General features: G+C 62.5%; 54 protein-coding genes and 1 tRNA gene (2 of these 55 cut by a window edge). 21 read left to right on the forward strand and 34 right to left on the reverse strand.

Annotated features, from left to right (window positions below; translation table 11 throughout):
- The 4 genes from CKW24_RS04210 to pabB form a co-directional block, all read left to right on the forward strand.
- Positions 1-166 carry the 3' end of an ATP-dependent zinc protease gene (locus tag CKW24_RS04210; protein WP_095165650.1) on the forward strand. The gene continues 371 nt to the left of window position 1, outside the view, so the window shows 166 of its 537 coding nt (coding positions 372-537); the start codon falls outside the window, past its left edge; it ends in the stop codon at positions 164-166.
- Positions 167-171: 5 nt separating this feature from the next.
- Positions 172-1,704 (forward strand): inactive transglutaminase family protein, encoded by a 1,533-nt coding sequence (locus CKW24_RS04215; RefSeq protein ID WP_095165507.1) that lies wholly within the window; start codon positions 172-174, stop codon positions 1,702-1,704.
- Positions 1,704-2,690: an alpha-L-glutamate ligase-like protein gene (locus tag CKW24_RS04220; protein WP_095165509.1), complete on the forward strand. Its 987-nt coding sequence runs from the start codon at positions 1,704-1,706 to the stop codon at positions 2,688-2,690. The genes CKW24_RS04215 and CKW24_RS04220 overlap by 1 nt, the downstream gene beginning before the upstream one ends.
- 154 nt (positions 2,691-2,844) lie before the next feature.
- Positions 2,845-4,188 carry an aminodeoxychorismate synthase component I gene (gene pabB, locus CKW24_RS04225; protein WP_095165511.1) on the forward strand — a complete coding sequence of 448 codons (1,344 nt, stop codon included), beginning with the start codon at positions 2,845-2,847 and terminating at the stop codon, positions 4,186-4,188.
- Between the two features lie 84 nt (positions 4,189-4,272).
- Here pabB and thrH read toward each other — a convergent pair whose 3' ends face one another.
- Positions 4,273-4,890, reverse strand: coding sequence for a bifunctional phosphoserine phosphatase/homoserine phosphotransferase ThrH (thrH, locus tag CKW24_RS04230; RefSeq protein WP_095165513.1), 618 nt, complete (start codon positions 4,888-4,890; stop codon positions 4,273-4,275).
- 174 nt (positions 4,891-5,064) lie between these two features.
- Here thrH and CKW24_RS04235 point away from each other — a divergent pair, with 174 nt between their 5' ends.
- Positions 5,065-5,799, forward strand: coding sequence for a phosphoadenylyl-sulfate reductase (locus tag CKW24_RS04235; RefSeq protein ID WP_095165515.1), 735 nt, complete (start codon positions 5,065-5,067; stop codon positions 5,797-5,799).
- A gap of 45 nt (positions 5,800-5,844) precedes the next feature.
- Here CKW24_RS04235 and CKW24_RS04240 read toward each other — a convergent pair whose 3' ends face one another.
- Positions 5,845-6,768, reverse strand: coding sequence for a LysR family transcriptional regulator (locus CKW24_RS04240; RefSeq protein WP_095165517.1), 924 nt, complete (start codon positions 6,766-6,768; stop codon positions 5,845-5,847).
- 125 nt (positions 6,769-6,893) lie between these two features.
- Here CKW24_RS04240 and CKW24_RS04245 point away from each other — a divergent pair, with 125 nt between their 5' ends.
- Entirely contained in the window at positions 6,894-7,640 is a 747-nt protein-coding gene (locus tag CKW24_RS04245) for a 3-oxoacyl-ACP reductase family protein (RefSeq protein WP_095165519.1), read from the forward strand.
- A gap of 76 nt (positions 7,641-7,716) precedes the next feature.
- Here the strand turns inward: CKW24_RS04245 and CKW24_RS04250 are convergent, their stop codons facing one another.
- Positions 7,717-8,409: an HAD-IA family hydrolase gene (locus CKW24_RS04250; RefSeq protein WP_095165521.1), complete on the reverse strand. Its 693-nt coding sequence runs from the start codon at positions 8,407-8,409 to the stop codon at positions 7,717-7,719.
- 254 nt (positions 8,410-8,663) lie between these two features.
- Here CKW24_RS04250 and CKW24_RS04255 point away from each other — a divergent pair, with 254 nt between their 5' ends.
- Together CKW24_RS04255 and CKW24_RS04260 are read left to right on the forward strand one after the other, a co-directional pair.
- On the forward strand, positions 8,664-8,918 hold the full coding sequence (locus CKW24_RS04255; protein ID WP_095165523.1) for a type II toxin-antitoxin system RelE/ParE family toxin: 255 nt from the start codon (positions 8,664-8,666) through the stop codon (positions 8,916-8,918).
- Complete coding sequence (locus CKW24_RS04260) at positions 8,902-9,225, forward strand: helix-turn-helix domain-containing protein (RefSeq protein WP_095165524.1); 324 nt, start codon at positions 8,902-8,904, stop codon at positions 9,223-9,225. Before CKW24_RS04255 ends, CKW24_RS04260 begins: the two co-directional genes overlap by 17 nt.
- Positions 9,226-9,441: 216 nt before the next feature.
- Here CKW24_RS04260 and CKW24_RS04265 read toward each other — a convergent pair whose 3' ends face one another.
- Positions 9,442-9,807, reverse strand: a complete 366-nt coding sequence (locus CKW24_RS04265) for a glycine zipper domain-containing protein (protein ID WP_095165526.1) — start codon at positions 9,805-9,807, stop codon at positions 9,442-9,444.
- 259 nt (positions 9,808-10,066) lie between these two features.
- On the opposite strand from CKW24_RS04265, the gene CKW24_RS28155 reads away from it, so the two are divergent.
- Positions 10,067-10,231, forward strand: a complete 165-nt coding sequence (locus tag CKW24_RS28155) for a hypothetical protein (RefSeq protein WP_159987270.1) — start codon at positions 10,067-10,069, stop codon at positions 10,229-10,231.
- On the opposite strand, the gene CKW24_RS28330 is transcribed toward CKW24_RS28155, so the two are convergent.
- Together CKW24_RS28330 and CKW24_RS04275 are read right to left on the reverse strand one after the other, a co-directional pair.
- Positions 10,153-10,344, reverse strand: coding sequence for a hypothetical protein (locus CKW24_RS28330; protein ID WP_095165528.1), 192 nt, complete (start codon positions 10,342-10,344; stop codon positions 10,153-10,155). The genes CKW24_RS28155 and CKW24_RS28330 overlap by 79 nt on opposite strands.
- Before the next feature lie 142 nt (positions 10,345-10,486).
- Positions 10,487-10,807 (reverse strand): YbjQ family protein, encoded by a 321-nt coding sequence (locus CKW24_RS04275; protein WP_095165530.1) that lies wholly within the window; start codon positions 10,805-10,807, stop codon positions 10,487-10,489.
- A 111-nt stretch (positions 10,808-10,918) separates the two neighbouring features.
- Here CKW24_RS04275 and CKW24_RS04280 point away from each other — a divergent pair, with 111 nt between their 5' ends.
- Positions 10,919-11,113 carry a hypothetical protein gene (locus CKW24_RS04280; protein ID WP_095165532.1) on the forward strand — a complete coding sequence of 65 codons (195 nt, stop codon included), beginning with the start codon at positions 10,919-10,921 and terminating at the stop codon, positions 11,111-11,113.
- Between the two features lies 1 nt (position 11,114).
- Here CKW24_RS04280 and CKW24_RS04285 read toward each other — a convergent pair whose 3' ends face one another.
- The 20 genes from CKW24_RS04285 to CKW24_RS04385 form a co-directional block, all read right to left on the reverse strand.
- A complete protein-coding gene (locus CKW24_RS04285) occupies positions 11,115-11,450 on the reverse strand; it encodes a hypothetical protein (RefSeq protein WP_095165534.1) in 336 nt (111 codons plus the stop codon).
- Positions 11,451-11,594: 144 nt separating this feature from the next.
- Positions 11,595-12,749 (reverse strand): iron-containing alcohol dehydrogenase, encoded by a 1,155-nt coding sequence (locus CKW24_RS04290; protein WP_095165536.1) that lies wholly within the window; start codon positions 12,747-12,749, stop codon positions 11,595-11,597.
- A 16-nt stretch (positions 12,750-12,765) separates the two neighbouring features.
- Complete coding sequence (locus CKW24_RS04295; protein ID WP_095165538.1) at positions 12,766-13,920, reverse strand: iron-containing alcohol dehydrogenase; 1,155 nt, start codon at positions 13,918-13,920, stop codon at positions 12,766-12,768.
- 8 nt (positions 13,921-13,928) lie between these two features.
- The gene (locus tag CKW24_RS04300; RefSeq protein ID WP_095165540.1) at positions 13,929-14,576 is read right to left on the reverse strand and encodes an ATP-binding cassette domain-containing protein; all 648 of its coding nucleotides are present in this window, start codon (positions 14,574-14,576) and stop codon (positions 13,929-13,931) included.
- The gene (locus tag CKW24_RS04305; protein ID WP_095165542.1) at positions 14,573-15,343 is read right to left on the reverse strand and encodes an ABC transporter ATP-binding protein; all 771 of its coding nucleotides are present in this window, start codon (positions 15,341-15,343) and stop codon (positions 14,573-14,575) included. Before CKW24_RS04305 ends, CKW24_RS04300 begins: the two co-directional genes overlap by 4 nt.
- Entirely contained in the window at positions 15,340-16,284 is a 945-nt protein-coding gene (locus tag CKW24_RS04310; protein WP_095165544.1) for a branched-chain amino acid ABC transporter permease, read from the reverse strand. Before CKW24_RS04310 ends, CKW24_RS04305 begins: the two co-directional genes overlap by 4 nt.
- A gap of 1 nt (position 16,285) precedes the next feature.
- Positions 16,286-17,185: a branched-chain amino acid ABC transporter permease gene (locus CKW24_RS04315; protein ID WP_095165546.1), complete on the reverse strand. Its 900-nt coding sequence runs from the start codon at positions 17,183-17,185 to the stop codon at positions 16,286-16,288.
- Between the two features lie 72 nt (positions 17,186-17,257).
- Positions 17,258-18,580 carry an ABC transporter substrate-binding protein gene (locus CKW24_RS04320; protein WP_095165548.1) on the reverse strand — a complete coding sequence of 441 codons (1,323 nt, stop codon included), beginning with the start codon at positions 18,578-18,580 and terminating at the stop codon, positions 17,258-17,260.
- Between the two features lie 31 nt (positions 18,581-18,611).
- Entirely contained in the window at positions 18,612-19,934 is a 1,323-nt protein-coding gene (locus CKW24_RS04325) for an ABC transporter substrate-binding protein (protein WP_095165550.1), read from the reverse strand.
- 299 nt (positions 19,935-20,233) lie between these two features.
- Positions 20,234-21,571 (reverse strand): sigma-54 dependent transcriptional regulator, encoded by a 1,338-nt coding sequence (locus tag CKW24_RS04330; RefSeq protein WP_095165552.1) that lies wholly within the window; start codon positions 21,569-21,571, stop codon positions 20,234-20,236.
- A 7-nt stretch (positions 21,572-21,578) separates the two neighbouring features.
- Positions 21,579-23,303, reverse strand: a complete 1,725-nt coding sequence (locus tag CKW24_RS04335) for a PAS domain-containing sensor histidine kinase (RefSeq protein WP_095165652.1) — start codon at positions 23,301-23,303, stop codon at positions 21,579-21,581.
- Between the two features lie 71 nt (positions 23,304-23,374).
- Entirely contained in the window at positions 23,375-24,169 is a 795-nt protein-coding gene (locus CKW24_RS04340; protein ID WP_095165554.1) for an SDR family NAD(P)-dependent oxidoreductase, read from the reverse strand.
- Positions 24,170-24,182: 13 nt separating this feature from the next.
- Complete coding sequence (locus tag CKW24_RS04345) at positions 24,183-26,066, reverse strand: TRAP transporter large permease subunit (protein ID WP_095165555.1); 1,884 nt, start codon at positions 26,064-26,066, stop codon at positions 24,183-24,185.
- A complete protein-coding gene (locus tag CKW24_RS04350) occupies positions 26,063-27,094 on the reverse strand; it encodes a TRAP transporter substrate-binding protein (protein WP_095165557.1) in 1,032 nt (343 codons plus the stop codon). Before CKW24_RS04350 ends, CKW24_RS04345 begins: the two co-directional genes overlap by 4 nt.
- 1,057 nt (positions 27,095-28,151) lie before the next feature.
- The gene (locus tag CKW24_RS04360; protein ID WP_095165558.1) at positions 28,152-29,480 is read right to left on the reverse strand and encodes an OprD family porin; all 1,329 of its coding nucleotides are present in this window, start codon (positions 29,478-29,480) and stop codon (positions 28,152-28,154) included.
- Positions 29,481-29,587: 107 nt separating this feature from the next.
- A complete protein-coding gene (locus tag CKW24_RS04365) occupies positions 29,588-29,983 on the reverse strand; it encodes a PPC domain-containing DNA-binding protein (RefSeq protein ID WP_095165560.1) in 396 nt (131 codons plus the stop codon).
- A complete protein-coding gene (locus CKW24_RS04370) occupies positions 29,980-30,531 on the reverse strand; it encodes a hypothetical protein (RefSeq protein WP_095165562.1) in 552 nt (183 codons plus the stop codon). Before CKW24_RS04370 ends, CKW24_RS04365 begins: the two co-directional genes overlap by 4 nt.
- Positions 30,531-32,108, reverse strand: a complete 1,578-nt coding sequence (locus tag CKW24_RS04375) for an acyl-CoA synthetase (RefSeq protein WP_095165564.1) — start codon at positions 32,106-32,108, stop codon at positions 30,531-30,533. The genes CKW24_RS04370 and CKW24_RS04375 overlap by 1 nt, the downstream gene beginning before the upstream one ends.
- Positions 32,105-33,274 (reverse strand): acetyl-CoA acetyltransferase, encoded by a 1,170-nt coding sequence (locus CKW24_RS04380; protein WP_095165566.1) that lies wholly within the window; start codon positions 33,272-33,274, stop codon positions 32,105-32,107. Before CKW24_RS04380 ends, CKW24_RS04375 begins: the two co-directional genes overlap by 4 nt.
- Positions 33,275-33,482: 208 nt before the next feature.
- Complete coding sequence (locus CKW24_RS04385) at positions 33,483-34,391, reverse strand: LysR family transcriptional regulator (RefSeq protein WP_095165568.1); 909 nt, start codon at positions 34,389-34,391, stop codon at positions 33,483-33,485.
- Between the two features lie 152 nt (positions 34,392-34,543).
- Here CKW24_RS04385 and CKW24_RS04390 point away from each other — a divergent pair, with 152 nt between their 5' ends.
- The gene (locus CKW24_RS04390; protein WP_095165570.1) at positions 34,544-35,614 is read left to right on the forward strand and encodes a sigma-54-dependent Fis family transcriptional regulator; all 1,071 of its coding nucleotides are present in this window, start codon (positions 34,544-34,546) and stop codon (positions 35,612-35,614) included.
- 88 nt (positions 35,615-35,702) lie between these two features.
- Entirely contained in the window at positions 35,703-36,485 is a 783-nt protein-coding gene (locus tag CKW24_RS04395; RefSeq protein ID WP_095165572.1) for an SDR family NAD(P)-dependent oxidoreductase, read from the forward strand.
- Positions 36,486-36,512: 27 nt separating this feature from the next.
- Here CKW24_RS04395 and CKW24_RS04400 read toward each other — a convergent pair whose 3' ends face one another.
- From CKW24_RS04400 to CKW24_RS04425, 6 genes are read right to left on the reverse strand one after another with little or no spacing between them, the layout of a single operon-like run.
- Positions 36,513-38,450, reverse strand: a complete 1,938-nt coding sequence (locus tag CKW24_RS04400; RefSeq protein ID WP_095165573.1) for an acyl-CoA synthetase — start codon at positions 38,448-38,450, stop codon at positions 36,513-36,515.
- 44 nt (positions 38,451-38,494) lie between these two features.
- On the reverse strand, positions 38,495-39,907 hold the full coding sequence (locus tag CKW24_RS04405; RefSeq protein WP_095165575.1) for an amidase: 1,413 nt from the start codon (positions 39,905-39,907) through the stop codon (positions 38,495-38,497).
- A gap of 44 nt (positions 39,908-39,951) precedes the next feature.
- Complete coding sequence (locus CKW24_RS04410; RefSeq protein WP_095165577.1) at positions 39,952-41,130, reverse strand: M20 aminoacylase family protein; 1,179 nt, start codon at positions 41,128-41,130, stop codon at positions 39,952-39,954.
- A 36-nt stretch (positions 41,131-41,166) separates the two neighbouring features.
- A complete protein-coding gene (locus CKW24_RS04415; protein WP_095165578.1) occupies positions 41,167-42,468 on the reverse strand; it encodes an MFS transporter in 1,302 nt (433 codons plus the stop codon).
- 3 nt (positions 42,469-42,471) lie between these two features.
- Positions 42,472-43,833, reverse strand: a complete 1,362-nt coding sequence (locus CKW24_RS04420; protein WP_095165580.1) for a DUF1329 domain-containing protein — start codon at positions 43,831-43,833, stop codon at positions 42,472-42,474.
- A 35-nt stretch (positions 43,834-43,868) separates the two neighbouring features.
- On the reverse strand, positions 43,869-45,620 hold the full coding sequence (locus CKW24_RS04425) for a DUF1302 domain-containing protein (protein WP_095165582.1): 1,752 nt from the start codon (positions 45,618-45,620) through the stop codon (positions 43,869-43,871).
- On the opposite strand from CKW24_RS04425, the gene CKW24_RS28225 reads away from it, so the two are divergent.
- Positions 45,578-45,745 (forward strand): hypothetical protein, encoded by a 168-nt coding sequence (locus CKW24_RS28225; protein WP_177440574.1) that lies wholly within the window; start codon positions 45,578-45,580, stop codon positions 45,743-45,745. The genes CKW24_RS04425 and CKW24_RS28225 overlap by 43 nt on opposite strands.
- 4 nt (positions 45,746-45,749) lie before the next feature.
- Positions 45,750-46,682, forward strand: coding sequence for a LysR family transcriptional regulator (locus tag CKW24_RS04430; RefSeq protein WP_095165583.1), 933 nt, complete (start codon positions 45,750-45,752; stop codon positions 46,680-46,682).
- Positions 46,683-46,921: 239 nt separating this feature from the next.
- Here CKW24_RS04430 and CKW24_RS04435 read toward each other — a convergent pair.
- Positions 46,922-47,011: transfer RNA gene (locus CKW24_RS04435), tRNA-Ser, on the reverse strand.
- 308 nt (positions 47,012-47,319) lie between these two features.
- Between CKW24_RS04435 and CKW24_RS04440 the strand changes: the two genes are divergently transcribed.
- From CKW24_RS04440 to CKW24_RS04450, 3 genes are all read left to right on the forward strand, one after another.
- Complete coding sequence (locus tag CKW24_RS04440; RefSeq protein WP_095165585.1) at positions 47,320-48,009, forward strand: crotonase/enoyl-CoA hydratase family protein; 690 nt, start codon at positions 47,320-47,322, stop codon at positions 48,007-48,009.
- Positions 48,010-48,393: 384 nt separating this feature from the next.
- Positions 48,394-49,116, forward strand: a complete 723-nt coding sequence (locus CKW24_RS04445; RefSeq protein ID WP_095165590.1) for a 1-acylglycerol-3-phosphate O-acyltransferase — start codon at positions 48,394-48,396, stop codon at positions 49,114-49,116.
- 105 nt (positions 49,117-49,221) lie between these two features.
- Entirely contained in the window at positions 49,222-50,193 is a 972-nt protein-coding gene (locus CKW24_RS04450; protein WP_095165592.1) for a magnesium and cobalt transport protein CorA, read from the forward strand.
- A 21-nt stretch (positions 50,194-50,214) separates the two neighbouring features.
- Here the strand turns inward: CKW24_RS04450 and CKW24_RS04455 are convergent, their stop codons facing one another.
- Positions 50,215-50,745 (reverse strand): sigma-70 family RNA polymerase sigma factor, encoded by a 531-nt coding sequence (locus tag CKW24_RS04455; protein ID WP_256585398.1) that lies wholly within the window; start codon positions 50,743-50,745, stop codon positions 50,215-50,217.
- Between the two features lie 273 nt (positions 50,746-51,018).
- On the opposite strand from CKW24_RS04455, the gene CKW24_RS04460 reads away from it, so the two are divergent.
- The 4 genes from CKW24_RS04460 to CKW24_RS04475 all read left to right on the forward strand — a co-directional run.
- On the forward strand, positions 51,019-52,197 hold the full coding sequence (locus tag CKW24_RS04460) for an efflux RND transporter periplasmic adaptor subunit (RefSeq protein WP_095165595.1): 1,179 nt from the start codon (positions 51,019-51,021) through the stop codon (positions 52,195-52,197).
- On the forward strand, positions 52,198-54,171 hold the full coding sequence (locus CKW24_RS04465; protein ID WP_095165597.1) for a MacB family efflux pump subunit: 1,974 nt from the start codon (positions 52,198-52,200) through the stop codon (positions 54,169-54,171).
- A gap of 7 nt (positions 54,172-54,178) precedes the next feature.
- Entirely contained in the window at positions 54,179-55,564 is a 1,386-nt protein-coding gene (locus CKW24_RS04470) for an efflux transporter outer membrane subunit (protein WP_095165598.1), read from the forward strand.
- 154 nt (positions 55,565-55,718) lie between these two features.
- Positions 55,719-56,534 carry the 5' end (the start) of a TonB-dependent siderophore receptor gene (locus CKW24_RS04475; protein ID WP_095165600.1) on the forward strand. It continues 1,644 nt past the right edge of the window, so the window shows 816 of its 2,460 coding nt (coding positions 1-816); its start codon is at positions 55,719-55,721; its stop codon lies beyond the right edge, outside the window.

Here is a 56,534-nt window from a genome sequence, read left to right on the forward strand (position 1 = left end):
GGCTTTGCGCAGCATAGAAGTGAACTTGACCGACCGAAGTGCATTCCAATACCCGCTCTTGATCGGCTCCGAAGCCCTGAAACGCTTTGATGCACTGGTCGACCCTAGCCTTAAATACGCTGCTGGCAAACCCGCCTGCGCCACCGACGTTCACACCGCAGAGTAATACCCATGCGCGCTCTTACCCTTCATCTGAAACTGCTGATCGCCATCCTGGTGGTGCTGGGCATTTCAGTTACGGCCTATCAGATTTTCGTGCTGGGCATCCCGGTGACCGAAGACGCCACCGACGACCTGTGGAACATCGACGCCAAGGTCGAGTTTGTCGCCAGCGCCAAGGACCCGGTAAAGATCCAGATGTTCGTGCCGCCCTTGAGCCGCGACTATGTCAGCCTCAATGAAAGCTTCATCTCCAACAACTATGGGGTGGCGGTCAACCGCGTCGACGGCAACCGCAAGGTCACCTGGTCGGCACGCCGCGCCAAGGGCAACCAGACCCTGTACTACCGCCTGGTGCTGACCAAGCGCTACACCGCCGATAAACCCAAGATCAAGGGCCCGACCTTCCGCGACAGCATCGCCATCGAAGGTCCGGAGAAGATCGCCGCCGAAGCCCTGCTCGCGCCGATCCGCCAGCACTCGGCCGACGTCGAGACCTTCATCAGCGAAGCGATCAAGCGAGTCAACAACAGCAACGACGACAACGCCAAGATGCTCCTGGCGGGCGACCCGGCGCCGGCGCACAAGGCCAAGATCGTCGAGCTGCTGCTGTCCATCGCCCACGTGCCGGTGGAAAAGGTCCACACCATTCGCCTGGTGGCCGACCAGCCCCAGACCCCGGAACTCTGGCTGCGCAGCTTCAACGGTACCGACTGGCTGTACTTCAACCCCGAGACTGGCGAGCAGGGCCTGCCAAGCGACCGCCTGCTGTGGTGGACCGGCGATGACAACCTGATCACCGTCGATGGCGGCAAGAAAGCCACCGTGACCTTCAGCCTGAACAACAGCGAAATGAACGCCATTCGCCTGGCCAAGCTGACCGACGAGAACACCGACGCCAACTTCCTCGAGTACTCGTTGTACGGCTTGCCCCTGCAAACCCAGCAGACCTTCATGATCATGGTCATGATCCCGATCGGCGTGCTGGTGATCCTGATCCTGCGTAACCTGATCGGCCTGCAGACCCTGGGCACCTTCACCCCGGTGCTGATCGCCCTGGCCTTTCGCGAGACCCAGTTGGGCTTCGGGATCGTGCTGTTTACCGTGATTACCGCCCTGGGCCTGTCACTACGCTCCTACCTTGAGCACCTGAAACTGCAGATGCTGCCGCGATTGTCGGTGGTGTTGACGTTCGTGGTGGTGCTGATTGCCGCCATCAGCCTGTTCAGCCACAAGCTGGGCCTGGAACGCGGCCTGTCGGTGGCGCTGTTCCCGATGGTGATCCTGACCATGACCATCGAACGCCTGTCGATTACCTGGGAAGAACGTGGCGGTGGCCATGCCATGAAAGTGGCGATCGGCACCCTGTTCGCCGCCTCCCTGGCGCACCTGATCATGAGCGTGCCTGAGCTGGTGTACTTCGTCTTCACCTTCCCGGCGATCCTGCTGATCCTGGTGGGCTTCATGCTGGCCATGGGGCGTTATCGCGGTTACCGCCTGACCGAGCTGGTGCGTTTCAAAGCCTTCCTCAAGGCTGACTCGTAATGTTCGGTTTGTGGAAGACCTGGAAGGCCCTGGAGGCGCGGGGCATCATGGGCATCAACCGGCGTAACGCCGACTACGTGCTCAAGTACAACAAGCGCAGCCTGTACCCCATCGTCGATGACAAGATCATCACCAAGGAACGGGCAATCAAGGCCGGTATCCACGTACCGCAGATGTACGGAGTGATCTCCACCGAGAAGGAAATCGACAAGCTCGGCGAGATCATCGACGGCCACAGCGACTTCGTCATCAAGCCGGCACAAGGTGCCGGCGGTGACGGCATCCTGGTGATCGCCGACCGTTTCGAAGGGCGCTATCGGACCGTCTCCGGGAAGATCATCAGCCATGAGGAAATCGAGCACCAGATTTCCAGCATCCTCACCGGCCTGTACTCCCTGGGCGGCCACCGCGACCGTGCACTGATCGAGTACCGGGTGATACCCGACCAGATCTTCAAGAGCATCAGCTATGAGGGCGTGCCGGACATCCGCATCATCGTGCTGATGGGCTACCCGGTGATGGCCATGCTGCGCTTGCCGACCCGTCAGTCCGGCGGCAAGGCCAACCTGCACCAGGGCGCCATCGGCGTTGGTGTCGACCTGGCTACCGGCCTGACGTTGCGCGGTACCTGGCTGAACAACATCATCACCAAACACCCGGACACCACCAACGCGGTGGACGGCGTGCAACTGCCCTACTGGGACGGTTTCATGAAGCTTGCCGCCGGTTGTTATGAACTGTGCGGCCTGGGCTACATCGGCGTCGACATGGTGCTGGACCAGGAAAAAGGCCCGCTGATCCTCGAGCTCAACGCGCGTCCAGGGCTGAACATCCAGATTGCCAACGACTGCGGGCTGACGTTGCGCACCCACGCGGTGGAAGCGCGCCTGGAAGAGCTCAAGGCCCAGGGCATCAGCGAAACCGTGGAAGAGCGCGTGCGGTTTGTCCAGGACCGGTTCGGGCATATTCCTGCGGTCGAGGGCTGATCGCCGAAACCGCTGCACCTATCGCCAGCAGGCTGGCTCCCACACTGGGTCCGTGGGGGAGCCAGACTGCTGGTGATGGCCAATCCCCTCTAGGAGCATTTCCTACAGAGGACTACAATCGCCACCCCGCCTCAATGGCTGATCTACCCCGCTCATGTCGACCTGTTCCGTATACCCGCTGCCCTATCACGCCAACCCCGCCGAGTATTTCGCGGCGATCCGTCATGCTCCCGGCAGCGTGCTGCTCGACAGTGGCCGACCGACTGCCGAGCGCGGGCGGTATGACCTGCTCAGCGCCTGGCCGCTGGCGACGCTGGCGGTCGCGCCGGATGAAAGCGGCGCAGGCTTCCTGCAACGCTTGCGCAGCACTCTCGGCCAATTGGGCGAAGCGACCATCCCGGCGCCTTTCGAACTGCCATTCGCCGGCGGCCTGATCGGCTACCTCAGCTACGATTTCGGCCGGCACCTGGAGGCCCTGCCCCACCAGGCGCAAGACGACCTGCAACTGCCCGATGCGCGCTTCGGCCTGTATGCCTGGGCGCTGATCAGCGACCACCTGCTGGGCACCAGCCAACTGGTGTTTCACCCCCACGTCAGCGCGGCCGAGCGCCAGCGCCTGCGCGACGTGTTCAGCCAGCCGGCCGCAGCGAGCAGCGCGACTTTCAGCCTCGAGGGACCGATGCGGCCCGACCTCAGTCCTGAGGATTATCGGCAGGCATTCGAGCGCATCCAGCACTACATCCAGGCCGGTGACTGCTATCAGGTCAACTTTGCCCAACGGTTCCGCGCGCAGTGCCAGGGCGACGCCTGGACCGCTTATTGCGCACTGCGGGCAGCGTGCCCGACGCCGTTCTCGGGTTTTCAGAGCCTGCCCGACGGCGGTGCAGTACTCAGTCTGTCACCCGAGCGTTTCGTCAAAGTCAGCCAGCGCCAGGTGGAGACCCGCCCGATCAAAGGCACCCGCCCACGCGGACGCGATGCCGCCGAAGACGCGGCCAATGCCGCTGAACTGCTGGCCAGTCCCAAGGATCGCGCGGAAAACCTGATGATCGTCGACCTGTTGCGCAACGACCTGGGCCGCACCTGCCGCATCGGCTCGGTGCGCGTACCGGAATTGTTCAGCCTGGAAAGCTACCCCAACGTGCACCACCTGGTGAGCAGCGTCACCGGCGAGCTGGCAGCCGACAAGGACGCCCTGGACCTGATCGCCGGCAGCTTTCCTGGCGGTTCGATCACCGGTGCGCCGAAAATCCGCGCGATGCAGATCATCGACGAACTGGAACCCACCCGTCGCGGCTTGTACTGCGGCTCGTTGTTGTACCTGGACGTGCGCGGGCAAATGGACAGTTCTATCGCCATCCGCAGCCTGCTGGTCAAAGATGCCCAAGTCTGCTGCTGGGGAGGCGGCGGAATCGTCGCCGACTCGCAGTGGCAGGCCGAGTATCAGGAGTCGATCACCAAGGTGAAGGTGCTGCTCGAAACCCTGCAGAACCTATAAAAACATCGCGAGCAGGCTCGTTCCCACAGGGAGCACATTCCATTGTGGGAGCGAGCCTGCTCGCGATAGCGTCCTCAAGGACGGTTACAGGCTCAACTCCCGGTTCGAAGCCTTGAGAAATTCCTGCTTCAACTCGGCAAACGTGTGCACCGCCGGAAACTGCGGGAACTCACGGATCACATTGTCCGGTGCATGGAACAGAATCCCGGCATCAGCCTCGCCCAGCATGGTGGTGTCGTTGTACGAATCACCCGCGGCGATCACCCGGTAGTACAGGCTCTTGAAGGCCAGGACCGACTGGCGCTTGGGGTCTTTCTGGCGCAACTGATAACCGGTGACCCGACCGGTCTCGTCGGTGACCAGGCGATGGCAGAGCAAGGTCGGGAAGCCCAGTTGACGCATCAGCGGTTGGGAAAATTCGTAGAAAGTGTCGGACAGGATCACCACCTGGAAGCGCTCACGCAGCCAATTGACGAACTCGATGGCGCCCTCCAGCGGCTTGAGGGTGCCGATCACTTCCTGGATATCGGCCAGCTTCAGGCCGTGCTCGTCGAGGATGCGCAGGCGCTGCTGCATCAGCACGTCGTAGTCGGGAATATCCCGGGTGGTTGCCCTGAGGGATTCAATCCCGGTTTTTTCGGCAAAGGCGATCCAGATTTCCGGGACCAGGACACCTTCCAGGTCGAGACAGGCAATTTCCACAACACACTCCCATTTGTACTGATTATTGAGTTGAGCGAGCAAAAGGACTGCCGAACTCTAGCGAGTCGCAACTCGCTGCGCAACGCAGACAAGCGCGCCAGCGGGCCTGGGTTTTTGCTAACATCGCCTGCATATAGAGCGCTTAGCGCCACAGACCTGTAGGAAACCGCCCTGATGAGCCCATCGTTCGACGTCGCTGAACTCGCCGCGACCTATGCCAACAAATCCGCCCAGGACATTCTCAAACTGGCCTTTGCCGAGTTCGGGGACGACCTGTGGATCTCCTTCAGCGGCGCCGAGGATGTGGTGCTGGTGGACATGGCCTGGAAGCTCAATAAAAACGTCAAGGTCTTCAGCCTCGACACCGGGCGCCTGCACCCGGAGACTTATCGTTTCATCGATCAGGTCCGCGAGCACTACAACATCCAGATCGAACTGGTGTCGCCGGACCACAGCAAGCTGGAACCTTTCGTCAAGGAAAAAGGCCTGTTCAGCTTCTACAAGGACGGTCACGGCGAATGCTGCGGCATCCGCAAGATTGAACCGCTGCGCCGCAAGCTCTCCAGCGTGCGCGCCTGGGCTACCGGCCAACGCCGCGACCAGAGCCCGGGAACCCGCAGCCAGGTGGCCGTGCTGGAAATCGACAGCGCGTTCTCCACCGCCGAGCGCCCGCTGTACAAGTTCAACCCGCTGGCGCAAATGAGCAGCGAAGAGATCTGGGGCTACATCCGCATGCTGGAGCTGCCCTACAACAGCCTGCACGAGCGCGGCTTCATCAGCATCGGCTGCGAACCCTGCACCCGCCCGGTGCTGCCGAACCAGCACGAGCGCGAAGGTCGCTGGTGGTGGGAAGAGGCCACCCAGAAAGAATGCGGCCTGCACGCCGGCAACATCATCAAGAAAGCCTGATCCTGGCGAGAGCACAGCTTGCTCGCGACCATCACGCCGCGCGATTCAGACCGCACTGAATCGCACAGCCCACTGCTGCTGCACAAACTGCTCGATGATGAAATCGACAAACACCCGGGTCTTGCCCGGTAGCAGTTTGTGCTCGGCGTAGTAGATGGCAATGTTGCCGTCATCGACGTACCAGTCCGGCAACACCCGCTGCAACGTTCCCGCCTGCAGATAACCCAGCGCAAACGGCATGCTCACCAGCGCAATGCCCAGGCCCTGGGTCGCCGTGGCACAGGCCGCTTCCGAGTCACTGAGGGTCATCCGCACCTTGAGGTTCAGCGGGCTGTGTTGCTGCTGGCGACTGGTCAATTGCCAGGAACGCACGCGACCGGTCTGCGGCGAGCGAATCAGGATGCCGTCGTGGTGGCGCAGATCATCCGGTTCGAGCACCGGCGGTTGGCGTGCCAGGTACTCCGGGGACGCCACCAGAACCCGGTGGGCCGGGGTCAGTCGACGGGCGACCACCCCCTGGGGCAGCTCGAAGCCGCCGCCAATCGCCGCGTCGAAGCCCTGGCCGATCAGGTCGACCTGGCGGTTATCGAAATGCCAGTCCGGGTTGATCGCCGGATAGCGCCCCAGGAACTCCCCCAGCAACGGCACGATGTACAACCGGCCGAACACCGTGCCCATACTGACCTTGAGGGTCCCGGCCGGACGCCCTTCGGCGCTGGCCAGGTTGGCCACCGCATTCTGGATCGTATGCAGGCTGGCGCTGACCTCACCGAGAAACAACTGACCGGCCTCGGTCAGCGTCAGGCGCCGGGTACTGCGCTGAAACAGCCGCACACCCAGGCGCGCCTCCAGCTTGGCGACACTCTTGCCCACCGCCGCCGGGGTCAGGCTCAAGCGTCGTGCAGCCTCGGCAAAGCTGCCGACCTCGGCGCTACGGACGAAGCATTCGATACTGCTGAAGGTTTCCATGATCGCCACTATAAACTTTTGGTTTACACAGACTATCGCAATCAGGGTCTACTCAGGGGGTAATGGGAAATCAATACTAGGCTCCATCAACCGGGACACTTCGCCTCGGGACTTTGGAGATCGACATGACCACTCAACCTCTCAGCGGCAAAGTAGCGCTGATCCAGGGCGGCTCCCGCGGTATCGGCGCGGCCATCGTCCAGCGCCTGGCCGCTGAAGGCGCCGTCGTTGCCTTTACCTACGTCAGCTCCACCGCCAAGGCAAAGGAGCTGCAGGACAGCATCATTGCCACAGGCGGCAAAGCCCTGGCGATCCAGGCCGACAGCGCCGATGCCGTGGCCATCCGCCAGGCGGTCAATAGCACCGTGCAAACCTTTGGCCGGCTGGACATCCTGGTCAACAACGCGGGCGTGCTGGCCATTGCTGCGTTGGAGGATTTCAAACTCGAAGACTTCGACCAGACGCTGGCTATCAATGTGCGCAGCGTGTTCATCGCCAGCCAGGAAGCCGCACGGCACATGGGCGCCGGCGGTCGCATCATCAACATCGGCAGCACCAACGCCGACCGCATGCCCTTCGCCGGTGGTGGCCCCTACGCCATGAGCAAGGCCGCACTGGTCGGCCTGACCAAGGGCCTGGCCCGCGACCTGGGTCCACGGGGCATCACCATCAACAACGTGCAACCCGGCCCGGTCGACACCGACATGAACCCGGCCCACGGCGAGTTCGCCGAAAGCCTGATCCCGCTGATGGCTGTGGGCCGTTATGGCACCGCTGACGAAATCGCCAGTTTTGTTGCCTACCTGGCCGGTCCGCAAGCGGGATACATCACCGGGGCCAGCTTGACCATCGACGGTGGTTTTGGCGCCTGAGACCTTTACCGGCACAACAAAACGCCGGGTAACCCTGCCCAGGTTACCCGGCGTCTTGTTGTGCCTGGATCAGTGATCAGGCGGTTTCAAGTGCCGGCAAGCCATAGGCCTGCAGCGAAAAAGCCTTCAACGAACGCAAGATGCTGTCGGCATGCGCATACTTTTCGTCAGCCATGGCCGCGTCCGGCACCGCTACCGCGGTCATCCCCGCCGCTTTCGCCGCAGTGACGCCAAATGGCGAATCCTCGAACACCAGGCAATCCTCAGGCGCTACGCCCAGGCGGCGCGCGGCGGTGAGGAAGATATCCGGGGCCGGCTTGGCGGCACCGACTTCAGGGTCGTCGGCGGTGACGATGGTGTCGAACAGCGCGAACCAGTCACGGTGCAAGGTGGTTTTCTGCGCGAAGGACTGACTCGAAGAACTGGTGCCCACGGCAATCGGAATGTTGTTGGCCTGCAAGTGCTCAACCAACTCCCGCGCCCCTGGCATCGCCAGCGCAAGAGGAAAACGTTCCTGCATCAAGGGTTCGCGAACCCGCAGGAACTCCTCGGCACTGATGGGCAACTCTAGCGCCTGCACCACATAACGCGCCAGGTCGGCGGCGCCACGGCCGATGATGTTCTGCTTGATGCTCCAGTCGAACGTGCGGCCGTAGCGTTGCGCGATGATCTGCGTGACCTCGGTGTAAATGCCCTCGGTATCCAGCAACAGACCATCCATATCAAAAATCACGGCCTTGATCGGGCCCAACTCCAGCTGTGCACTCATCGCATCTGATCCGTTATCAACACAACATTCCAGGAACGGCTCAGGTACGGCCATGGCCCTGATCGACCGCGCAACGGTCGAAGAAAGGGTTCAGCAGCATAACGAGCCTGGTTTACATGGGGCAACCATTTGCCAGTCGCAACATCGACAGCAGGGCCCAGGGTGAATCTCGAGCGCAGGGAAAGCGTGAGAGGTTAACTTATTATTTTATAAGATAAGTGTTGATTAACTTATGGAAGACTTATTAGACTCTCATGAACGAAATCTACTGGACCCGCAAAGCCGTCAAGCAACTGCTGCGGATACACAGTGACCAGCAACGGAAAATACGCGACGCGGTCACGCTGCTCGAACGCATGCCCGATGTGAGCAACGTCAAAGCCCTGGGCCCTCATGCCTATGGCTATCGACTCAGGGTCGGCAACTACCGGGTGTTATTCGAGTGGGACGGCGCGATCCAGGTGATCAGCATTCAAGAGGTCAAAAAACGCGATGAACGCACCTACTGAGATTCAAATCATCAAGGGCCCGGACGGCGAGCCGGCCTTTGTGGTCATCCCCTATCAGCAGTACATCAGCCAAACCGGCACTGCCGAGCTGATTCCACACTCGGTGGTCAGCCGCATTGTCGACGGGGCCACCCCGATTCGCGCGTGGCGCGAGCACCTGAACCTGACCCAGGAAGAGGTGGCCAGGCGCCTGGGCATTTCCCAGCCGGCGTTTGCCCAACAGGAGGCAGTCAACAAACCACGCCGCGCCACCCGGGAAAAGATCGCCACGGCATTCGGCATCCGCGCCGATCAACTGGAGCTGTGAACCCCGGCTGTGGGAGCTGCCTAGGGCTGCGATCTTTTGATCTTGGGTTTGTGGCGGTCGTACGCAAAATGTGCGGACAGCCAGATTGACTGTAGGAGCGAGCTTGCTCGCGATGGACGTCAACGCTTACCCATGCTGCCTGAATAAACGCGTTGCGTTCATCGCGAGCAAGCCGCAAGCGGGCGCCCGCTCCTACCGGTACATCGCAGCGAAGGATCAGTGACCCTTCTTGCCCATGCTGTTACCTACCGCGCCACCGGCGGCACCGCCCAGGCCGGCGCCGATGGTTGCACCATTCTTGCCGCCCAGCGAACGCCCGATGACCGAACCACCGGCCGCGCCGACACCACCGCCAATGGCGGCCTTGGTGCGATTACCCTTGTGGGCGCCCGCAGCACCACCGGCAGCGCCGGCTACACCCGCGCCAATGGTCGCGCCGGTGCTGCCACCGAGCTTCTGACCCACCACGTTGCCCAACGCGCCACCCAGGCCGCCACCCAACGCCGCGGTGCCATCACCGGAAGCCATTGCACCTTGAGCGACCAGAAGCCCCAGAACCAGAGCAGGCAGAGTTAAACGCATGACATGAACCTCAAACAGAGTATTGAATCGTAGAAATGGGCTGCTACTGAAGGGGGGTGTCCAGACGAGGACGCCGCCAACCTTGCTGTGCGCGTGGGTTGGACAGCAATTAGCCGAAGAGTTTTATCGCGGGCAAAAAAAAGCCCGCTGGGGAACGGGCTGACAAGACTTGCTTTTAACGGATGAGCTGAGCCTACGTTTTGGCTTGTGAAAGAAACGTGAAACACCCCAACCACTCCTGGTTACATTGATACAAAATATGACACACCTGCATATCACCCCTCCTCCCGCCAAACCGCAGGCACAAAAAACCCCGCACATCGGCGGGGTCTGTCGGGTTTTCGATCACTTGCGCAATGGCACGGTGACCCTGGGCATGAACGGTTTACTGGAAGTCCTGCTCACTGTGGACGCACGGACCTGACCCGGTTTGCTCGGCGCTTGGCCAAACCCCGAGACGTAATCTGTCTGCCCGCAGTGCACACAGTTGTTGATCGGGTACTCAGCGCCATCATCTTCGATGTACGGATTGCTCATCTCTGCGTCCCTCCCTACAGGTCGGTACCGACAAACAAGCGTTTGCCTGAAAAGCACAGACCCTCAAGAGATTCCAGACTAGCCGGTCATACCCGGACCACCCATTCAAAAAGCCATCCGCCGACGAATGGCCCAAGTCGGGTTACTTGAGCTTGACCGCGGTACCGGTCACAAAGACCACCAGCATGCTGCCCTTGCCGGAGGGCATGCTGATTTCAAAGTTGACCCCCACCACCGCATCCGCCTGCAGGCTGCGGGCGCGCTCCTTGAGCTCGTCAGTGGCCTGGGCACGGGCTTCACGCAGGGCTTTCTCGAGGGTCTGGGAACGCCCGCCGAAAAAATCGCGCATGCCGGCAAATATATCCCGCACCACATTGATGCCCTGCACGGACTCGGCGCTGACGATGTCCAGGTACGCCGCAATCTGCCGACCTTCGATGGAATGGGTAGTGGTGGTGATCATGAAAACTTCCTTGATGGACTAATGGCGGCCGCGAGGCTGGCCTAAGTCATGGAGACGTACATACTGGGTACTGGCGGCACAGATTCTGCCAGCGAGCGTGCGGGAGAGTGTATGACGGTCTTTTTACTGCTGTACCTGTGCACCGACGCTTCGCGCAGCGACTGCCAGGTGATTGCCGTTGAACATTGGGTGCAGCCCGATGCCTATCAACAGTGCGTCGCGGCGGCCAGACAACTGACCAAGGACCTCACCGCGAAAAACCGCCAGAGCAATTATTTCGTCTGTGAAACCCAAGCCAGCCCATGAGCTACAGGCAATCGCGCACCGCCTTGCGCAAGGCCGCCGACTTGGCCCACGGTGGTCCCTGGTACAACGAGACCTTGCTGCCGTCCTTGTACTTGACGATATCGACGATCTCATCGGCGGTAATGATGCTGGGCGCGTTGATCCGCCAGCCGTTGGAGATCTGGGTCTGGGTAGCCTTGGGCACCTCGCGCTGCCAGGCTGAAAACACACACGCCGCGTATTCCTTGGGCGGTTTGGCAGTCTCCTTGCTCAGGTTCGGCTCCCCCGGCACCAGCGAGGCCGGTAACGAACACCCCGCCAATACCACACACCCCAGCGCTGCCATCCATATCCGCATGATTGTTCCTTGCACTCAAAGAGGAAAATGTAGCTTCACATTGAGTGCTCAGCCAGCCCACCCGGCATCAGGCCAGAACCACCACCCGGGTTGCATGGCCTGGGCCGAATGGATTCACACTCAGCGCCAGGCCAACGCTCCTGCTTAGAAAATCCCGCGATAGATGGCCGCTACATCCTGTTCCGTCATGTCCCGTGGATTGCTGTCGATCAAGCGGCGAATGCCTACCACCACTTCCGTGGCCATCGACGGGATGGCCTGTTCGTCGACCTGTAGCTTCGACAAACGCGTCTCCAGGCCGCTGTCGCGCACCAGCGCCTCAATGGCCAGGACAAACGCCTCGGCCGCCGTGGCCTCATCGGCAAACAGCTGGTCCGGCAGCAGATAGGCTGCCAGTTCAGCATATTGGCGCTGCGCCTGGGCGAGGTTGAAGCGAATGATCGGTGCCATGACCAGGGCGTTGGCGTGGCCATGGGGAATATGGAAGCGCGCCCCCAACGGATAGGCCAGGGCATGGATCGCCGCCACCGAAGCATTGACGAATGCCATGCCCGCCATCAGTGAACCTTGCAGCATCGCCGTGCGTGCCGCGACGTCCCGACCATCGGCCAGCACCTTGGGCAGATTGCGTCCCAGCAAAGCCAAGGCGGCGGTGGCCAGGCTGTCGGCAATTGGGTTCTTGCGCGTGCGGCTGGTGTAGGCCTCGATGGCATGCACCATGGCATCCAGGCCGGTGGCGGCAGTGACCTTGGGCGGCAGGCCGAGGGTCAGCTCGGGGTCGAGCACCGCCACGTCGGGCAGCAATTGCGGCGAGTACACCACCTGCTTGCACTGCTGCTCATCAGTGATTACCGAGACCCAGGTCACCTCCGAACCCGTGCCGGCGGTGGTTGGCATCAACACCAGCGGCACCCGTTGCCCCAGCGCTTTATCGGTGCCGTACATGGCTTCCAGGGACTGCTCGCTATTGACCAGCAAGGCCACCAGTTTCGCCGCATCCAGGGAACTGCCGCCCCCCAACCCCAGCACCCCATCGACCTTGAACGCGCGCGCCTGGGCTGCGGCCTGCTTGACCACACTGGCCGAAGGATCGGGCACCACCTGATCGAACACCGTCACCTCGCAGCCAGCAGCGTGCAAGGCCTGTTGCGCACTGGCGGCAAAACCCAGGCTGACAATGCCTGGGTCGCACACCAGCATCACCCGTTGTGCGCCCAATCCGCTGAGCACGTGCCCGACCTGTTGCAGCGCACCGGCTTCACACAGGATGCGCGGTACGCTTCTGAATTCGTAACTCATGAATCACTCCTTCGCCCTACAGCACCGAGGCGTAGATGGCGTGAATATCGTCGCGGTTGAGCGGACGCGGGTTGTTGATCAGCAAGCGCTCGACCTTCAGCGCGTCCTCGGTCAGCCGGGACAGGTCCTGGGCCGTGACGCCCACCTCATGCAAACGCTGGGCGAACGGCATGCGCGCCACCAGGCGGGTCATGAAATCGATGAACCCCTCGCACGCCTCGGCCGCATTGGCAAAGCGCTGCTGCGGCAGTACCGCCGAGGCCAGTTGCGCGTACAGCGGCTCGGCCGCCGAACGGTTGAAATTCAGCACGGGCACCAACACCAGGGCATTGCTCAAGCCATGGGGCACGTGGAATTGCCCACCCAGTGGATAGGCCAGCGCATGCACCGCCGCCACTGGCGCATTGGCGAACGCCATGCCGGCCAGCATCGAACCCAGGAGCATGTCCGAACGCGCCGCCAAGTCACCCGGCTCGGCCAGTACCCGATCCAGGTTGCCCGCCAGCAAACGCAGGGCCTGCACCGCCAGGCCATCGGACAACACGTTTTTCTTGTGCACGCTGGTATAGGCCTCGATGGCATGCACCATCGCATCGACCCCGGTCATGGCGCTGATCGCCGCCGGCAGGCCGACGGTCAAGCGCGCATCCAGCAAGGCGATGTCCGGATACAACAGCGGGCTGACCACGCCCTTCTTTTCATGGCTGGGGGTAGTGACGATTGCCACGGCCGTGACCTCGGACCCGGTGCCCGCAGTGGTCGGCACCTGGATCAACGGCAACCGTGGCCCCTTGGCCAGGTTGATGCCGTAGATGGACTCCAGCGACTGCTCGTGACCACACAGCAGCGCCACCAGCTTGGCGGTGTCCAGGGAGCTGCCGCCGCCCAACCCGATGACCGCCTGGGCGCTGCAACCGCGCGCCACTTCCACCGCATCCAGCACCGCGGCCACCGGCGGATCCGCCTGCACATCGCTGTACAGCGTGACCTGCACGCCCTGCTCGCGCATCGCCGCCAGCGGTGCATCGAGCAAGCCGGCGCGCAGCAGGCCTGGGTCACTGACCAGCAGTACCCGCTCGGCTTTGAGCTCGCGACACAACTGGCCCAGGCGCAAGGCGCCGTCAATTTCACAGATCACCCGTGGGGTGGTTTCAAAGGTAAATGTCGACATGGTGCTCCCTACCCTACTGTCACGCTGCCGCGCTCGATGCGAAACAACGCATCGACCAGGTCAGCAGAATGAGTGTCATCGGACTCGCTGATCAGCACGCACAAACCTTCCTGCCCGAGCTTGGCGATCACCTCGCTCAAGCGCCTCGACAGCACGGGCGCCACGCCCTCGAAGGGTTCGTCGAGCAACAGCAGCTTGTTGCCGGGCATCAGCGCCCGGGCCAGCGCCACCAGCTTTTGCTGGCCGCCCGACAGTTGCATGGCCTTGCGGTCGCGGAACTGGGCGATCTCCGGGATCAGGCTGTACACCCATTCCAGGCGGCGCTGACTGTCGGCCAAGTGATTGGCCCAGACCGGCAGCAGGATGTTCTCCTCGACCGTCAACGCCGGGATCAACCGCCGATCCTCCGGCAAATAGCTGATACCCGCCGCTGCCCGCTTGAAGCTGGGCAGGGTGCGCAGGTCCTGCCCGGCAAAGGACATGTCACCCGCGTCGGCGTCCAGCAACCCCATGATGGCGCGGATCAGCGTGGTCTTGCCGGCGCCGTTATGGCCGATCAACCCCACCATCTGCCCGGCGCCCACGGTCAGCGACACCTGGTGCAGGATCGGCACCCCTTCGATCGACACACTCAGGTTGCGAATCTCAAGACTCATAGCGCGGCCCTCAGGTGAACTTTCTGGCTACCGGTGACAAACTCCTGCACCCGCGGATTGGCCAGCACTTGTTCCGGCACCCCGTCGGCCAGTACTTCACCGCTGTAGAACGCAAGGATGCGCGAGACGTAACGACGCACCACATCCATGTCGTGCTCGACAAACAACACCGTCACCCGGCGCTCGGCGACCACCCGCATCACCGTGTCCATCAGCGCAGTTTTCTCCTCGGCGCTGACCCCACTGGTGGGTTCGTCGAGCAGCAGCATCTGTGGCTCGCCGATCAGCGCCATGGCGATATCGATCAGCTTGCGCACACCCTGCGGCACGGCGGTGACCTGGGTATCGCGCCAGCGGGCGATGTCAAACTGCGCAAGCATCGCGTCGGCCAACGCCACCCGCGCCGCCGTGCGCATCGGCGCCAGCAGCGAGGGAAACGGGTTCTGCGCCGCCGCCACGGCGATCAGCAGGTTGTCCATTACGCTCAACTGGGGGAACAACTGGGCGACCTGGAACGAGCGGGCCATGCCCAGGCGGGTAATCGCCCGGGGCGTGCGGCCGATGATCGACTGGCCATTGAACAGGACCTGGCCACTGCTGGGTTTCAGGTAGCCGGTGACCATGTTGATAAAGGTGGTCTTGCCGGCGCCGTTGGAACCGATGACGCCGACCACTTCGCCCGGCCGAATGCGCACGTTGACGTCCTTGGCCGCGGTGACCGCACCAAATGCCTTGCACAGTCCTTGAGTTTCGAGAATGCAGCTCATGCCTTGGCCCTCCGCGCTTGTCCGGTAAACAGGCTCCACAACCCCTTGGGCAGGAACACGATGATCGCCAGCAAGGTGAAGCCCAGAATCATTTGCCAGCTATGGGGCACCAGCTCGATGGCATAGGTGCGCACCACCGCAAACACAATCGCCGCAATGAAGGGCGCCGCGACGTGGGCGGTACCGCCGAGCAAGGCAATGAACACGAACTCGCCAGAGGTGATCCAGTACGCCATTTCCGGGTCGATGTGCCCGGCCGACAGCGCCATGAAGCCGCCGCCCAGGGCCGACACCGCAGCCGCCGCCACGTAGTTCATGTACAGCACCCAACGGGGAGATTGGCCGAGGTACTCGACGCGCACTTCGTTTTCGCGAATCGCTTCGCACATCATCCCGGCACTGCTGCGGCTGTAGCGGTGCAGCAACACCGCCAACACCGCGCAGACGCCGACGATGATGATGAACAGCGCGAGCGGCGCCTGGCCCTGGGCCGGGCTCCAGCCGAACAGGCTCCAGGCCTTGACGTTGAAGCCGTCGGTGCTGCCCAGGGCCGAGCTCTTGACCAGCACGCCGTACAGGATCATCGAGAACGCCAACGACAACATGGCGAAAAAGATCTCTCGGTAGCGGGTCATCAACAGGCCCAGCAGCATTGCCAGCAACACGGCTGCGCCCACCCCGATCACCAGCAGCAAGGCCAGGTCGGAGATCTCCAGGAAGTGCCCGCTCATGCCCACGGCATAACCGCCGACGCAGAAGTACAGGCCCTGGCCGAAGGTCACCAGGCCCGCGCGCATCTGCATCACCACGCCCTGCACCACCATCGACTTGGCCAGGGCCATCGTCAGCAGGAACACCAGCCATTGCGGCGCAATCAAGCCGCCGGCGGCCAGCAGCAGCGCGACGCCGAGCAGTATCAGTTCGGTTCTATTGAGGCGCATATCAGATTTTCCTCGCCAGCACGCGGCCGAACAGGCCCTGCGGACGCACCGCAAGCACCAGCGCCATCACGCCGTAGATCACAAAGAGTTCGAATTCCGGGGCGTAGTGCACGGCGGCGGCACGGCTCAGGCCCACCAGCAAGGCACCAACAGCGGCCCCTTCGATGCTGCCCATGCCACCGACCACGACCACGGCAAAGGCCAGCACGATGATTTCCACGCCCATGCCCGGCACCACGGAAATCGCCGGCGCCGTCAGGGCACCCGCCAGCGTGCCGAGCATGGTGCCCAGCACGAACACCAGGGTGAACATGCGGCGCACGTTGACGCCCATGGCCATCGCCACTTCCCGGTCATGGATCACCGCGCGCAGCACCTTGCCCTGGTGGGTGCGCTCCAGCCACAGCCACAGGCACAGGCCCAGCACCACCGACACACCGACCAGCATCAGGTCGTAGTTGGACACCTTGAGCCCCGCCAGGGCGCTGCGGCCCATCTCGGCATACGGCTGATAGGCGAAGTAAGGATTCACCCCCCAGACCATCTTCATGCTGTCTTCGAGGACCAGCAGCAAGGCGTAGGTGATGATCACCATCAGCACTTCGTCGCGGCCGTACATGAAGCGCAACAACCCGCGCTCGATGATCAGCCCGACGATCAGCCCGGCCACCAGCGCGCAACCGAGCATCAACAGATACCCCGCCCACACCGGCCCGATGCCGTTGTTGAAATACCAGCCCACCAGCGACGCGGCGGTATAGGCGCCGATGGCGTAGAAGCTGCCATGGGCCATGTTCAGGATGCGCATCACCCCGTAGATCACGGTAAGCCCGGCGGCTACCAGGAACAGCCACGAGGCATAGATGGTGCCGTCAATCAGCACCGCAAAAAGACTCATCATAGGGGTCCTACCTTGGCAAAGAGGTGGCGGCGCCCGCAGGCCCGCCACAGTGGATCAATCACGCGGCGCGGCTCAGTTGCACTGGGCACCCGGGAAGCCGGCCTTGATCCATTCCAGCGCGGTGGTACCGTCCGGCGGGGTCACGCACTCACCGTTGAAGGCGATGACGTTCTGCACGCCGCCCTTCTTGTTCGCCGCGTCGTACTGGTACTCGCCGTAGGCAATGCCTTGCATCGCCTGGTGACCACCGGCCCGGGCCATTTGCACCTGGCCCGAGACCGACTCGAAGGTCGCGCCCTTGAAGGCCTTGGCGATCTCCAGCGGTGCCGGGACCTTGCCCGACTCGACCTTGGCGTTCTCCGCCGCGTGCTTGAGGCCGAGAATCGCCTGGGCCATCTTGCTCGCCGGGTACGTCGGGTCGGTCTTGTAGGCCGCCTGGTAGCTGCCCTTGAACCAGCGGTTGAGCTCGTTATCCGGGGCAAAGGCACCGAATGGCCCACGGCCGCCGATGATCATGCCGTTGGGTGCCTGGTCCTTGTAGCGGTCGATGGCCGACTCGCCGCACGTCAGCACGGCGGTTGCATCCTCCAGCAGGCCACGGGCGTTGGCCTGCAGTACCAGGGCCTCCATGTCGCCACCCCAGAAACTGGAGTGGATGATGTCCGGGCGCTTGACCGACAAGGCGGAAATCTCGGCGCCATACTGGCCCTGGAACACCTTGGGCATTTGCGACTCGACCACCTTGGCCTTGGGCATCAACTGCTCCATGGAGTGGGTGAAGTCGTTCCAGCTGTCCTGGCCCCAGGCGTAGTTCTGCTGGATCCCGGCGACCTTCTGCGCGTCCGGGCGGACCTTGGCCAGGTAACGCGCCGCGCCGATGTTGTCCACGGCCGCATCGAGGCTGGTGCGGAACACGAACTGCGGGGTCTTGTCTTCATTGAACAACTGCGAAGTGCCGCAATCGTAGAACACCGTCATCGCGCCCAGCTCTTCGGCCACCGGGGCAATGGCCAGGCAGTCGCCGGACGAGATGTAGCCCACCACCGCATCGACCTTCTGGCGCTGCACCAGGTTACGGAACTCTTCCACCTGCTTGGCCGCACCACCGGCCTCATCGATGATCACCACTTCGATCTCGGCACCGTTGATGCCAATGGTGTTGTAGGGCGCGGGCAGCTTGCCCTGGTTCAGCCCTTCCACCAGTACCTTGGCGGCATTCGCCGAGGGTTCGCCGAACGGGCCGGCGGCAGGGCCCGAGAGGAAGGTCACGATACCGATGCGGAACTTGCCGTTCTCGGCTGCCTGGACGCTGGTGGTCAAGGACAGGGCCAGGCCCGTGGCAGCGATGGCCAGGGCCAGGGGATGTTTGATCATGGTTTTTTTATAGTTGTACATGGGCTGATGTCTCGGTGGATGAATGAACGGCCTAAGGTGCCTGGCCCTCGGTACTGCGTTTACGTGCGGCCAGTCGCCGCGCCAGCGTGGCGTCATCGAGCTGCAGCTCCTGCGCCGAATACACTGACCACTCCCCCAGCATCAGTTGCGCCGGAGGAAAATCGGAATTGGCCACAGGAGTGCCAACCGCTTGGGTTTGCTGGATCTGGTGGGTGATCGGGTCAATCCGTGAAGCGAAACCGTCCGGGTCTTCCGGCAGGGCAATCTCCAGCCCCTCCAACGCCTTGATCAACGCCTGGCTGTCGGTGGCCCCGGCGGCTTTCTCATAGGCCTTGGCCAGCACCATCACGCCGGTGTAGGCGCCCTGGGCGGCGTAGGTCGGGTATCGCCCGCTCAGGGCACGAAAGCGCTCGACAAAGGAGTGGTTGCGCTCGGTGGCCGGCCAGTTGTTGTGGTGACGGGCCGAGAGAATCAACCCCGGCGGCGCCTTGGCTCCCAGTGACACCAGGAAGTCGTAGTTGCCGCCCGTGTCGAAGTTGGCCAGGCGCGAGGTTTCGAACAGCCGGGTACCGGCTGCCTGCTTGATGAAGGCGTGCAGGTCGCCGCCCCACAGGGCCGAGACAATGATGTCGGGCCTGGCCTGCTCGAGGGCGGCGATGTACGCCGAATAGTCCGGCTCGTACAGCCGTGGCCACAGCTCGGTGACATCTTCGAATTGCACGCCCAACTGGCTGAAGGCTTCATGCAGGTCATCACGGGAGACGTGGCCGTACTCGTAGTCCGGGCCGATGAACGCCAGGCGCTTCCACCCCGTGGTTTTCTGCAGCGCTTGCAGATAACGGGCACCGGCCGCCATCGAGGTCCAGGTGTCGTTGGTCACGCGAAAATAATACGGATGGCCGTTTTCCAGGGTCATGCGCGAGGACGCATGGTCGGTGCCGATCATCAGCACCCGCTCCTGGTAGGCCAACTCGCTGACCGCCAGCGCCACCCCCGAAGACACCATGCCGCACAACACCTGCACGCCGTCCTTGTGGATAAAACTCTTGGCCAGGCTGACGCCATAGGACGCCTTCGACTGGTCGTCATCGACGATCACCCGCAGGCGCGGCAGCAACTCGCCCGCCTCACGCCGGGCATGCAGTTCGTCCAGGGCCACCTGGATGCCGACGATGCTGTCCTGGCCGTAGATCGCGGCGCGCTCGGTCATCGGGTACAGGCAGCCCATGGTCAGGTCGGCCTGACCGGCGGCCACGCCTAACTCCAGCCGGCCAACCTGGGCACAGGCGGCAACGCTCACGAGCACACTGCTGAAGGCCAGGGCAACCTGAAACCAATGACGGGGCAGGGACATACAATGAATTCCTGTTGGGCGTTGATAACGCCTCTTGTTGGACAGCCGGGTTGCTAGAGCAAGGGCTGTGCCAGAGGTGTTGGGGAAGGTCTCAAGGATGGGCAAAGCGAACCAGCCAAACCCTTGTAGGAGCGAGCGCCCGCTTGCGGCTTGCTCGCGATGGCGGTGTGTCAGGCACCGTTGATGTTGGCTGTGCCTGCCCCATCGCGAGCAAGCTCGCTCCTACAAGGGTTTGGCGGGTGTGGTGGTGGCGGGGATGTTGAGCGCTTAGCGCTCACACCCCGCGCAAGGTTGAGCGGTTAGCGCTCGATGCCCAGGCGTTGCAAGCGACGCTTGAGCGCATGCCGGGAGATCCCCAGCAGGTGCGCGGCCAGGCCCTTGTGCCCGGCGGTCCGGCTGAGGGCATCGGTCACCAGCTCGCGCTCGGCGCGCTCCAGCTGATCGCCCAGCGCCTGGGCCTCGCTCGCCAGTTCGGGGCCGTGCATCGGTGCCGGCAACAACGCCGCGCTGATCGCCCGGCCCGGGGACAGGATGGTCAGGCGCTCGATGAGGTTCTTCAGCTCGCGAACATTGCCCGGCCAGCGATGGGCACGCAGCGCCGCCAGACAGTCCGCCTCGAACCGGATCGCCTCGACGCCCTCCTCCAGGGCCTGGCGCCGGGCAAAATACTCGGCCAGCAGCACCACATCATCGCCGCGCTCACGCAGGGCCGGAATGTCCACGGTGATCACGTTCAGCCGATAAAACAGGTCCTCGCGAAACCGCCCCAGGCGCACATCTTCCGCCAGGTCGCGATTGGTCGCCGCCACCACCCGTACGTCGGCGTTGCTGGCGCGATTGGCCCCCACCGCACGGTAACTGCCGTTCTCCAGGAAGTGCAGGAGCTTGGCTTGCAACGCCAGGGGCAACTCGCCGATTTCATCGAGAAACAGCGTCCCGCCATCGGCCTGGCTGACCAGCCCCACACGCTTTTGATGGGCACCGGTGTAGGCGCCCTTCTCCGAGCCGAACAGCTCGGCCTCGATCAACTGCTCCGGCAAGGCGGCGCAATTGACCTCGATAAAGGCGTGGGCCACCCGCGAGCTATGGGCATGCAGCGCCTGCGCCACCAATGTCTTGCCAGTACCGGACTCGCCCAGCAGCAGGATGCGCGTCGCCGAACTGCGCGCGATGCGCTGCACCGCCGCACTCAGGGTGCACATCGCCGGGCTCTGGCCGTGCAGGCCGGCGTCCATCCGCTGGCCATCCGACTCGGCCACGGGCCCGGGTGTGGCCAGGGTGCTGGCGATGGTCGCCAACAGGTCATCCAGTTCGAAGGGTTTGGTCAGGTAGTCGGTCGCCCCGCCTTTCACCGCCTGCACCGCCGCACGCGTATCGCCGTGCGCAGAGATCATGATCACCGGCAACCCGGGCTGCAGCGCGCGCAGGCCGTCGAGCGTGGCCAGGCCATCGATGCCCGGCAGGCCGAGGTCGAGCAGGACCATATCGATGTCGGCGGGCCCGCCCTTGACCCGCTCCAGCGCCGCCTCGCCACTGCCGGCCGTGCTGATGCGCATGCCCTCCGCACGCAAGGCATAGCTCAGAGAGCGCACCAGCGCCTCTTCATCATCAACGATCAAAACGTGAATTTCAGACATCAACGGCTCACTTAGCGCGTGCACTGAGGCCAGGGAAATCAAGCGTGACCTGCGTGCCCTCCCCCAGCGTACTGACGATTTCCATGCGGGCGGCGTTGGCCTCCAGCAGTTGTTGGCAAATACTCAAGCCCAGCCCGGTGCCTCGGGCTTTGGAGGTAAAAAAGGGTTGGCGAATCTGTTGCAGGTCGGCCTCGGATATCCCGCAACCACGGTCCAGCACGCTGATGCAAACGCGCTCGCCCGAGGCTTCGCCGCGCAGGTGCACCACCTGGTCATCGGGACTGGCCTGTACCGCGTTCAGGCACAGATTGAGCAGCACTTGCTGGGCTTGCTCCGGGTCGACGTACAGCTGCAACCCGGGTTCGGTCCAACAGCGCAGCTCGATATTGTGCGCCTGGCTATCCGCCGCCACCTGCCGTGCGATGCGCTCGAACAACTGCGCCACGTCCACTGCCTGGGGCTGGGCCGGGTGTGGCCGGCCGTACTCCAGGAGATCGCTGGTGACATGGGACAGTCGATCGATTTCCTGACCGAGATCGCTCAACAGCATCCGCCGCTCCGGCTCCTGTTCACGCCGCAGCAGCGCTTGCACGGTGGTCTTCATGGTTGCCAGGGGGTTACGCACCTCATGGGCAACGCCGGTGGCGAACGTACCCAACACCGCCAGGTTTTCACTGCGCACGGTGTTTTCCATCACAGCCGCCAAACGCTCGGCCATCACATTGAAGGCCCTGGCGACATGCCCGATTTCGTCGTTGTGCGGCTGCTCCGCCAGGCGATAACCGAGGTCGCCCATCGACAATTGATGAGCCCCCTGCAGCAGGGTACTGACCCGTGCGCGCAGTTGCCGCGACAGGGTGAAAAACACGATGAGGATAAACCCGATGAAGCTCGCGGCCACCCAGTACAACCACTGGCGAGCATCGTTCAAGGGTTCGAGGATCGCCCCCGGCTGGACGCTGAATACCAGTTGCCAACCCGGCAGGATCTGCGGCCCCTCGCGCCACTGCGTGGGGGCCGGAACCACGCGCCCGGTGGGATCGATGAACACCCCGCCCGGCACCCGCAACAACGGTGCGACCACCCCACTCATACCGGCGCTGACCAGCAGTTCGGTCAACGACGCCAGGCGCAGGTGCAAGGCGATACTCGCCCCATGATCGGTGCGTCCGCTGCGAATCAGCTTGCGAATCAAAAATCCACCGGAACGTCCGGCCTTGGGCAGCAACGGCCCGATCACCTCGACATCACCGACGCGGGTGCTCGGCAAACCGGCGACCGACCACTGCGAATTGGTCCAGTAGGGTTCACCCGAGGCCGCTTGGCCGGGCAGCACATTGAGCAACTGCTCGTGCTCATCGAAGAACAGCACGCCGTACAGGAACGGCAGGTCGCCCTCGAGCTTGAGCAGTGAATCCACATCGCTGCTGGGGCGCGACTGGTCGGTGATGAAGTCCGGCATGTTCGGGTGGTTGGACAACGCCGACAGCTGGTAGAAGCGGTCATCGAGAAACGATGACAGACGGTTGGCCGTGGACAGCGCCTGGGCATCGAGCCGCTCACCGGTCAAGCGGTTGAGCAAATCCTTGGCCAGTTGTTCGTAGAAAATCGCCAGGGCAATCAGCGCGATGCTCATGACCACCACGGAAAGCAGGGTGTAGCGCGCCACCAGACTGCGCCGCGGACGCGCGAGCCAGTGCCACAGCACAGAGGTTGGAGCGTTGGGGTTCATAATTTTTTGTTTGTTTTTGTATGAACCCGGCAGCATAAGGACCCAGGCGCGCTCCTGTCCACCGCGCCCCTTCAGATCTCCAGAATGCCCGATGCCATGAAACCGCCGTCCACCGGAATCACATGGCCGCTGATGTATGACGAATCATCGGATGCCAGGAAGGCCACCGCCCCAGCCATTTCCGCCGGAGTGCCATAGCGGCGCATCGGTACGGCGCGGGCATAGGAATCGCGCGTCGCGGCCGAGTGCAGCCTTTGCGTCAGCGGGGTATCCACCGGGCCTGGGGCAATGCCGTTGACGGTAATCCCGTACTCGGCAAGCTCGACGGCCATCTGCCGGGTCAGCCCGATGAGCGCGGCCTTGGACGTGCCATAGGCCGTGCGACCCAAGCTGGCGCGCAGACCGCTGATCGAGGCGACGTTGATGATCCGCCCCCAGCCATTGGCCTGCATCAGCCGCGCCGCGTGTTGGCCGCAGAGCAGTGAACCGGTCAGGTTAATGTTCAGGACCCGCTGCCAGTCGCTGAGGTCGCACTCCAGGAACGCCTGGGTCTTGGCCACCCCGGCATTGTTGACCAGCACATCACAGCGGCCGAAGCGCGCTTGCAGCAAGGCAAACGCCGCGGCTATGGACTGCGCGTCACCGACGTCGATGACCAAGGCCATCGCCGTTATGCCTTGGGCATCCAGCCCGGCGACCATTTCTTGTGCCGCCGCCAGGTTGATGTCGGCGACCACCACGGTATGCCCGTCGTGCCCCAGGCGTTCGGCGATGGCGGCACCGATCCCCATGGCGGCCCCCGTCACCAGGGCCACGCGCCCAAGCGCCGCGGCGCCTGGCAGTTGTTGTTTGGCTGATTGGCTCATGACAAGTGCTCTCTTAAAGGAAACCGATGGAAATCCATGGGAAACAGGCGACGATAATCAACGCCAGGATCAATGCCGCGAGGTAGCCCCAGACACGCCGGATGACCAGGTCGGAGGAAACCTTGCTGATCGCGCAGGCGGCGTAGAAACCAACCCCCAGGGGTGGCGCGAACAGGCCGATGCCCATGGCCAGGATCACCACCATGGCGTAATGCACCGGGTGAATCGAAAGCATCTCGGCCAGCGGGAACATCAGTGGCCCGAACAGCACGATCGCCGGGATGCCTTCGAGCACGCTGCCCAGGATCACGAAAGTGACGATGGTGACGATCATGAAGCCGATGGCTCCGCCCGGGATTTCACTGATCAGGTCCACCAGCGATGCCGAGAAGCCCGACTGGGTCAGTGCCCAGGCCATGGCCGATGCCATGCCGATGATCAGCAGGATGGCGCCGGAGAGTGCCGCCGCTTCGAGCATCATCGGGTAGACCTTCTTGAACTCGATGTGGCGCATGAACAGGTGCATCACCAGCCCGACCATCACCACATACGCCACACCGATGGTGGAGACCTCGGTCGCGGTGGCCGCACCTTCCAGCACTGCCACTCGGATCAGCACCGGCAGGGCCAGCGCCGGCACGGCGATCATGAACGTGCGCGCGACCACCGACAGCGGCGCACGCTGAACATTGGGCATTGCTTCCTTGCGTGAGCGCCACCAGCACACCAGCGCGATCACCACGGTGGCCACCACCGCCGGCATCAGCCCACCGATGAACAGCGCGGTAATCGAGACGCTGCACACCGCGCCGATGGTGATCAACACCAGGCTTGGCGGAATGGTCTCGGTCATCGCCCCGGTCGCCGCCAGCAGCGCGGCCAGTTCTTCGGGCTCGGAACCGCGTTTTTTCATTTCAGGAAACAGCGCCGGTGCCACGGCCGCCATGTCGGCGACCTTGGAACCGGAAATCCCCGAGACCAGGAACATCGCCCCCAGCAACACATACTGCAGGCCACCGCGCACATGACCGAGCAACGAGGCCATGAAGTCGATCAGCGTGCGCGCCATGCCGGACAGTTGCAGCACCACGCCCAGCATCACGAACAGTGGCACCGCCAGCAGCACCATGTGCGACATGCCTTCGTCCATGCGACTGACCACAATCGACAACGGGGCATGGGTGGCCAGCGCCAGGTAGGCCATGGTCGCGGTGCCGAAGGCGAACGCGATGGGAATCCCGCCGAAGACACAGGCCCCCAGCAGCACCAGGAAAAAGATAATCAGGTTGTAGTTGCCCAGGTCCACCAGCAACGGCTGGCTGATCCACAACACCGAGGCCACGAGCGCCACCACGGCAATCCCGGCCATGAACTGGCGCACCGTGGAAAACCGCGCCATGCGCGACACGGCAGCCAGCAGCATCAACACCGCACCGACCGGCAAGGCCGCTGCGCGCAGGCCATCGGGAATGCCCAGCGCCGGGGTGGTGATCGACATCTGCTCATGGGAGTGCTGCATGGCCGGGGCGATGATCATCACCACGAACAGGCACACCACCAGCGCCGACAGCGTCTCGCAGAAGCCGCGCCAGGCTTGCGGCAGCTTGTTCACCAGCGCCGACATGCGCATATGTTCGCCGCGGTCCAGCGCCAGCACCGCACCAAACATGGCCATCCAGATAAACAGCGAAGACGCCAGCTCATCGGACCAGATCAGCGGACTGTGCAGCAGGTAGCGGTAAATCACTCCCGCCAGCAGCACGCAGGTTTCGATCACCATCAACGCGACGGTGATCAACCCGACTGCCCGCATGGTCCATGTGTTCAGACAGACAAGCGCCCGGGCCGGCAGGCGCATGGTAGACGTGGGGGCCACTGCCGCTGGCGCGACCATCATGCCAGTTTCCCGGCATATTTCTCGAGGATGGACCAGGCGGCGTCGCCGAACTTGTCGTGCCAGTCGCCATAATAATTGGCGCTTTGCAGGCGCTCGCGGAACGGTTCCGGTGGCGCCGCCACCAGCTCCAGGCCTTGCTGCTTGAGCGTATCGCGGATGGTGCCCTGCAGCTTGGCCAGGTCATCGCGCTGCGCGAGCACGGCGGTATTGATGTGTTTGCTGACCACGGCCTGCACGTCCGCGGGCAAGCGCTTGAAGGAGGCGCTGTTACCCAGCATCCAGAAGCCATCCCAGACATGGTTGGTCAGGGAGCAGTACTTCTGCACTTCGTAGAGTTTCGCCGAGGCCACCAGGGTCAGCGGGTTTTCCTGGCCCTCGACGATGCGGGTCTGCAGTGCCGAGTACACTTCGGAAAAGTTGATGCTGGTCGGCGCCGCTTCAAAGGCGCGGAAGATCGACATGATGATGGGGCTCGGCGGCACGCGCAGCTTCATGCCCTTGAGGTCGTCGGGGGTGGCAATCGGGCGGGTACTGGTGGTGGTCACCCGAAAACCGTTGTCCCAGATTTTGTCGAACGCAAACAGGGTCTCGGTCTTGGCGATCTCGGCCCGCACATGAGCGCCGAGGTCACCGTCCATCGCACTCCATACTTGCTCGTAATCCTTGAAGGCGAACCCGACGGCGCTGATCTGCACTGAAGGCACCATCGTGCCCAGGATCACCGGCGACAGGGCAAACATGTCGACGGCACCCGAGCGCACTTGGGCCAGGGTATCGGTGTCGCTGCCCAGTTGGCTGCTGGGGAAGATCTGGATCTGCACCGCGCCGTTGGTTTCTTCACGAATCGCCTTGGCCATTTCCCGCGCCCGCACATTCATGGAGTGGCTGATGGGCATGTTGTTGGCAAACTTCAGCTTGAACTCGGCAGCCTGGCTCTTGCCGCTGTACAGACCGAGCCCGGCGGCGGCAACGGCGGCAGAAGCAAGGGTGGCCGTTTTGAGAAAGTTGCGGCGCGAAAAGTCGCTCATTTGGTTCTCCTGACTTTATTGTTTTTATGGATCAATGGCCGTTATGCCGGCGACTGGCTAAGCAAGCTATAGCAATTGGGGTGCCACGAATGGCGCAGTCCTCCTGGCGGCAACCCAGGCTGCTACTCAACCAGCTGTTTTCACAAGGAAAAACAGCGCCTGCAGGAATGCATTTATTTCTTGCAGGGCATCTGGCGCGACGGTGGATGTAACAGGTGTCTCCTGCAAGTGTCGCTACACCTGGCATGGCAAGCGACACCTGTCCTGTACATCTGCAGCATAGGTATCTACACAACTGTGGTGCGACGTTGCACCTGTGGGCCGTCAGGGATGTTGGATCAGGTCGAGTACATATCCATTTTTGCGGTAACGGCCTCCTATGGTTCCGCCTGACGGCGGCTCACTTTTGAACAGCGCAAAAGTAAGCAAAACGCTTTTACCCCACCACTCGGTGCCTCGCTTAGGCTCGGCATGCCCGTACTCCGACATTGATTTGGGGGGCCGCCGCAATGGGCCCTCCCTGGCCCAGTGCGGCTAAACCGGCGTCCTGCCGGTTTACCCCCCAAATCAATATCGGACTCCGGCCAGCGTGGTTAACGGGGCGCCCAGGATCAAAAACAAAGCGAGGCGGCCTAAAAGCCGACCTGATCGCTAGGGCATGCGCGGTGTCGCTTCTACTTCCTAAGACGCTGACGAAGTCAGCCATCTTTTGATCTGGCTCTGGCTTTGGCTTTTGATCCTGGGCGCCCCGTTAACCACGCTGGCCGAACGCAGGCTTGAAGCCGTGGGTAACCCGGCAGGACGCCGGGTTAGCCGCCCCGCGCCAGGGATGGCGCGTGGCGGCGGCCCACGGATTCAAGCCGGAGTGAGGGAACACCGAGCCTAAGCGAGGTGCCGAGTGGTGGGGTAAGAGCGTTTTGCTTACTTTTGCGCTGTCCAAAAGTGAGCCGCTGTAAAAGCGGAACCATAGGAGGCCGTTACCGAAGAAATGGATCTGCAGGGCCGCCAACCCTACCGCCAACGGACAAGGGGCCCTGTTCAAGCGACCCCCACGGGATCAGAACAACGCCAGGGTGTAGTTGACCGACACGCGGTTCTGGTCCTGGGAATACTCGCTGGGTACGCCGCTGCGCATCGTGCCGTTACGCCAGCTGAACCCGACGCCCTTGAAGGTGCCGCTCTGCACCACGTAATCCAGCGCCAGGTCACGCTCCCACTCTTTCTCGTCGGACCCGCTCGCCATGCGGATATGGGTGCCCTTGAGGTAGGTGACCGACGCCACCAGCCCTGGCACACCCAAGGAGGCGAAGTTGTAGCCGTATTGACCGAAAGCCGTGCGCTCGCCGGCCCGGGTGAAGCTGGTGATCAGGCGGTCGGTGAACAGGTAGATACTGCTGCCGGCCGCACCTTCGTTGGTATTGCCCTGGTTGGCCTGGACAAAATTGCCGCTGTCGGAGACGTTCTGGTAACCGAGCAGGAAGGAGTTGCCACCCAGGGCGTAGGTGAACATCGCGCTCCAGGTGTCGTTGTCGATTTTGCCGGGGGTGTCCCCCAGGCCACTCACCCGGTACCCGGCGGCCCGACCCGAGGCCGTGTCGTTGCGGCCATCGGCGTCGGTCTTGAAGTAACGCAGGTCGGTGGTCAGCGACTGGCCTTCACCCAAAGGCAGCACATGCACCAGGCCGCCGAAATGCTGCACGTAGTAGTCTTCCAACTGGGCTGCGTAGTATTGCAGGGTCAGTTGTTTGCTCAGCTTGTAGTCGGCGCCGGCAAACAGGAACTCATTGCTTTGCTGGGTGCCACCGGCAACCGCGAGCCCCGAACTGTTGGTCGAACCGCGGCCGGTCGCATGTTCCAGGCGACCACCGAGCAAGGTCAGGTTGTCCACTTCCTTGGAGGTGATCATGCCGCCCTCGAAGGTTTGCGGCAGCACGCGACCATCGTTGGCCACCAGGATCGGCAACTTCGGCTGCAGGGTTCCGTAGCGGGCCTCGGTCTGGGAAAAACGCACCTTGCCGGTCAGGCCCAGTCGGCTCCAATCGTCCACGGCGCTGCCATCGCTCTCATCCGGAATCATCGAGCTGCCACGGTGATTGCCTTTACCGCCATCCAGGCGCACCCCCTGCAAACCCAGCGCGTCGACACCAAAGCCGACGGTGCCGTCGGTGAAGCCGGACTTGTAATCGAGAAAGAAGCCCTGCGCCCATTCGGCGGTCTTGCTTTGCCCGGCGGGACCGGCGCGATCGCGGTAGTCGTTGTTGAAGTAGTAGTTGCGAAACCCCAGGGTGGCCTTGCCGTCCTTGATGAAGTCAGCGTGGGCCAGGGGTGACAGGAGCACCCCGCTGGTGGCGAGCAAAGACAGGCGAACGAAAGGATTTATTGTCATTTTTGTTTCTCCTAATGGGTGCGGTCGACAATCCGGGGCGCGGGGCATGAAAGGGCCCCCGGCACCTGGCTTCGACTTTCTTGTTATGGCTATGGCGGATGAAAGCGTCAGTCGGGCAGCCACTCTTGCAGCGTCAGTTCGACCGTGATGAAGGTGAGGTTTTTGCCGCGTTCCAGGCGGCCGGCGTACAGCTTGCCATCGGCATCGGCAACCACCGCCTGCAGGCGACTTGCACCGTTGAGGATTTCGCCGCTGACGCTAAGGATTTCCACCCCAGGTCCCGGGACGTGGATCTGGATCATGCCCTCGCGACCCAGGTAGCTGAGTTGCCCGTCAATCAGGCTGCCCAAGCCACCGCGAACCACCGCCAAATCAATGCCGTGCTCTTTGCACAGGGCCTCGGCGCTGTCGATAAGGTCTTCGTTGGGCTTGAGGCGGGCGATCACCAGACGGCCCAGGCGGCCGTCCTGGACCAGCGATTCTTCGGTTACGGCAACGCTCATGACAGCTCCTTGCGGACAGGATGCAGCAGGTTGAAATGGGTTTCTGCGTCAGGCTGTACCTGGTAGGCAACCTGGTCGAACAGGCACAGGCGAATCGTCAGTGGCTCGCTGCCGACAATCAGTTTGTCCAGCACCAGATGCCCGCCGTGCTGCTCGCCATCGCGGTCCAGGAAACCGGCATGGCAATGCAACAACGGCGCGCCCCGGGCGTCGCGCCCCACGGTGATGGCGCCGCTGATAAAGGTGATGTAGCCGTCCAGGACCACCGGCTGGCCGTAGTCATACGGACGCTCGGGCTGGTCGGTGACGATCATCCGGTGATAGCTCAGGTGTGCGGCACCGCCACACAGGATGCGCCCCACGGCGCTGCCGTAACGTCGACCTTCAAGCGCCTTGAGCACGCCTGCCGCGACGTTGCTCGCCAGGGGCAGGACGATGCGCAGCTCTTCGCAGCACGGTACTTCCAGGTCCAGCAGTCGCGGTGCCAGGGACGGCCCCTCGTGAATAAACGTGCGTACTCCGGCACGCTCAGCGAAATGCGGCGTCATCAGGCCACCTCCTGGCGTTCTTCGAGCAACGCGCGGATCTGCTTCTTGACGATCTTGCCGTAGCCCGACTTGGGCATTTCCTCCCAGCGGACAAAACGTTTGGGCCATTTGTAGCGGGCGATTCGCGGCTCCAGATGGGCCAGCAGTTGTTCGTCGCTGACCTCGCCGGTGGTGACGATCACGGCATAGCCGGACTCGCCCCACTTCACGTCGGGCATGCCCAGTACGGCGGCTTCGGTCACCGCCGGATGGCTGAGCAGGGCCTCTTCGATCTCCCGCGGGTACACGTTGGAACCACCGGAAATGTACATATCCGAAGCCCGCCCGGTGATGAACAGATAGCCGTGTTCATCCACATGACCGAGGTCGCCGGTGTGGAACCAGCCGAACTTGAAACAGCTCTCGTTGGCCTGGGGGTTGTTGTAGTAGCCGCTGAACACCGCCGGTCCGCGTACGCAGATTTCACCGTCGATACCCGTGTCCAGTTCGTTGCCGGCGTCATCGAGAATCGCCACCTGCATGCCGGTGCGCGGGTAACCGCAGCTACCGACCTTGGCATTCGGCGAGTCCTCGTTGTCGTGGCAATCGGCAGGCAGCACGGTGATGTTGCCCGTCACTTCACCGAGGCCGTAGTACTGCACCAGGACCTTGCCCAACTTGTCCAGGGCATGGCGCTGGTCGACGCGATACATCGGCGCGCCCGCGTAGATCAGGTGGCGCAGGCTGCTGTGGTCGTAGCGGTCGACGGCCTCGCTTTCGGTGAGCATCTTGACGATGGTCGGCACGGTGAACAGGTTGTCCACGCGGTATTCCTGCACCAGGCGCCAGGCTTCGTCGCAGTCCAGTTTGTCGCTGGCCGGCAGGATGCAGGCAGCGCCCCGAGCGACGTTGACCAACGCATGGATGCCCGCGCCGTGGGACAGCGGGGCCAGGACCAGCGAACGCGAATGCTGATTCAGGCCCGGCATCAGGTCGGCGATATGGTTGGTGATGACAAACGCCATCTGGCCGTGGGTCAGCACCCCGGCCTTGGGATGGCCAGTGGTGCCCGAGGTGTAGAAGAACCACAGCGGGTCGTGGTACTTCACTTCGGCCGCACGGAAGCTGGCCTGCAGCGCGCTGCCCTCCTCCAGCAATTGCTCGTAGCCCAGTTCGCCGGCACGCGGCTGACCGATGGCGATCACCTGTTGCAGGCTCGGCGATGCCGCACGCACGGCGTCGACATAATGCTCCAGGCCTTCGTCATACAGCATCGCTACCGCGCCGCTGGAGCTGCCCAGGTAGGCCGCTTCCGCCGGGGTGATCCGCACGTTGGTCGGCACCCACACGGCGCCAAGGCGGAACGCGACCCAGGCACTTTCGAACAGCGGCAGGTTGTTGCGCGAATGCACCAGCAGCTTGTCGCCTTTACCCAGGCCGCGTGCGCGCAAGGCCGCAGCAACACTGTCGACCCGCCTGGAAATTTCTTGCCAGGAATGCTCACGACCGTCACGAATGAAACCCGGTGCATCCGGATAGCGACGCGCGACCTGGTTGAGCATTTCCCCCAGATTCATCACGTTGTCGATGCCCATCATTGCGCGCGCTCCAGAATGCTCACGTAGTTGGTCACAGCCGCGCCGCCCATGTTGAAGACGCCGGCGCGATCGGCCTTGGGCAACTGCATGTCGCCGGCCTGGCCGCAGAGCTGCATGGCCGCCATCACGTGCATCGACACGCCGGTGGCACCGATGGGATGGCCCTTGGACTTGAGGCCGCCCGAGGGGTTGATCGGCAGGCGCCCGTCCTTGCGGCTGATGCCCTCGGCGATGACGCGCGCACCTTGACCCCGTTCGGCCAGGCCCATGGCTTCGTACTCCAGCAATTCGGCGATGGTGAAGCAGTCGTGAGTCTCGACCAGCGACAGGTCGGCCAGGCTCAGCTCGGCCCGCTGCAGGGCCTGCTGCCAGGCGCGAGCGGCGCCTTCGAAGTAGGTCGGATCGCGCTTGGACAGCGGCATGTAGTCGTTGACTTGCACCGCGGCACGGAAACGCACGGCATGGCGGCGCTCACCTATCAGGTCCTCGCGGCTGATCACCAGGGCGGCCGCGCCATCGGTGATCAACGAGCAGTCAGTGCGTTTCAGTGGCCCGGCCACGAACGGGTTTTTTTCCGATGGCTGACGGCAGAACTCATAACCGAAATCCCGTCGCATGTGGGCGTACGGGTTGAGCACACCGTTGGCGTGGTTCTTTGCCGCGATCATCGCCAGCGCATCGGACTGGTCGCCGTAACGCTCGAAGTAGCTGTGGGCGATGTTGCCGAACACCCCGGCAAAGCCGCCCTCGATGTCGGCTTCTTCCTTGGCGTAGCAGCACTTGAGCAGGATCTTGCCCACCTCGGCGGTGGGCAGGGTATTCATCTTCTCGAAGCCCACCACTAGTGCGTGTTGGCTTTGGCCACTGAGGACGGCTTGCAGCGCCGAGTGGATCGCAGCGGAGCCGGTGGCACAGGCATTCTCCAGCCGAACCGAGGGCGTGAAGCGCAGCGCCTCAATGTGGTTGGCCAACAGGGACGAGGGAAAGTCCTGATACACAAAGCCGGCATTGAAGTGGCCAATGTGGATGGAGTCGATCTGCTGTGGCGCGATGTCGGCATGCGCCAATGCGCCAACGGCGGCCTCGGCCATCATCATCTCGGGATCGAGTTGGTCGAACTTACCGAATGGGGAGTGATACCAGCCTGTGATAACGGGCGATCGCATAAGGGGTTCCTTGCATGAATGGTGTTTGCAAGGGCGATAGCAAGAGCGGTGCCAAGGCTTGGCAAGGCCAGCGCAGGCCTTATGGCGCGGGGCTTTGCGCGATAGTGGTCAGGCCCAGGCAGCTGTCGCCCGGGGCTGGGCGGGAGACACTCCGGGAGACAGGTGTCGCTTCAGTTGTATCGTCTGGGCCAGCCGATTTGTCCGCAGCTCACCCCGCTTGCGCCTCGCGAGTCACTTGCAGGCAAGCGTGCTCTGCGCTGTCGATGAAGGTGGCGATGCAGGGGTTGTGATTATCGGCCTTCCACACCGCGACCACCTCGATGACCGGGGCATCGCGCAACGGTTTGAAGGTGGTGGTGGCCAGGCGCATGTTGCACATCGAGCGCGGCACGATCGCGATCCCCAAGCCCTCGCCCACCAGGTTGACGATGGTTTGCTGCATGTTGATTTCCAGCCCGATGTTCGGGGTGACACCGTGCTGCAGGCAGTAGTTGAAGATCATGTCGTGCAAGGCGGGAGCGATCCGTCGGGGCACGATGATGAAGGTTTCTCCGGCCAGCTCCCGTGGGTCGATCAGCGCCTGCTCGAGGAGCCGATGGCCCGGCGGCAGGACCACGGTCATTTCTTCGCGAAACAGGGTCACGGTTTCCAGCCCGGAGCAGTCCTGCGGGCGGTACATGATCGCCACGTCCTTGTTGCCGCTGCTGATGTCCTGGGCCAGGTCCAGGGGCAAGGTCTCGGTCAGCTTCAGGCTGACCTGGGGAAACTGCGCAGCGTAGCGCCGGGTAATCGCCGGCGTAACGCTGTAGGCCGTCGACATCATGAACCCCACCGACAACTCGCCCGCCGCCCCCCGCGCTGCGGCCAAGGCATTGCGCTTGGCCTGCTCGAACGCGGCAAACACCGTGCCGGTGTCCAGGTAAAAACGCTGGCCGGCTTCGGTGAGCTCCACCCGTCGCCGGGAACGATCAAACAGCCTGACCCCCAGTTCGTCTTCCAGCAAGGCGATCTGCCGTGACAGCGGCGGCTGCGAGATATGCAGGCGTTCGGCGGCACGACCGAAGTGCAGGGTTTCTGCCAGGGTGCGGAAATATTGCAGATGGCGGAGCTCAATCATGATGCTCTCAAAGGTATCAATAGATGATTTATTATGGATTGGAAAATATAAGTGTGCCTCGTTATTGTCATTCAACGCCATATCGACGGCTGCATCACAAGTGCGGTGAGTCGACATAGTCACGAGCTATACAATAATAAAAGGTGACGCTGATGCCTTCTGTACACGAAAACCCTTCGTTTACCCGAGCCCACACAACTTCCGCCTACCCTGAATGCGATATTGCCCACGACTCCGACCCCTACGTGCGCCAGGCCTTTCGCCGTGCACTGCGGCTCATGGAGCGCGGCATCGCGGTGCTGATCCAGGGCGAGACCGGGACTGGCAAAGAGGTCCTGGCCCGTGCACTGCACGCGCACAGTCAGCGCCACGCCGCGCAACTGGTCGCCCTCAACTGCGCCTCCATCCCCGAAACCCTGATCGAAAGCGAACTGTTCGGCTATGCCCGCGGTGCTTTCTCCGGCGCCCTGCCCGGCGGCAAGAAAGGCAAAGTGGCCCAGGCCGACGGCGGCACCTTGTTTCTCGATGAAATCGGCGACATGCCTTTCGAACAGCAGACCCGCCTGCTGCGGGTCATCGCCGAACGCGAGATCACCCCGCTGGGTGCCGAACGCAGCGTGCCGGTGAACTTCGCCTTGATCTGCGCGACCCACCAATCACTGTCCGACCTGGTGGAAAACGGCCGCTTTCGCGAAGACCTGTTCTATCGCATTGCTACCGGCGTGGTGCAATTGCCGCCCCTGCGTGAGCGCACTGATCGGGCCGAACTGGTGTGCAGCATGGTCGCCAACGAATTGCCCGGTTGCGACCCACGCCAGGTGATAAGCGCCGATGTCTGGCCCCTGTTGCTCGGCCATGCGTGGCCCGGCAACCTGCGGCAGATGCGCGCGGTTATCCGCTACGCCTGCGCGGTCAAGGAAGGCGCGCGCATCCAGCGGTGTGACCTGCCCGCTGACTTCCTCGCCCAAGCCGGTGGTCAGCCTGGGCTGCCGGTCCGCGCCCAGGTGCAGAACGTCACGCCGATTCGCCCGAGCAGGCCCACCGCCGCCCCAGTGGGTGAGCGCGAGGACGTCCTCGGCGTGCTCATCGACTGCCGCTGGAACATGACCGCGGCGGCTCGCGCGCTAGGCATCTGCCGGCCCTCGCTGTATCGCGTCCTGCGGCGGCTGGACATCGCGCCGCTGAAGAACCAGTTGGCGCTGGGCAGCTTCGCCCCTTCCTGACGGTTTACCCCCTGCTGTCCATCGAAAAGCCGGCCACTTCCCGTGTATCGGGAAGGCCGACCTGCGTCCAGATCAAGGAATAACAATAATGAATGCCTCAGCCAATTTTGCGCCGATCAGTTTTTCTCTCAAGGGCCGTAACGCACTGGTGACCGGCGCCGCACGCGGCATCGGCTATGCCATCGCCGTCGCCCTGGGGCAATGCGGGGCGCGGGTCGCCATCTGCGACCTCGACCACGACGCCGCAGAACGGGCAGCCGCCCAGCTCGGTGAATTGGGCATCGATGCCATCGGCCTGGGCGTCGACGTTGCCGATGAGCAACAGGTGCAGGCAATGGTCAGCCAGGTGGGCCTGGCGTTGGGCAGCATCGACATCCTGGTCAACAATGCCGGCATCGTCTCGACCTTGCCCCTGCTAGAAGTCAGCGCGGCAGAATGGAAGCGCGTCATGGCCATTGACCTCAACAGCGTTTTCTACTGCGCCAAAGCCGTGCTCCCCGGCATGATGGCCCGCCGCTGCGGACGCATCATCAACATCGCCTCCGTCGCCGGCAAACGCGGCGGCGGCCTGCTGGGCAACAGTTGTTATGCCGCCGCCAAAGGCGGCGTAATCGCCCTGACCAAGGGCCTGGCCCGCGAGGCCGGCCCCTTCAACATCACCGCCAACGCCGTCTCCCCCGCCCTGACCGAAACCGACATGACCAGCACCCTGAGCACCGAAGCACGGGCCAAAGTACTGGCAGACATGCCACTGGGACGCGCCGGAACCCCCCGCGACATCGCCGCCGCCGTGTGCTTCCTGGCATCGGATGCGGCGAGTTTTGTTACTGGGGAGATCATGGATGTGGATGGGGGGTATATGCGCGATTAAGGGGGCTCTTGGTCTCTGGAAACCAGCTCAGTCTATTGTGCCCCCACCCTCTGGCTGGTTGTCGCGAGTGTCATGCAACACATAACGCACGGCATAACCGCTCAGGCGCTGTTTCAATTGCTCGCTTTGTACAGCGCTAAGCTGCGGCACATAAATATCCACGCGCTGCCCGTGGCGCTCGTCACTGTGGGCTTCGACCCGGCTTGGCGCCGCGACCTGCCACACCTCCTGCTCGAACACTCGCCGGATCGCATCCAGGCGCAAGGCGGGCTTGAACGTCTTGCCCACGGCAGTCAACGGGATTTGCTCCACCAGCCAGATATCCTTGGGCACCGCAGCGCGCTCGTGAATGTGCTGCATGGCGTGTTCCATCAACTGGGCTTCGCTGGCCTGTTCGCCGGCCTTGAGTTGGATGTACACCACCGGCAGCTCTCCGGCCTTGATATCGGGCTTGCCCACCGCCGCTGCCAGCGCCACGGCTGGATGGCGATGCATCGCCTCTTCGATCATCTGCGGGTCAATGTTGTGACCGCCACGAATAATCAGGTCCTTGCTGCGACCGGTGAGCCAGATGTAGCCATCGGCATCGATCCGCCCCAGGTCGCCGGTGTTGAACCAGTCACCATCGAGCCAGATGCCTGCGTTCTTGTCCTTCTGCAGATACCCCTTGAACACCGTCGGCCCGCGCAGGCACAGGGTGCCAGGCTCATCCATAGCGGCATCCCGCGAGTAGTTGCCATCGCTGTCGAGCACCGCGATCTTGACCTCGCAATAGGGCAGGCGCAGACCGATCGAGCCGGGCCGACGCTCGCCCTCGTAGGGGTTGCAGGCGGTGGCGCAGGTGCCTTCGGTCAAGCCATACCCCTCAATGATGCGCAGCCCGGTGCGGGCTTCAAACTGGCGGATCAGCTCCACCGGCATGGGCGCCGCACCGCAGAGCGCAAAGCGCAGGGTGGAGACGTCAATACCCTCGTTGGGAATCTGCAGCAGTGCCGCATAGATGGTGGGCACGCCGCTGAAACTGCTGACCCGGTAGCGCTCCACCAGCGTCCAGAAGTCCTTGATCAAGGTCGGGTTGCGGTAGCCCTGGGGACCGGGGAGCAAGACCTGGGCGCCCTGATGAAAGGCCGCAAGCCCGGTGACCATTACCCCATTGACGTGAAACAGCGGCAAACCGCACAGCAGCACATCGTCCGGCACATATCGCCCGTGCAGGCCAATGATCTCGGCCATCGCAACTTCGTTGAAATGGCTGTGGGGCGCCAGCTTCGGCGTGCCGGTGGTGCCGCCTGTGTGGAAGTAGGATGCGATGTCGTCAGGCTGGATAACCCGCCCGCTCTCCAGATAATCGGCCGGGGCGGCGGCGAGCAGTTCATCGAAATCCAGTACGCCTGCTGGCATCGTTGGTCGTTGAGCCTTCACTGCACTGCGTTGCGGTTCCGCCAGCAGGTTGGCGAGATCGACCGTCACGACAGTAGGCATCTGCGGCAACAGGTCGGCCAGTGCGGCCACCTTCTGCCACAGGTCGGTCCCGGGGAACGGTGCCAGCGTAACCAGCACCGAGGTGTTGGAAGCGCGTATCAGCTCGGCAATGTGCTCAGGTTCCAGCAACGGGTTGATGGCATTGACGATCCCCGCGGCCTCACCGCCCCAAATCACAAAGTGGGTATGCGGCAGGTTGGGCAACAGGAAGGATACTGCCTGACCCGTACGCAACCCCAGACGGTGCAAGGCATTGGCGGTTTGCGTGACCTTGGCGAACAGCTCGGCGTAACTGATGCGCCAGGGCTGGTCCTCGATGCTGCCCGTCGGCAGGAAACACAAGGCTGGTAGATCGGCAAAACGCTCGGCCGAACGCCGTAGCAACTCATAGGTACTGGCGGGTAGATCCCGCTCCGCCAACGGGTACTGCTGCTCAAGGGCTTCGATATCACTCAACCGGGCGAGGGAAACGGATGCAGTCATGGTCTTGGGGTCCTTGCTTGGACAACGGTTCGCAGGCGCGATTTTCAGGTTTTTACTATAGGGGCCAAAGGATGGGTCGTGGGAAAAGCCTGTTCATAGGCGCGACACACCCGCAGTACCTGGTCATCGGCAAATCTTGCACCCACCACTTGCAAGCCAATCGGCAAACCCTCGTTCGAAAAACCGCAGGGCAACGAGGCCGCCGGTTGCTGGGTGAGGTTGAAGGGATAACTGAAGGGCGACCACTTCATCCAGTCGTCCAGCCCAGAGCCAGGCGGTACATCGTGCCCTGCCTCGAAGGCGGTGATCGGCAGCATCGGGCACACCAGCACGTCATAACGACTGTGGAAGTTGTTCATGTGCGCTACCAGCACAGCCCGTGCTTCCTGGGCAGCGGTGAATTGCGCCAGGGTCGTATGTTGGCATTGCTCGGTAAAGCGCAGCAGGCCCGGATCGAGCAAGCTTTTTTGCTCATCGCTCAATTGCCCCGCCAACCCCGCGGCCCCGGCATAGACCACCGTTTTGAACAGTTCCAGCGGGTTAGTGAAGCCTGGGTCAATCGCCTCGATATGCGCGCCCAACTGCGCCAATCGCTCAACCGCTTGCGCCACGACCCGGGCCACGCGAGGATCAACCTCCACATAGCCAAAGTTCGCACTGTAGGCGATGCGCAGCCCGCGCAGGTCGGTGCTTTCCGCCAGCCATGGGGTATGCCGTGGCGCCCCCAGCAACCCATCCCTGGGATCAGGCCGGGCGACGGTTTGCAGAAACAGCACGGCATCGTCCACCGTGCGCGTCATCGGCCCCAGATGGGACACCAGGGTGGTCGCGCTGGCCGGCCACTGGGGAATGTAGCCAAAGGTCGGCTTGAAGCCGAACGTCCCAGTGAAACCGGCGGGGATGCGGATCGAGCCGCCGGCATCACTGCCCTGATGCAATACGCCCAGGTTGAGCGAGGCCGCCACGGCTGCGCCGCCGGATGACCCACCAGAGGTCATGCGCGTGTCCCAGGGGTTGCGGGTAATCCCGTAGAGCGGGCTATCCGTCACGCCTTTCCAGCCGAACTCCGGGCTGGTGGTCTTGCCCAGGATCACCGCGCCCGCGTCGCGCAAGAACGTGGTGATCGGCGCGTCGACGTCCCACGGCCCATCCGCGGGAATCACCCGCGACGCTTTACGGGTCGGCATGCCGCGGGTCGCTGTCAGTTCCTTGATCGAGGTTGGCAAGCCGTCCAGCGCACCGCAAGGCTGGCCCTTGAACCAGCGCTGCTCAGCCGCGCGGGCGGTGTACAGCGCACCTTGCGGGTCGGTATAACAATACGCATTGAGCTGCGGGTTGAAACGCTCGATACGGGCCAATGCATCCTCGGTGACTTCCACCGGCGACAGCCGTTTGGCGCGGAAATGCTCGAGCAGCTCGACGGCGCTCATCTGCGCAATGGCGGTATGTTGGGTCATGACTAAATCCTGGTGATAGGGTTATTCCCTGTAGGGGCGTGATTTCAGCGCAGGTAGTCTTCCACCAGCGCCACCCAACAGGCTGCTCCAAGGGGGATCAACTCGTCATTGAAGTCGTAGTGATCGTTATGCACCGAGCAACCGTTGAACTCGCCAATGCCATTGCCCAAGCCGAAATAGCACCCCGGTACTTCCTGCAGCATCCAGGCAAAATCTTCGCTGCCCATGGCCTTCAAGGACACGTGCTCCATGACATGGGCGGTGCCTAGCGCCCGCTTGGCCGCCTCCAGCATGTGCTGGGTCTCGGCGGGAGTATTGACCAGCACTGGCGCCAACAGCTGATAGTCGATACGGGCCGTCACGCCAAATGACGCGGCCTGCCCCTGGACAATCCCACGGATTCTTTGTTCGACGAACTCCCGCACCTGCGGGTCGAGGGTGCGCACGCTTAACTCCAGCATGGCCGTTTCCGGGATGATGTTGACCGCGGTCCCTGCATGCACCTTGCCAATACTGATTACCGCCGAATCGTTGACCCCGATATTGCGCGACACCACGGTTTGCAGCGCGGTAATGATGCTCGCCAATGCCGGGATCGGATCAATGCTGCGTTCCGGCATCGCCCCGTGTCCACCACGCCCAGTGAGGGTGATGCAGACCCGCTCGGACGAGGCCATGACCCCGCCACTCTTGATGATCGCGTGGCCCACCGGGAACCCCGGCATATTGTGAAAGGCATATACCGCATCGCAGGGAAAGCGCCGGAACAGACCATCTTTCATCATGGCTTTGGCGCCAGTCAGGCCCTCTTCATCCGGCTGGAAAATCAGGTTCACCGTACCGTCAAATTCAGCATGCAATGCCAGTTGCTCAGCTGCGGCGAGCAAGGTTGCGGTGTGCCCATCGTGACCACAGGCATGCATCAATCCTTCGCGACGGCTGGCCCAGGGCAAACCGTTTTTCTCAATGATTGGCAGCGCATCCATATCGGCCCGCAACCCCAGGGTTTTCGAGCCGCTGCCGCGCCGCAGCACGCCGACCACACCACAACCGCCGATGCCGGTATGCACTTCATAGCCCCAACCTTCGAGCAAGCCAATGACCAGGGCCGCCGTTTCCCGGGTGTTTTGCCCAAGCTCAGGCTCGGCGTGGATGTTGCGGCGGATCGTGACAAAACGCTCGGCACTGTCTTGCAGGCGCGTGTATAGAGGGCTGTAGCTCACGGTGGATTCCTTATTCTTGGGTTAAGGTCAGAAAAATCAGGGGCGCCCTGGGTGCTCAGGGTAGAAACGCAGTGCCGCGCCACTCAAAACGATCGCCACACACAAGTACCAGGCCGGTACCAGTGGGCTGCCGGTCAGGGCAATCAACCACGTCACGATCAGCGGTGAAAAACCGCCGAACAACGTGACGCCAAAGCTGTAGATGATCGACAGCCCCGTCACCCGGTCATCGCGGGAAAAGGCTTCCATCAGCAATGCCAGCCCCGCTCCACCGCTGATGGCCATCGGCAGAATCAGCAACGAGACCGCCACCAGGCACAGCAGCGTGCTTTGCTGGTCGAGCATTACAAATGCGGGGTAGGTCAGCACCGCTTGCAGACCGCACAGCCAATACAGCAAGGGCTTGCGCCGGGGCATGCGATCGGCGAAACGCGAGGCGAAAGGCGGCACCACGGCTAGCAACACGCAGGCAAAAGCCACCAGGCCAAAGGCGAAGCTGCTGGGGTAATGCAGCGTGCGAGTCAGGTAGGTGGGCATGTAGAACACCACCATGTACGAGCTCACCGTGGAGCTGGCCATCAGCAGGATGCCCAATCCCAGGGTGCGCGCGTGATTGCGCACGAAGTCGCGAATTGGCGCCGGTTTGTCGATGTTTTCGTGGGTTTCATCCAGGTGTCGACGGATGTACCAGCCCACCGGACCGATCAGCAAACCGATGATGAACGGCACACGCCAGCCCCAGCTGTGCAACGCCTCCTCCGACAGCAGCGTGGTCAGCACCAGCCCCGACAGCGCGCCCAGCAGCGCGGCAGCGCCTTGGCTTGCGCCCTGCCAGCAGACCATGAAGCAACGATTGTCGGTACGCCCGGACTCCATCAGGAACGCTGAGGCCGCGCCAACCTCGCCGCCGGCCGAAAAACCCTGGAGCAGGCGGCCAAAGACCAGCAGCCCGGTGGCAAAGATGCCGATGCTCGAATAGGTCGGGGTGAAGGCGATAATGCCGGTGCCCACGGTCATCAAGGCGATGGTCAGGGACAACGCCTGCTTGCGCCCATAACGGTCGGCGAACCGGCCGATCAACACCGCGCCCAGCGGCCGGATCAAAAAGCCGAGGGCGAAGGTCACCAACGACATCATCAACGACGCCAGCGCTGAGTCAGCCGGAAAAAACAGTTTGCCGATAATCACCGCAAAAAAGCTGTAGACCGTGAAGTCGTACATTTCCAGGCCGTTGCCCAGGGACGAGGCCACTACCACGCGGCGCGTCTTGGCGCGTGGCGCCGCCGTAACGGGTGCGGCGTAGTCAAATGTCGATGAAGGAACCGAGGTCGTTTTCATGGTTTAGCGCACCCCGGACTGACGCAGGGCATTGGGGGTGAACTCGCCTTCCAGCGCCTTCACGTCAAACTGATAGTTGCGCTTCTCTTCGTTCTTCAGGCCGAGCACCAGGTACCGCCCGCTGATCATGTCATTCAGGGTTTCGGCGGTGTAGAACGGCACCTGATGGTTGTAGTAGGACTGCTGGTGAGCTTCGGCCACGCGCCATAAGGTATTGCGACCGTCGTAGTGATCAATCACGGCGGCTTGCCAGGAGTCCTCATCGATGTAGAAGTCACGCTTGGCATAGACATGCCGCTGGCCCGGCTTCAAGGTCGCGACAACATGCCAGACCCGGTGCAACTCATAGCGCGCCAGGCCCTGGTCGATATGACCGGCCTTGGTGATATCAGCGTACTTGAGCTTGGGCGAGTCGAGCTTGTAGCTGTTGTAGGGAATGAACAACTCCTGCTTGCCGACCAATTGCCAGTCGTAGCGATCCGGCGCGCCATTGAACATGTCGTAATTGTCGACCACCCGTTGGCCATCGGTACTGCCGGCAGGGCCGTCATAGGCCACCTGTGGCGCGCGCCGTACACGGCGTTGACCTGCGTTGTAAAGCCAGGCCTGGCGGGGCTCCTTGACCTGGTCGAGGGTTTCGTGGACCAGTTCGACATTCCCGGCCAGGCGGGCCGGCGCGGTGATGGTCTGCTTGTTATAGAACAGCACATTGCTCGACTTGGCCGGGTCGTAATCGGCCAGGCTTTCGCGCAGCACGTACTGATGATCAAAGGTCACCGGTGTGCCCGCACCCCGTACATCCGGAACGATCTGCACCATCTGGCGCTTCATGCTGTCGCCTCGGTAACGGGCGATATGGTTCCAGATCACTTCCAGGCCGCTCTTGGGAATCGGGAACGGGAATGCCTTGGTAAAGTTCTCAAGGCCGTTCCCGCCCGCGACCAATCGGGTATTCAGGGCGTTTTTGCGCGCGGCCTCGACAATCGCTGGCGGCACATTGGCGCTGCGGTGCGTAGGGTAGACATTCATTGTGTAGTCGGGGTAACGCCTGAACATCGCCACTTGCCCCGGGGACAGGCGGTCGTGGTACTGCTCGACGTTTTGCCCGGTGATGGTGAACAGCACTCGCTCATTGGCAAACGGATCGGCCAGGAACCCGGCGCTGTCAATCGCGCCCGCGTTCTTGGGCAGCCCACCCGTCCAGGCCGGGATCGAGCCATTGGCGTTACCAGCTTTCTCCGCTCCCAGCGGTGTCAAGGTGGTGCCCAGGCGGGCAGCCTCTTCAGGCGAAACCACTGCCATCGCCGAAGTGCAAAGCAGCAGCGCCAAGGTGCCGCCATATATAACGGGTGTCGAAAAATTCATCGGGCTCAGTCCTTTCTTGTTATCGGATGGCAGGTTCAGAAACTCACGCCCACGCTCAGGGCAACGAAGTCGCGATCGGTCGCGGTGTTGTAATCGCCGCCAAAAAAATCGGTGTAAGACAAGCTCGCGGTATAGGTATTTTTCAGATCCGCATCCAGGCCGAGGCTGACAGCCTTGCTGCCTTCGTTGAAGTTGGGGCCATAACCTTCCACGTCATGGGACCAGGACAAACCGGGCTTGAGATTCACCCCGGCAAACACGTTCTGATAGTCCAGGATGGCGCGCGCCCGGTACCCCCAGGAGTTGGCGGTGTAGAAGCCTTTGCCATTGCAATTCTGCGGGTTGACCGGGTTGGCCATGGTCGGGCAATTGCGGTTATCTGGTAGTTCGCCGTTACCGTAGATGCTGTCGCGACCGAAACGCAGCGCGCTGCTGTGCAGATCACTGAGGTGGTTGTAGCCAACTTCGGAAATCAGCGTCAGGCGCTCGGCAGCCCACACCTGGTCGACAAACTGGGTGAACGTCACCTGCGCCTGGCTCACGGGCTTGCGCACATAGCCGTGGAAATCTTCACCGGGTACTGGCCGCGCAAAACCGCTGGCGAAAATCGGGCTGCCCAGGTCCGCTGCCATCGAGCCGGCCAGGGCGGAAATCGTCACATCGCTGCCGTTGAGGGACAACGGCATGTTGGGGCGATAGCTCAGTTCACCGGAGACGGCGGTGGCGCCCAGGGTGGTGGAGAAGCTCAGGCCGTAGAGGCGGATGTCCTCGGGGTACTCGATGAAGTATTCAGCGCTCGACGCCTGGGTCCCGGGTTTGACGGCAAACGGGCTGTCCCCTACCCGGCCGCCGACAAAGGGTGCGCGACTGTGATAATTCATGGCGTACAGGCCGAATTCGGTATTGTTCAATGCCTCGGCCTGCCAGCGCAGCGCCACCCCGAACTGGCCACTGTCACGCGCATCACGATCGGCTCCCCGGGTGAAGTGGTACTGACCGCTGGGATCCCACGGCGGCGCAAACCCCATGCGCGTGCTGCACCCATCGGCCATCACGTCCGAGCCGAAAAACGTGCCGCAGTTATCGAGGACGGTCTGGTCCCACTCCAACTGGTAGAACACCTCGGCGGACACACTGTCGGTCAAGCCCTGGGATAAAAACAGCATGTTCACGGGAATCAATCCTTCCTTGATCTCGGCCCCCGGACGACGGAAAGCGGCGACATCGGTGGGGTTGATCACATTGATCCCGTTACCAATGAATGTACTCTCCCCCCAACTGACCACCTGCTTGCCCACCCGCGCATTGCCGGGTTGGCCGTCGATGAAATAGTTGTGATAGATGAACGCATCGAGGATTTGCGCCCCCGATGACTTGGCAGCCTCTTTGCGGTTGCTGTCGCTGATGGGCAAGTAGCGGCGGCTTTCGTCCTTGAGCTCGAAGTCATACCAGTACTTGCCTCGCACGAAAACGCCTGTATCGCCGTAGCTCAATTGCAAATCATGCACGCCCTTGAAGATCTTCGAAAAGGTCTCGCCTTTGCGAAAATTCATGCGCCCGTCATCGGCACTCTGGCTCGAAGCGTGCCCGCCGTTCCAGGTGCCTACATACGCCGGGTCTGCATTGCGTAGTGCCCAACTGCTGCCAATCGACAACGAGGAGTCGAACTGCCCCTCGATTTCTCCGACATTGAAGGAGATGGCCTGAGCCTGGACGCTGGCGCCGAGCGCGAGGACGGCGGTCAATGCACAGGGCCGCACTCGATCAAACTGAAAGTGATTTGCCACAGAACTTCTTCCCCAACGTTTTTATTATTGAAGGCAGTGCACGTGGCCTGCCGGGCGATGTTGGCGCTGGAGAATCTTCTGGGAGCGTGTTAAAGCTGTCCAATGCAAATATGAAGGATGATTAATGCAGTGGACGACTCAATTGATTTGAAGCGGGTTCGCCATCTGGTCTATCTGAGCGAGGAGCTGCATTTTTCCCGTGCCGCGGCTAGGGCCCATCTGTCACAGACCGCGTTCAGTCGCAGTATTCAATCACTGGAGGCTGATCTGGGCGTGCGGCTGTTCGACCGAGACACACGTTCTGTGACGCTGACCGAAGCCGGAAAACAACTGATCGGACGCGCCCATGAATTGCTCAGTTGTGCAAAGAAAATGATGGCCCAGGCCAATGACCTGGCTGGAACCGAGGGCGGCGAATTGCGCTTTGGCGTGACGCCGATGGCCGCCAATCTCAACACCACGGACGTGCTGGTCAAGCTGCGTAAAAGCATCCCACGGCTGGTGCTCAATGTTCAGGTCAACTTCTGGGAGCATCTGTCCCATCAACTGGAAACCGACCAGCTGGAGTTTGTCGTGGCCACACTCCGGGCCGACCAGGAATTCGATCCACGCTTCTCCATCACCCACCTGCCGCCGCAACCGGCATCGATTTTTTGCCGACGCGACCACCCCCTTGCGCAACAGGACCGGCCGATTTCGCGGGAGCAGATTCTGCAATTCCCCTGGAGCGGCGTCGTACCGTCAAGCGAGGCGTCGCTGTATGCCCTGTTTGACCTGACACCCGGAACGCTACTGCCCTGGACCTTGAGCTCCAATGACCTGAACCTGTTGCGCGAAACCACATTGACCAGCGACTCGCTGCTCTTGACCTGGCGCTCCTGGCTCAAGCAGGACCTTGGTGATGGCTTGCTGGTGGACCTGATGCCATTCATCCACCCTGGCTGGCCAGCAGACCTGTTGACCATCAGAAACGCCATGGTGTGTCAGGCCGGGCGCACGCTGTCACCGATTGCCCAACAGGCGGTGGACTCGATCATTGCAACTGCCCGCTGTGACCTATAGGGGCTGGCGACTTGCACTGCATCGGCTGCAGATCATAGTTTCCGAGCAATGCGTAGCCGGCGCCACTGGAAAGACTCTAACTGAGAAGGCACCTACCAAGTCTCAGAGCTGATCCGCTGGCGCGGGAATTTTCACTCCCCTGTTCTATCGACTGAGCTATCCAGGGTACGGGCTGGGATTTTTATCGGAAACGCAGAAACGAAAAAGCCCTGAATTATCAGGGCTTTTTCGTATAAATGTGGCGGTGAAGGAGAGATTCGAACTCTCGATACAGTTTCCTGTATACACACTTTCCAGGCGTGCTCCTTAAGCCACTCGGACACTTCACCGTATCTCTTCAAACAAGTTCTGTCTGTCGAGGCGCGCTAATGTAGTCGAAAGCTTTTCTGATGGCAAACATTTTTTTCAGAATTTTCATGCGCTTAAGAGATTTGTTCGGGCGCGCGGTTTTGTGGGTAGGGCAAACCGGCCATTCTCCGGCCCGGGCCGTGCCTCTATATAGAGGGGAATGCCGGGCGGCCGTGGCCGGCCATGCCTGGCGGAGCCGGTTTGGCTGACTGGCCGGTCAGTCATGGCGCTTTACCTGGCCGACGGCCATGGGTAACGTCTGCTGCACTTCAATACAAGGAATAGCGTCATGAGTGAGTTGATTTCCTACCACCTCGAAGACGGTATCGCGACCCTGACCTTGAGCAATGGCAAGGTCAATGCCATCTCCCCGGACGTGATCGCCGCGTTTAATGCTGCGCTGGACCAGGCCGTGACGGATCGGGCGGTGGTGATCATCACTGGCCAGCCGGGCATTCTCTCCGGTGGTTATGACCTGAAGGTGATGACGGCGGGTCCCAAGGAAGCCGTGAGCCTGGTGACTGCCGGTTCTACCCTCGCCCGCCGCCTGCTGGCCCACCCGTTCCCGGTGATCGTTGCGTGCCCTGGGCATGCGGTGGCCAAGGGCGCGTTCATTCTGTTGTCGGCTGACTACCGGATCGGGGTCGAGGGGCCGTTCAGCATTGGCCTGAATGAAGTGCAGATCGGCATGACCATGCACCACGCCGGCATCGAGCTGGCCCGTGATCGCCTGCGCAAGTCGGCGTTCCACCGTTCGGTGATCAATGGCGAGATGTTCGACCCGCAAGGCGCGGTGGATGCCGGCTTCCTTGACAAGGTGGTAGCGGCCGAGGAGCTGCAAAGTGCTGCACTGGCGGCGGCCCGTCAGTTGAAGAAGATCAACATGACTGCCCACAAGAACACCAAGCTCAAGGTTCGCAAGGGCTTGCTGGATGCGCTGGACAGCGCAATCGTCCAGGACCAGGCTCACCTGGTTTAAGGTCAGGGCCTGCGCTTGCTTGCGATGAACTTAAAAACAACGCGTTTGTTCTGCCAGCATGCGTAATCGTTGACGTCCATCGCGAGCAAGCCGCAAGCGGGCACTCGCTCCTACAGTAAATCTGGCGGTCCGCAAATTTTGCGTACGGCCAGCAAACCTGTGGGAGCGGGCGCTCGATCGTACAAAGTGCGGCGTTGTCGCCCAGCATTGGGTTTTGTCCCACATTGGCAACCGAAAAGCGCTTAAACGCTCTAGCCCGCATCCATCAGCAGATGTTGGAAACATGCGCTTAAACATCGGCCATCTCCTACCTATATAGCGGCAATTGCCGAAAACAGTGCACATCCGTACACTGCGCCACCTTTTGCTCCGGTGGGCCTGTAGATGCTGTATCTGTTTCGTATGTTGTTGATGGGCCTGCATTTTGTTTTGGCGGGTGTGCTGGGTGTGTTGCTTGGGCTGTGCCGGCCGTTCAATCCGGATAACAGCCGATTGTGCGCCCGCCTCTATGCCTGGCCGGCGATGTGCATCCTGCGCCTGCGGGTCAAGACCGACGTCGACTCGCTGACCCACAAAAAGCAAAGCTGCGTGGTGATTGCCAACCACCAGTCCAACTACGACTTGTTTGTGCTCGGCAACGTGGTGCCCCACCGCACCGTGTGCATCGGCAAGAAGAGCCTGAAATGGGTGCCGCTGTTCGGGCAACTGTTCTGGCTGGCCGGCAATGTGCTGATCGACCGCGGCAATGCCCACAAGGCCCGCCAGTCGATGCTCACCACCACCCATACCTTGCAGCACAAAGATACCTCGATCTGGGTGTTCCCCGAGGGCACGCGTAACCTGGGCAAGGAGTTGCTGCCGTTCAAGAAGGGCGCGTTCCAGATGGCGATTGCCGCCGGCGTGCCGATCGTGCAGGTGTGCGTCAGCAACTACATCAACCACATGCGCCTCAATCGCTGGAACAGCGGCCAGATCCTGATCCGCTCGCTGCCGCCGATCCCTACCGCTGGCCTGACCCTGGATGACATGCCGCAACTGATCGCGCAATGCCGCGAGCAGATGCGTGAATGCATCGAGGCCATGGACCGCCAACTGCAAGCCGCCTGAGCGCCGAGCCCGCGCTCCGGTTTACCCTCGCCCCGACCTCCACAAGCAGGCTAAGCTGCACCCTGCTTGTCACTGCCATCGGCGAAGAAGAAGTGAATCGGAATTATGGGTAGAGTCGTTGCGGCCGCGGTCTACAGCGCCGGCAAGAAAGTCACCAATATCACCCTGGATGAAGGCGCGGCCTGGGCGGCAAAACCCGGCCACTTCGTCTGGATCGGCCTCGAAGAGCCGAGTGCGCTGGAGCTGGCCAACCTGCAACGCCAGTTCAACCTGCACGAACTGGCCATCGAAGACGCCCTGGAAAAACATAGCCGGCCCAAGCTCGAGACCTTCGGTGACGCGCTGTTCATCGTGACCTACTCACCGGTGCGCGAGAACGGCGTGCTGGAGTTCATCGAGACTCACATCTTTGCCGGCACGGGCTACATCATCACCTGCCGTAACGGCCACTCGGCCTCCTATGCTCATGTGCGCCAGCGCTGCGAGGCGCGCCCGCTGCTGCTGGAGCATGGCGAAGATTTCGTGCTGTATGCCCTGCTCGACTTCGTGATTGAAAACTACCAGCCGGTGGGCGAAGCGATTCACGGCGAAATCGACGCGCTGGAACACAACGTGCTGAACAGCGCCCTGAACGAGCGGGATATCCAGAACCTGCATGGCCTGCGTCGCGACGTGTTGCGCCTGCGTCGCTACGCCGCGCCCATGGTGGAGATCAGCGAAGAGCTGCAGAAACTCAAGTTTCCGTTTATCGACAAGAACATGCGCCCCTACTTTCGGGACGTGCAGATTCATGTCACGCGGCAAATGGAAGACCTCACCACCCTGCGCGACATTGCCAGCCAGACCATCGAGATCGGGGTGCTGCTGGAGGCGTCACGGCAAAGCGTGGTGCAACGCAAGTTCGCCGCCTGGGCGGCGATCCTGGCGTTTCCGACAGCGGTGGCGGGGATCTACGGAATGAACTTCCAGAACATGCCGGAGCTGACCTGGCACTACGGCTATTTCGCGGTGCTGGGGTTTATCAGCGTGGGTTGCGTCGCGCTGTGGGGCAGCTTTAAACGCTCGGGGTGGTTGTAGCCTGCAGCGAGCGACAACCGCTCAAACCGCATCCCATTGGCGCATGCGCAAGCGGCAATGTTTCATGGCATTGACGATGTGCTTCTCCACCAGGCTGCGGGAAATGCCCAGGTGCTCGGCAATCTCGGGGTGGGACATGCCTTCGAGCTTGCGCAACAGGAAACTCTCGCGGCACAGCGGCGGCAGTTCAGCCAGGGCGCGCTGCAACAGCTCCATGCGCTGCGCTTGCGCGAGACTGTTCTGCGGGGACGGGCTATGGAAGCGTTCTTCGCTGTCGAGCACTTCCAGCGGTTCGGCCGCGCGCGCAACGTTGCGCCGATGACCATCGATCACCAGGTTCAGGGCAGTGCGATAGAGGAAGGCGCGCGGCTGTTCGATCGGCGTGTCGCTGGCGCGTTCCAGCACCCTCACGTAGGCGTCATGCACCGCATCTTCGGCCACCTGGCGGTTGCCCAGCTTGGCGTTGAGGAAACGCACCAGCTCGCGATAGTAGTTTTCCAACGTGACTCCCGACCGCTTTGATGAACGGTACCTGTCCTTGAACCTGGCCAACGCCTGAGGAAAACGATGGCGGCACGATGATGGCAAATCTGCGGCGTGTAATTTATAGTAATTCTCATATAGATTTAAAGCACTGCGTCGATTGCGCGGTAAATAATCCCGACGGGCAGCTGTAACCCTTTGTGTCAGCGCCTAAATTTGCCCGTCAATTCATCGTATTAAGGACAGTTCCCCGTAACTGCCGGGATTTCTGGCAGGGCCTGGCTGTGGTCGCGCTGTTTGCGCCAACCGACAGGGGACGATTTCCATTGATCGGAACCCTGCATGAAACACCCGCGAAAGACCCGCCGTGCCTTGCTTGCAGGCCTTTGCCTGATCCCGGTTATTGCCCTGGCTGCCTGGCAGCTCAACGCCCCCGGCCGGGATCAGTTCGCCACGGTGCAGGTCAGCCGCGGCGACATCGAGAGTAGCGTCACCGCCCTTGGCACCTTGCAGCCACGGCGCTATGTCGACGTCGGCGCCCAGGCCTCGGGACAGATCAAGAACATCCACGTCGAAGTCGGGGATGTGGTCAAGGAGGGTCAACTGCTGGTGGAAATCGACCCGGCGACCCAGAACGCCAAGCTCGATGCCGGGCGTTTCTCCATCGACAACCTCAAGGCCCAACTGCAGGAACAACGCGCCCAGCACGACCTGGCCCGGCAGAAATACCAGCGCCAGCAGAACCTCGCCGCCGCCGGCGCCACCCGTGAAGAGGATGTGCAGACCGCCCACGCCGAACTGCGCGCCACCGAGGCTCGCATCCAGATGTTCCAGGCCCAGATCCGCCAGGCCGAAGCCAGCCTGCGCAGCGATCAGGCCGAGCTGGGCTACACACGCATCTATGCGCCGATGGCTGGCACGGTGGTGGCGCTGGATGCCCGAACCGGCCAGACCCTCAACGCGCAGCAGCAGACGCCGTTGATCCTGCGTATCGCCAAACTGTCGCCGATGACCGTCTGGGCCGAGGTCTCGGAGGCTGATATCGGCCACGTCAAACCTGGCATGCAGGCTTACTTCACGACCCTCGCAGGCGGTGCGCGACGCTGGCAAAGCACGGTGCGGCAGATTCTCCCGGTGCCGCCCAAGCCCTTGGACCAGAGTGGCCAGGGCAGCGGTGGTGGCAGCCCGTCCAGCAGCGGTAAAAGCGGCAGCGCGCGGGTGGTGCTGTACACCGTATTGCTCGACGTCGACAACGCCGACAACGCGCTGATGGCGGAAATGACCACCCAGGTGTTTTTTGTCGCCGGTGCGGCGAAAGACGTGCTCACCGCCCCGGTTTCGGCCCTGCAGAACGGCGCCAGGGCCGGCAGCCAGAGTGTGCGGGTGGTTGCCAAGAACGGCAGCATTGAAGCTCGGGAGGTCAGCACCGGCCTCAGCGACCGCTTGCAGGTGCAGATCCTCGATGGCGTGAATGAGGGCGATCACCTGCTGATCGGTCCGGCCGACGGCAACGAGGGTTGAATGCAAACGCCGCTGATCGACCTCAAACACATCCGCAAATCCTACGGCGGCGGTGACGCCCCCGAAGTCCACGTGCTGCGCGGCATCGACCTGTCGATCCATGCCGGCGAGTTCGTGGCGATTGTCGGCGCCTCCGGTTCCGGCAAGTCGACGTTGATGAACATCCTCGGATGCCTCGATCGCCCGAGCGCCGGAGAGTACCGGTTTGCCGGGGAAAACGTCGCGCAACTGGACAGCGACGAACTGGCCTGGCTGCGCCGTGAAGCCTTCGGTTTTGTGTTCCAGGGCTACCACCTGATCCCCTCGGGCTCGGCCCAGGAAAACGTCGAGATGCCGGCGATCTACGCCGGCACCCCGGCCGCCGAACGGCATGCCCGTGCGGCCGCCCTGCTCGCCCGGCTAGGGCTGGCGGAGCGCACCGGCAACCGTCCCCACCAGCTCTCCGGCGGCCAGCAACAGCGGGTGTCGATTGCCCGCGCGTTGATGAACGGCGGCCATATCATCCTCGCCGATGAACCCACCGGCGCCCTCGACAGCCAGAGTGGCGCCGAGGTCATGACCCTGCTCGATGAACTGGCGAGCCAGGGTCACGTGGTGATCCTGATTACCCACGACCGCGAAGTCGCGGCCCGGGCCAAGCGCGTTATCGAAATCCGCGACGGGCTGATCATCAGCGACAGTGCCGCCGACAACCCGCAGGTCCAGCATTCGGCCAACCCCGGCGCCCTGCAGGCCGTCGACCTGCGCCAACGCCTGAGCCAGGGCAGCGCAGCCAGCGGCGCCTGGAAAGGCGAACTGCTGGATGCGGTGCACGCGGCCTGGCGGGTGATGTGGATCAACCGCTTTCGCACCGCCCTGACCCTGCTCGGGATCATCATCGGCGTGGCTTCGGTGGTGGTGATGCTGGCGGTGGGCGAAGGCAGCAAGCGCCAGGTGATGGCGCAGATGGGCGCCTTTGGCTCGAACATCATTTACCTCAGCGGCTCGTCGCCAAACCCGCGCACGCCCCCAGGGGTAGTTACCCTCAGCGACGTCGCGGCCCTGGCCCGCCTGCCGCAAGTCAAGCGCATCATGCCGGTCAATGGCGCCGAAGCCGGGGTGCGCTTTGGCAATGCCGACCACCTGAGCTACGTCGGCGGCAACGACACCAACTTCCCGGCGATCTTCAACTGGCCGGTGGTCGAGGGCAGCTACTTCACCGAAGCCGACGAGCGCAATGCCGCGGCGGTGGCGGTGATCGGCAAGAAGGTCCGCGACAAACTGCTCAAGGACGTCGCCGACCCGATCGGCCAGTACATCCTGATCGAGAACGTGCCGTTCCAGGTGGTCGGAGTGCTGGCGGAAAAAGGCGCCAGCTCCGGCGATCAGGACAGCGACGACCGCATCGCCATCCCCTACTCCGCGGCCAGCGTGCGCCTGTTCGGCACGTACGAGCCGGAGTACATCGCCATTGCTGCCGCCGACGCGCGCAAGGTCAAGGAAGCCGAACAGGCCATCGACCAGTTGATGCGCAAGCTGCACAACGGCAAGAAGGACTACGAGCTGACCAACAACGCAGCGATGATCCAGGCCGAGGCGCGCACGCAGAATACCCTGTCGCTGATGCTCGGCTCGATTGCCGCGATTTCCCTGCTGGTGGGCGGTATCGGGGTGATGAACATCATGCTCATGACCGTGCGCGAACGCACCCGCGAGATCGGCATCCGCATGGCCACCGGCGCCCGGCAACGGGACATCCTGCGCCAGTTCCTGACGGAAGCGGTGATGCTCTCGGTGGTTGGCGGCATTGCCGGGATCGCCCTGGCCTTGCTGGTGGGCGGCGTGCTGATCCTCAGTGAAGTGGCCGTGGCGTTCTCCCTGTTCGCGGTCCTCGGCGCCTTCGGCTGCGCCCTGGTCACCGGCGTAATCTTCGGCTTCATGCCGGCCCGTAAAGCTGCCCGGCTCGACCCGGTCACGGCCCTAACCAGTGAATGATCGACCTATGAAGCCGCCTTTGAGTCTGCTCTGCGCCTGCCTGCTGCTCAGTGCCTGCGGGACCCCCGCCGAGCGCCCGGACAGCGGCATCAGCGCGCCGCCCGCCTGGCAATCACCCGTCAGCACCAAGCCCGAGAAAAGCCGCCAGCAATGGTGGGCCACGTTCGGCAGCCCGGAGCTCGAGAGCCTGATCGCCGAAGCGCAGCTCGGCAGCCATGACCTGGCAGCCGCCGTGGCACGGGTGCGTCAGGCCCAGGCGACGGCGGTGATCGCCGGTGGCCCGTTGCTGCCGGAGGTCAAGGCTGGATTGAATGCCAACCGCCAGAAGCTGCTGCGCGGCAATGGCTACAGCCAGTTGGACGCCGACAGCAGCAACCAGGCGGTGGACTACTTTGACGCCAGCCTCAGCGCCAGCTACGAGATCGACTTCTGGGGCGCCCGGCACGCCGCCCGTGACAGCGCGCTGCAAGGGGTGCGCGCCAGCGAGTTCGATCAGGCAACCGTCGAGCTGACTCTGCTCAGCAGCGTGGCCAACAGTTACAGCCAAAGCCTGTCGCTGGCCGAGCAAAGCCGCATCGCCGAGTTGAACCTGGGCAACGCGCAAAGCGTGTTGAAACTGGTGCAGACCCGCTACGATTCGGGGTCGGCCACAGCCTTGGAGCTGGCCCAGCAAAAGAGCCTGGTCGCGGCCCAACAGCGGCAATTACCGCTGGTGCAACAGCAGGCCGCAGAAGCCCGGATCACCCTCGCGGCCCTGCTCGGTCGCCCGGTGCAAGCGCTGCCGCGCAGCCACCTGAACTTCGCCCAAATGAGCTGGCCGAGTATCGCCAGCGGGGTACCCAGCGACCTACTCAGCCGCCGCCCCGACATCGCCCGCGCCGAAGCGCAACTGGCCGCCGCCCAGGCCGACGTCACCGTGGCCCGTGCGGCGCTGCTGCCCAGCGTCACCCTGAGCGCCAATATCGGCTCGGGTGCCGACACCTTCGGCGACCTGTTGCGCAGTCCGTTCTACAACCTCACGGCCGGGCTGGTGGCGCCGATCTTCAACAATGGCCGCCTGAGCGCCGAACGCGACCGCGCCACCGCGCGCCAGCAAGAGCTGCTGGAAAGTTATCGCGGGGCGATCATCAATGGCTTTGCCGACGTCGAAAAAGCCCTCACCAACATCCGCGGCCTCGATGAGCAACGCCAATGGCAAGGCGAGGAACTGACCCAGGCCCAGACCGCCTTCGACATCGCCCAGAGCCGCTACCAGGCCGGTGCCGAGGATTTGCTCAGCGTGCTGGAAACCCAACGCACCCTGTTCGCCGCCCAGGACTTGAACGTGCAACTGCGCCTGGCGCGGTTGCAGGCCAGCATTGGCTTGTACAAGGCGCTGGGGGGCAATTGGTGATGACACGGCAGGGCTGCGCGTCTGCACCACGGACCTGATTGTGAAAATTTCGTAAAAAACCTCATCAAGCCTTTCCGGTTTTTCCAAGGGCTCGCGTCTTACTAACAGAAGGTACAAATAATTCTCAGTCAACGCATTGAAGAGTAAAAGAATAATGCCCGCACCACACGGACTCCACCCACTGGCCAAGGCCCTGCTGATCCGCCATTCCTTTCGTCCACGGCTGCCGACCCTGTGCGCCCTGGCACTGACGGCGCCGCTGATCGGCCAGGCCCAGGCGCAGGTGGTCGAGGTCAACATCCAGGCCCAGCCACTGGGTAGCGCGCTGCAGGAATTCGGTCGCCAGACCAACCTGCAAGTGCTGTACAGCCCGGACGATGTCGCCGGCCTGCGCAGCACCGCGATCAAGGGCAGCCTGGATTCCAACGCGGCAATCGCCCAGTTGCTGCAAGGCACCGGCATCAACTACAGCGTCCAGGGCAATACCTTGACCCTGCGCACCCGCAGCAGCGCGAACTCGCTGGACCTGGACCCGACCAACATTTCTGCGACCCAGGAATCGGCATGGGGCCCGGTTGCCGGGATTGTGGCCAAGCGCAGCGGCACCGGGACCAAAACCGATACACCGCTGAATGAAATCCCGCAGACCGTCAACGTGGTCACCGCCGACGAAGTCAAATCCCGTGGCGCGCAGACGGTCACCGAAGCCCTGCGCTACACCGCGGGCATGACCGGCGGCGGTTTCTCCGACCGCGTGGGGATTTTCGACGAGCCGACCTCCCGCGGTTTCACCCCGACCCCGGTGTACCTCGACGGCCTGCACCTGCCCTACGGCGGCGGCAGTACCGGCGGCTCGCTGCAGATCGACCCCTACACCCTGGAGCGCATCGAAGTGCTCAAGGGGCCGGCCTCGGTGCTCTACGGACAAAACCAGCCAGGCGGGATCGTCAACCTGGTGGGCAAGCGCCCG

The organism is Pseudomonas sp. Irchel 3H3, from assembly GCF_900187635.1.
Taxonomy (GTDB): domain Bacteria; phylum Pseudomonadota; class Gammaproteobacteria; order Pseudomonadales; family Pseudomonadaceae; genus Aquipseudomonas.

What these genes read in the sequence shown, in the direction of transcription:
- CKW24_RS04350 (WP_095165557.1), bottom strand. Translation starts at nt 27,094, where the DNA reads ATGAGCGACTTTTCGCGCCGCAACTTTCTCAAAACGGCCACCCTTGCT.
- CKW24_RS04420 (WP_095165580.1), bottom strand. Translation starts at nt 43,833, where the DNA reads ATGAATTTTTCGACACCCGTTATATATGGCGGCACCTTGGCGCTGCTG.
- CKW24_RS04340 (WP_095165554.1), bottom strand. Translation starts at nt 24,169, where the DNA reads ATGAGCCAATCAGCCAAACAACAACTGCCAGGCGCCGCGGCGCTTGGG.
- CKW24_RS04215 (WP_095165507.1), top strand. Translation starts at nt 172, where the DNA reads ATGCGCGCTCTTACCCTTCATCTGAAACTGCTGATCGCCATCCTGGTG.
- CKW24_RS28225 (WP_177440574.1), top strand. Translation starts at nt 45,578, where the DNA reads ATGCACAGGGCCGCACTCGATCAAACTGAAAGTGATTTGCCACAGAAC.
- CKW24_RS04265 (WP_095165526.1), bottom strand. Translation starts at nt 9,807, where the DNA reads ATGCGTTTAACTCTGCCTGCTCTGGTTCTGGGGCTTCTGGTCGCTCAA.
- CKW24_RS04470 (WP_095165598.1), top strand. Translation starts at nt 54,179, where the DNA reads ATGAAGCCGCCTTTGAGTCTGCTCTGCGCCTGCCTGCTGCTCAGTGCC.
- CKW24_RS04360 (WP_095165558.1), bottom strand. Translation starts at nt 29,480, where the DNA reads ATGACAATAAATCCTTTCGTTCGCCTGTCTTTGCTCGCCACCAGCGGG.
- CKW24_RS04325 (WP_095165550.1), bottom strand. Translation starts at nt 19,934, where the DNA reads ATGTCCCTGCCCCGTCATTGGTTTCAGGTTGCCCTGGCCTTCAGCAGT.
- CKW24_RS04250 (WP_095165521.1), bottom strand. Translation starts at nt 8,409, where the DNA reads ATGAGTGCACAGCTGGAGTTGGGCCCGATCAAGGCCGTGATTTTTGAT.
- CKW24_RS04460 (WP_095165595.1), top strand. Translation starts at nt 51,019, where the DNA reads ATGAAACACCCGCGAAAGACCCGCCGTGCCTTGCTTGCAGGCCTTTGC.
- CKW24_RS04220 (WP_095165509.1), top strand. Translation starts at nt 1,704, where the DNA reads ATGTTCGGTTTGTGGAAGACCTGGAAGGCCCTGGAGGCGCGGGGCATC.
- CKW24_RS04320 (WP_095165548.1), bottom strand. Translation starts at nt 18,580, where the DNA reads ATGTACAACTATAAAAAAACCATGATCAAACATCCCCTGGCCCTGGCC.
- CKW24_RS04415 (WP_095165578.1), bottom strand. Translation starts at nt 42,468, where the DNA reads ATGAAAACGACCTCGGTTCCTTCATCGACATTTGACTACGCCGCACCC.
- CKW24_RS04335 (WP_095165652.1), bottom strand. Translation starts at nt 23,303, where the DNA reads ATGAACCCCAACGCTCCAACCTCTGTGCTGTGGCACTGGCTCGCGCGT.
- CKW24_RS04260 (WP_095165524.1), top strand. Translation starts at nt 8,902, where the DNA reads ATGAACGCACCTACTGAGATTCAAATCATCAAGGGCCCGGACGGCGAG.
- CKW24_RS04240 (WP_095165517.1), bottom strand. Translation starts at nt 6,768, where the DNA reads ATGGAAACCTTCAGCAGTATCGAATGCTTCGTCCGTAGCGCCGAGGTC.
- CKW24_RS04330 (WP_095165552.1), bottom strand. Translation starts at nt 21,571, where the DNA reads ATGTCTGAAATTCACGTTTTGATCGTTGATGATGAAGAGGCGCTGGTG.
- CKW24_RS04315 (WP_095165546.1), bottom strand. Translation starts at nt 17,185, where the DNA reads ATGATGAGTCTTTTTGCGGTGCTGATTGACGGCACCATCTATGCCTCG.
- pabB (WP_095165511.1), top strand. Translation starts at nt 2,845, where the DNA reads ATGTCGACCTGTTCCGTATACCCGCTGCCCTATCACGCCAACCCCGCC.
- CKW24_RS04445 (WP_095165590.1), top strand. Translation starts at nt 48,394, where the DNA reads ATGCTGTATCTGTTTCGTATGTTGTTGATGGGCCTGCATTTTGTTTTG.
- CKW24_RS04280 (WP_095165532.1), top strand. Translation starts at nt 10,919, where the DNA reads ATGACGGTCTTTTTACTGCTGTACCTGTGCACCGACGCTTCGCGCAGC.
- CKW24_RS04375 (WP_095165564.1), bottom strand. Translation starts at nt 32,108, where the DNA reads ATGATGGGCATCGACAACGTGATGAATCTGGGGGAAATGCTCAACCAG.
- CKW24_RS04275 (WP_095165530.1), bottom strand. Translation starts at nt 10,807, where the DNA reads ATGATCACCACCACTACCCATTCCATCGAAGGTCGGCAGATTGCGGCG.
- CKW24_RS04395 (WP_095165572.1), top strand. Translation starts at nt 35,703, where the DNA reads ATGAATGCCTCAGCCAATTTTGCGCCGATCAGTTTTTCTCTCAAGGGC.
- CKW24_RS04300 (WP_095165540.1), bottom strand. Translation starts at nt 14,576, where the DNA reads ATGAGTCTTGAGATTCGCAACCTGAGTGTGTCGATCGAAGGGGTGCCG.
- CKW24_RS04290 (WP_095165536.1), bottom strand. Translation starts at nt 12,749, where the DNA reads ATGAGTTACGAATTCAGAAGCGTACCGCGCATCCTGTGTGAAGCCGGT.
- CKW24_RS04440 (WP_095165585.1), top strand. Translation starts at nt 47,320, where the DNA reads ATGAGTGAGTTGATTTCCTACCACCTCGAAGACGGTATCGCGACCCTG.
- CKW24_RS28330 (WP_095165528.1), bottom strand. Translation starts at nt 10,344, where the DNA reads ATGAGCAATCCGTACATCGAAGATGATGGCGCTGAGTACCCGATCAAC.
- CKW24_RS04310 (WP_095165544.1), bottom strand. Translation starts at nt 16,284, where the DNA reads ATGCGCCTCAATAGAACCGAACTGATACTGCTCGGCGTCGCGCTGCTG.
- CKW24_RS04235 (WP_095165515.1), top strand. Translation starts at nt 5,065, where the DNA reads ATGAGCCCATCGTTCGACGTCGCTGAACTCGCCGCGACCTATGCCAAC.
- CKW24_RS04385 (WP_095165568.1), bottom strand. Translation starts at nt 34,391, where the DNA reads ATGATTGAGCTCCGCCATCTGCAATATTTCCGCACCCTGGCAGAAACC.
- CKW24_RS04405 (WP_095165575.1), bottom strand. Translation starts at nt 39,907, where the DNA reads ATGACCCAACATACCGCCATTGCGCAGATGAGCGCCGTCGAGCTGCTC.
- CKW24_RS04370 (WP_095165562.1), bottom strand. Translation starts at nt 30,531, where the DNA reads ATGACGCCGCATTTCGCTGAGCGTGCCGGAGTACGCACGTTTATTCAC.
- CKW24_RS04465 (WP_095165597.1), top strand. Translation starts at nt 52,198, where the DNA reads ATGCAAACGCCGCTGATCGACCTCAAACACATCCGCAAATCCTACGGC.
- CKW24_RS04295 (WP_095165538.1), bottom strand. Translation starts at nt 13,920, where the DNA reads ATGTCGACATTTACCTTTGAAACCACCCCACGGGTGATCTGTGAAATT.
- CKW24_RS04285 (WP_095165534.1), bottom strand. Translation starts at nt 11,450, where the DNA reads ATGCGGATATGGATGGCAGCGCTGGGGTGTGTGGTATTGGCGGGGTGT.
- CKW24_RS04390 (WP_095165570.1), top strand. Translation starts at nt 34,544, where the DNA reads ATGCCTTCTGTACACGAAAACCCTTCGTTTACCCGAGCCCACACAACT.
- CKW24_RS04365 (WP_095165560.1), bottom strand. Translation starts at nt 29,983, where the DNA reads ATGAGCGTTGCCGTAACCGAAGAATCGCTGGTCCAGGACGGCCGCCTG.
- CKW24_RS04305 (WP_095165542.1), bottom strand. Translation starts at nt 15,343, where the DNA reads ATGAGCTGCATTCTCGAAACTCAAGGACTGTGCAAGGCATTTGGTGCG.
- CKW24_RS28155 (WP_159987270.1), top strand. Translation starts at nt 10,067, where the DNA reads ATGACACACCTGCATATCACCCCTCCTCCCGCCAAACCGCAGGCACAA.
- CKW24_RS04380 (WP_095165566.1), bottom strand. Translation starts at nt 33,274, where the DNA reads ATGCGATCGCCCGTTATCACAGGCTGGTATCACTCCCCATTCGGTAAG.
- CKW24_RS04345 (WP_095165555.1), bottom strand. Translation starts at nt 26,066, where the DNA reads ATGATGGTCGCGCCAGCGGCAGTGGCCCCCACGTCTACCATGCGCCTG.
- CKW24_RS04400 (WP_095165573.1), bottom strand. Translation starts at nt 38,450, where the DNA reads ATGACTGCATCCGTTTCCCTCGCCCGGTTGAGTGATATCGAAGCCCTT.
- CKW24_RS04255 (WP_095165523.1), top strand. Translation starts at nt 8,664, where the DNA reads ATGAACGAAATCTACTGGACCCGCAAAGCCGTCAAGCAACTGCTGCGG.
- CKW24_RS04450 (WP_095165592.1), top strand. Translation starts at nt 49,222, where the DNA reads ATGGGTAGAGTCGTTGCGGCCGCGGTCTACAGCGCCGGCAAGAAAGTC.
- CKW24_RS04245 (WP_095165519.1), top strand. Translation starts at nt 6,894, where the DNA reads ATGACCACTCAACCTCTCAGCGGCAAAGTAGCGCTGATCCAGGGCGGC.